Source organism: Psychrobacter muriicola 2pS (genome assembly GCF_904846535.1).
Taxonomy (GTDB): Bacteria; Pseudomonadota; Gammaproteobacteria; order Pseudomonadales; family Moraxellaceae; genus Psychrobacter; species Psychrobacter aquimaris.
Map to the genome: position 1 here is coordinate 346,029 of NZ_CAJHBC010000002.1, position 57,671 is coordinate 403,699.

The following is a 57,671-nucleotide window of genomic DNA, read 5'->3' on the forward strand; positions in this document are numbered from 1 at the left end:
AGACTGTGGCGGCGCACCAGCAGGCGCAACGATGACGATATAATCCTGACCATTCATTGAGAAAAACGCTTGCGTGCCAAACGGGTGATATTCCATGACCGATAAGGCAATAGGAAATTCACGCTTTTTGGCGCGAAAGATACTCATGCCGACATCGCCGCCGTCAAGTTTTGCTTCAGCGATGGCGTGATGGCGACAGGCATAGCCTTTATTGATATGGTAGCTATTTTCAGGCGTCTGCGCTTCCTTGTCATAGGGCTCAATTACGGTGCCGTAGGGCGCAAACTCAGCTTTGGTTAAAGGTCTTGCAACGATCGTAGTCTTCATAAGAGTACTCATGACTTTGCCTTACTTTTGGTGATCACTATTTATAATTGCTATGAGCCACTTTGCCATAAGCCCGTACGCGACTTAAACCACCATCTGGGAATAAATGACATACTCGAATTAATGATTATGCCTCTAGATTGCTCATCGTTCTGAATGCTTTGTTGTTCTAATTGTTATTATTATTGCGCATGGCTTATCGTGCTGGACGAATAAACGGCATATGACGGTTCACATCTTTATAGAGCAAGTATCTAAATGGACCAGGACCACCGGCGTAACAAGATTGTGGGCAGAATGCGCGTAACCACATAAAATCACCTGCCTCAACTTCTACCCATTCACCATTTAAGTGATAGACGGCTTTACCTTCTAGGACATACAAACCATGTTCCATAACATGAGTTTCATCAAATGGAATCACGCCACCTGGCTGGAAAGTAACGATATTCACATGCATATCGTGACGCATATCAGACTGCTCGGTAAATCTGGTGGTTTTCCAAACGCCATCCGTACCCGGCATCTCAATTGCTTCAACATCATGATCGCTTGTTACAAAGGCTTCGGGCGCATCAATACCCTCTACAAATTGATAAGCTTTGCGAATCCAATGAAATTTAACGTGCTTGTCGCTATTGTTTTTTAGCGTCCATTTGCATTCCGGCGGTAAGAAAGCATAGCCACCCGCTTCAAGATGATGCGCTTCGCCTTCAATAGTAATATCCATTTCACCTTCAACAACAAACAATACGGCTTCTGCTTTACTATCCAGCTCAGGCTTTTGAGAGCCGCCATTTGGTGCCACTTCAACGATATATTGTGAGAAGGTTTCTGAAAAGCCGGTCAAAGGACGTGCAATCACCCACATCCGCATACCTGTCCAAAAAGGCAGGTAGCTAATAACAATGTCGGTTAGTACACGTTTGGGAATGATCGCATAAGCTTCGGTGAAGATAGCGCGATCAGATAGTAGCTGTGTTTGTGGAGGCAATCCGCCAGTTGGTGCGTAATAAGTACTCTTTGTTGACATTATTGATGTTCCTTAGTGGTGTTGAGCCTCGATAAATTTGTGTCTAAACTTATGGTTACATCCAGTTTGCAGTGTTATCGGCTGTAGCTGGATGGTTTTTATACCAGTGTTTGGCAATGTCATCACGGCGGCATACCCACACATCGGGCTTGCTAGTGATATATTGCAAAAACTTTTTGAGGGCAATGATGCGGCCTGCGCGACCAATGATGCGGCAGTGCAGACCGATGGTCAGCATTTTGGGTGTGTGTGCGCCTTCCTCGTATAAGGTATCGAAGCTGTCTTTTAAGTATTGATAAAAAGGCTCGGCGTTGGTAAAACCGGGGCTTGAGGCAAAGCGCATGTCATTGGTTTCTAAGGTATAGGGAATGACCAAATGCGGCTTACGAGCGATTTTGTTACCGTCTTCTACTTTGACATTGAGCCAGTAAGGCAGTTCATCCGCATAAGAGTCGGAGTCATAAATATAGCCACCTTGTTCGGCGACTAACTCACGAGTATTCGGGCTATCTCGTCCCGTGTACCAACCAAGGGGTTGACCACCGATCATACGCTCGAATATTTCAGTGGCACGGCGCACATGCTCGCGCTCGGTTTCGCGGTACATATCTTGATAAGTAATCCAGCGTAGACCGTGGCTAGCGATTTCGTGACCATCTTCTAATACTCGTTCGATAATGTGCGGCGTCTTTTCAGCAGCGGCGGCGCAAGTGAAGGTAGTAATCGGCAAACCGTATTCTTTAAAAGTGTCCAATACTCGCCAAACACCCACACGGCTACCATACTCAAAGGCTGACTCAATCGACTGATGGCGATTGTTAAATTCTGGCGTACCCAAGACATCCGATAAAAACCGCTCTGACTGAGCATCGCCATGGATGACACTGTTTTCTGCGCCTTCTTCGATATTGAGGACGAACTGCACAGCAATTTTGGCACCGCCTGGCCAGTTGGCTTTTGGTGGCTTGTCAGCATAGCCTTTTAAGTCACGAGGGTAGGTATCTTGATTGAAATCGCTGATTATTTTTTTACTCATTGTCAATATATCCTAGATAAACTAAAGCAAAATAGGGGTGAGCAAGAGGGGGTATTTTTTATACCTGAATTAGGACGTGTCCTAACTTTTATCTCCATTTTTAAAATGAGGACACACACTAGCAGTGACGATGAATAAAGTGCCCGATTGCATTGCTGGCTTTTATACAAAAAATCATCGTCATTAAGGGATAACGGTTGAATCATACGACTGCTATCTATAATCCCGACGTATAGGCAACGAGCTGTTGGCGCTCTTCATCAGTCAACTGTGTGAGATTACCCAGTGGCATATAGCCCGTTTGTACGGCAGTGACGATTTTTGCTTTATGTATTTTCATGTCGGTTGGTGTCTGCAAGATGATACCAGCTGGCGGCGCGGCGAATCCTTGCTGGGTTGGCTGCGCGGCATGGCAAGTGCTACAGCGCGTGTGTACGACACCCATAATGGCATCGTCCGCGGAGGCACTCACTGGTAAAGCATCGGCAGTAATATTTGCATTTGAGGCAGCGTCAGTGCTTATAGTAGAACCGTCGACTGCACTATCAGTATTTGTTGGTGGCACACTATTTGGTGTCGCCGTTTCAGCAGCGACTGCAGCAGCGACAACAGGTAATGGTTCAATTGGTTCTGGGCGCATCCAAATAATTAATAATACGGTTAAGACAGCAGGGATGACCAAATAACGCGGCTTATGATTGTCTAAATGTTTTTGGTTAAAATAGTGACGTACAATGGCCGTGATGATACCCACAAATACCAATACCAACCAACCGTGAGCATGAGAGTACATCATCGGATAATGATTGCTAATCATGGTAAAGATCAGCGGTAAGGTAAAATAGTTGTTCATCAGCGAGCGATTTTTTGCTTGTAGTGCCAAGTCCGCCACTTCTTTGCCGGGTTTTTCGCCACGCCTCACGCATTCTACCAGCGCTCGTTGAGCGGGCATGATGCCAAAAAACACATTACCTGCCATCACAGTACCTAAGATAGCACCGATATGAATGAACGAAGCACGGTCACTAAATAGCTGATAAGAACCCCAGCAGGCGATGATTAATAGGATAAAAATAATGGTGCTAAAAATAAAGGAGTTTTTGCCTAAATGGCTGCGGACAATCACCTCATAAATAAAATAGCTGCCGAATAAAAATAATAAACTGGTCGAGATGGCACCGACACTACTACCAAAAGCGACTTTGCTTGGATCAATCAAGTAGGCAGTTGCATTGGCATAATAGACGATAGAGAGCATCGCCATACCCGTCAGCCAAGTAGTATAAGCTTCCCATTTAAACCAATGCAGGGTCTTTGGCATCTCTTCGGGTTCGAGCTTGTATTTGGCAATTTCATAAAAGCCGCCACCATGTACCGCCCATAAGTCGCCTGAAATGCCTTTGTCAGCCTTCCACTGTGGCGGTTTACGTAAACTAAGATCTAGCCAAACAAAGTAAAAAGACGCACCAATCCATGCCACGCCAGCGATGACGTGGAACCAGCGAAAAAATAAATTAAACCAATCGAGATAATAAGCGCCCATGTTGCAAATGTCCTTTTTACAATTTTCTTTTGTTCAGCTTTTTTCAATCTTTCAATGTGCTTTGCTACGGCGATGTTCTTTTATATAGTGATGTTAAAAACTACGAGCCGCGATACGTGCTGTAGCCATGTGCGCTAAGCAGTAGCGGTACATGATAGTGACCGTTATCACTTATCATAAAGTCGATGACTACTTGCGGATAAAAAGCCGTGAGATTTTGCATATCGAAATAAGACTGCGTATCGAATGTTAAGGTATAACGACCAACATCTAAGTGATACTCAGCAATATCAATCGTTGGGTCAAACGACCAGCTATCTGGTGTCACGCGTCCATCCGCGTTGGTGACGCCATTGGCTAATAGTGACGCCTCGCCACTTGTGCTCACGCGGTGTAGCGTCACGGCAATACCAGCGGCTGGTTTGCCCAGATGGGTATCTAAGATATGTGATGAGAGAGTACCTGACATAATAATTCCTTTTATATAGATGAGTCAGATGAGGCTGAATGCATTAAGCGTCACTCAGCAGTTTCTGTAAACGTAAGCGGGTGATTTTATTTTGCTCAGCCGCCGCATTGACCAGCTCAGTAGCGCGATCATTGGGCAAGCGTGCTAACAATAAATCGAGCATTTGCTGTGCGCTCTTACCAGTGGCAAACACGATAAAGATAAAGCCAAATTTATCAAGGTAGTCTTGATTGCCTTGTGCCAAAGCTTCAATCACCTCGTCATTGGCATCATTGGCACCTGACTGCTCATGGGCAGCACTGTCTTGAGTGTTGCGGTATTTTTCTTTTAATGAGTCAACGTTGCCGATTTGTGGATGACCATCAAAAGCCTCTAGTAACTGGGCTTCTTCTGTCTGTGCTTGTTGCCAAGCGTGGTCACTATGGGCAAGTAGTATGGGTATATCGGCAAAAGGACGTTTTTTTTCTAAAGCCTGCGCCCAATGGGTACTGGTACAGCAGGTCAATAGATGTGAAATTGCCTCAGCTGTTGAGAGCTCATTAAACTGCTGTAAAGATAATTTCACAATGACATCCTTTTCTTTTCTGACAAAAGCGGTGGAGTAACATTTCTCGATAACATCTCATGCTAAAGTAGTATTTATCGAATAATAATTGGTTTACTATGAGCTATTCTGCTTAAACCTGACCATTTGGTCAACTACTTTATGCAAATATTTTATTGAGGCTGGTGATATTTCATAAAAATTAGCATATGAATCCAGTTATTGGCTGGTATCTGACTCTCTATTCATCACAATAACGACAGGTAACATTAATCATGGCTCAACATAACGATATAGAACCACAAGCAGCGTCTGACGCGCCTGTACAGCGAAATCAGCAAGATATCCGCGCCCACAATCAAACCGTCATTTTGGCGGCAGCAGAAGAAGAGTTTGTCCTGCAAGGTTTTCGTGGGGCGACGATGCAAGGCATTGCAGATAGAGCCGAGCTACCAAAAGCCAACGTTCATTACTACTTTAAGAATAAAAAAAACCTGTACCAAGCTGTGCTGCATTCTATTATTCAAGAATGGAACGATGGCTTAGTCACCATGACAGTCGATAGCGATCCTAAAATCGTCATCGAAAAGTTCGTCCGTACCAAATTGCATCAAGCGTTTGCTCATCCCAATCGCCATAAGTTGTTTGCCCTTGAAGTCATCGGCGGTGCCCCGCATCTGCATGACTTTATGTCGGCGACCATGAAAGAGTGGGCGCTAGACAAGGCGCAAGTGATGAAAACTTGGCATGAGCAAGGCAAAATTGGCATCGCTGACCCTTTACAGCTATTGATTTTGATTTGGGCAACGACGCAGCGATATGCGGAATTTGAGACAGAAATCGTTGGTTTGATGGAAAAGAGTGAGTACGATCAGCAGGATGAAGCGCGGGCGGCAGACTTTTTGGTGCCGTTCATTTTGCGTGGCTGTGGTCTTGAGTAATGCTTATTTATTATCATTTTACGTCTATAGAACGCCCTTAATACGAAATTATTCTGAATGCTTTCGTATTAAGGAGAGCTAAAAGAGCTAGCGTACAGAACCAGAACCAGAACCAGAACCAGAACCAGAACCAGAACCAGAACCAGAACCAGAACCAGAACCAAAGGCAGCAATGCTTATTGGTAAAAGATTAGACATGCCCTAACGTACTTTAAGAGGCCTTTTGTCTAAGCGGTTTTAGGCCGTCATCTACATGTTGTTCTGCTGTATCAAATTCGACACCGTAGTTTTTGGGCAAAATCATATCAAGAGTAATGGCCACAATACCTGACATAGTAACTGCCGAACCAAAGATATTACGGAAAAGCTGCGGCGCCTGTGCGAACACGTCAGGAACAAAAGCCACGCCCATGGACAGACCTAGCGAAGTGGCAATGATTAAGATGTTGCGATGGGTAAAGTTGACGGTTGATAGGATACGAATACCAGCGGTTGCGACCGTTGCAAACATCAATAACGTCACACCACCAACGACTGGTTTTGGCAATTGGGTAAAGATAGCACCCAAAATAGGGAACAGTCCCATGATGAACAGTATGGCCCCAACATAAAAGCCCACATAGCGACTGGCAATACCGGTCATCTGAATCACGCCGTTGTTTTGGCTAAATGTCGTCACTGGGAAGGTATTAAACACCGCTGCAATCAACGAGTTGACACCGTCCCCTAATACGCCACCTTTAATACGTTTCTCGTATAGAGGCCCTTTGATAGGTTCGCCTGATATCATAGAAGTCGCCGTCAAATCGCCAGATGTTTCAATACTGGTAATGACATACATAAAGGCAATGGGAATAAAAGCTTGCCAATCAAACCCAAAACCAAACTTGAATGGTACAGGTAGCGTAAAAATAGAAGCTTGAGAGACCAACGAGAAATCAATACGTCCCATGAGAATCGCTGCGATCAGACCAAGCATCAAACCTATAAAAATGGCACTGGAGCGAATGACTTTATTATTAACAATACTAATCAGCACCACACTGACCAAGACTCCGCCACCCAGCATTAGATTCTGCATACTCCCGAAATCTTCAGCACCGACGCCACCTGCCAAATCTGTCAGACCAACTTTAGTTAATGACAGACCGATAGTTACAATCACGCAACCAGTGACGATTGGACTCATCAAAGATTTGAGCTTGGTGATAAATTGACTTAAGAAAATTTCAACAAAAGCACCAAGAAATGAGACGCCAAAGATAACAGAGAGAATTTCCTCCGGACTCCCGCCTTTGTTTTTTACTACAAAACCTGCGGCCAATACCGCGGCTAAGAAGCCAAAACTGGTTCCTTGTAACGCCATTAGACCTGAACCTACGGGTCCAACTTTGTGTGTCTGAATAAAGGTAGCGACCCCTGACACCATCAATGACATGCTGATGAGATAAGGGATATGCTCCCCCAAACCTAAGACGCCGCCTATGATTAATGAGGGGGTGATGATACCGACAAAGCTGGCAAGTACGTGTTGTACTGCGCCTAAAAAGGCTTTTGTAGGGGTGGGGCGATCATGCAATCCGTATAGTAAATCGGGGTTCCCTTGAGTGTGTTCACTCATCTTGGCTTCCTCCTAAAGTGACTTTTAGTCCAAGCTCTGTGGAGAGAGCTAAGCAGTGTGATGAGTTTAGAGGTGGATGTCGACACACCGTTTATATTCATATTGCTTAGTTTTCTCACAAAGAGTCGCACTTATCCTTGTGCTAATAAATATCAGCAGCTAGCTATTATTTATCAATATGACTAATAGTCGTAGGTTTAAACCTGACTAATTGGTCAACTATATAAGGGTATAGTGAAAGGGTTGGTTATTGCAATGTTTTTTTTCATGTTGATGGCTTTATCTTTCAAATAATAACGGTCTATTAGAAGAACATAGCGCAGCAGATTTGGTTTGATAGCTATTTCTATTTATCTAAAAACAGCAAGTAATAGAACAGAATAAGCCAGCTAGATTGAGAGCTATTTTTCAATATTAAACTTCTCGCATTAATTATTGCCAAATTGTTAATACTTCGTTATTATGCCCTTCGTTATTTAAATGCTAACAATTATCATTAGTATTGTTATTCGTATAAAATTTTAGGCTTTGTCAAGACTCTAATCGTCTAAAAAATGGTTTTCAATAATAAGCTGTTCTCAAAAGTAAATAGCTCTTAAAAATTCTAATTTTTGATAGTCAATAAAGTGAGTGTGTTATGCGTGAAGTAAAGTTATCAAAACTATCTGGTAAAATGACGGTATTGTCCATGGGCGTGGCAGCGGTATTATGGTCACAAGCGGCTAGTGCTGCGCCTGCAGAAGACATGCCAAGCACCACGTTGCAGACTATTACGGTGACAGCCAATGGCTCAGTACGTGATAAGGTGCAAACAGATTCTGTTTACATAGATGACTATACACCTGCCGCACAAGCAAGCCACTTAAGCGATTTTTTAGACGTCATACCAGGGGTTAGTGTCGGTGGCACATCCTCTGTCAATCAGCGTGTACGAGTACGTGGACTAGATGATACCAACCTAAAAGTCACGATTGATGGGGCGCGTCAAGAAGGCGCTTTGTTTTATCACATGGGCGACGTTACGATCGACCCAGATTTGTTAAAACAAGTCGAGGTTGCGGTTGGTAATAATTCGGTGACGCTGGGTAACGATGCAATCGGCGGCGCGGTTGCTTTTGAAACCGTTGATGCAGCAGATTTGCTCAAACCGGGTCAAAAAATCGGTGCCAAACTGCATGCAGGTTATGGCAGCAACAATGATGAATTATTAACCTCAGCCACGGTTTATGGCGCACCGACAGAAAACGTTGATTTACTAGCGTATTATGGCAAGCGTGATGCAGAAGCTGGCGAAGATGGTAAAGGTCGTGAGATTCAAACCCAAGACAGCAAAGGCGAAAACATCCTATTAAAAGCGGGCGCTTATATTGCTGACGACCATCATGTAGGCGCTAGCTTTAGCCGTACTGAAAACAAAGGCAAGTTCCCACTACGTCCAGACTTTCCAGCAACCCCAGGTCCTGATAGCTGGAACCCAATCATTCCACAGGAAGTAAAACGCGATACTTATGTGCTTGATTATACTTATAACCCAAGTAATCGCTTAATCGATGTTGATAGCAACGTTTATCAATCCGAAACACAAATCTTACGTAACTCTGATGGCGAGCCTGGCTTTGAGTTTGATGCACAGGTGAAAACTACGGGTGCTAAAGTTCAAAATACCAGCGTGATTGATAGCAGCATCGTCGAGGGCATCACGGGCACGCATAAGCTTATCGCTGGCGTTGAGCATTATAAAAAAGAGTCCGAGATGTCACGAGACTTCGCCAAAGCGAGTAGGGATGAGGCGACCAATACATCAGTATATCTAGAAGACCAATGGCAAATGGATAAGTTGACCCTAACGCCAGGCGTTCGCTATGACCGTTATGAATCGCCAGAGTTCGTTTCTGCTGGAAAAACGTATAATAACGTCGTTGGCGCATTGGCTGCCAGCTATGAAATTGCACCACGTACGCAAGTATTTGCCAGTTATACGCAGTTGTTCAATGGCCCAGATCTAAGTCAAGCCATCTTTAATGCTGACGGCAAAGACACTTTTGTGAATAGCAATCTAAAAGCAGAGGAAGGTGACAATGCCGAAGTCGGTATCACTACGACTTTACGCGATCTGACGACCAGCAATGATTCGCTACAACTGAGTGCCAAATACTTCGAGACCAATATCGAAAACTATATTGAATTTGTACGCGCAGGTGGTAGTAGAGTTGGTTTAGATTGTGCCACAGGAGAGTTGGGCGGCAGCTGTCAGGGTGTGATTAACAAAGACGAAGATTATAAAATCAAAGGCGTCGAGCTAGCAGCGGATTATAAAGCAGATAACTTTAGCATGGGTTTAAGCTATGCACGCGCCCGCAGTAAAGGCGAAGAAACCGGCTATAACATTTCTTCAGTGAGCGGTAGTAGCTCTGAGTCAGGTGATAAGTACATGGTCAACCTTGGTTATGCCCCAACAGAGACTACCGAGCTTGGCTGGCGCAGTACTTATGTTGCTTCAGTCATGCCTAACACTGGTGGCGATGACGTTAAAAAACCAAACTACGACGTTCATGATATCTATATGAGCTATACACCGACTCAAGTTGAAGGCTTAAAAGCCACACTTGGAGTATATAACCTATTTGATGAAACTTATGCCAGTCATTCCTCACGTAACAATGCTTTAGATGACAATTACACGGATTTTGAAATGGGACGTAACATCAAAACGTCTTTAACTTACCAGTTTTAATCTTATTGTCACCTGATGATAGATGAAAGGGCCAGCTGTCTGTATAGGATAGCTGGCTTTTTTATGGTCAGTAAATAGTGAAGTATGTGCTAGCAATCATAATTTTTTTAAATACCAATAACCAATGAATAAAGAATCAAGACTAATGACTTCATTTCCCCTTACGTTGCGTCAGAGCTGTTTATGGATTCATCGTTATACTGGGCTTGCGATGGCCGCCTTTTTGATCATTGCTGGTATCACGGGCACACTATTGGCATTTCATGATGAGCTGGATGATGTGTTCAATCATAGGTTGGCAAGTATTGAGGCGCAACATAAGCCGCCACTACCGATCGCCACACTTCATGATGCTGTTATCAGCGCCTATCCACAGTATCAATTTTCTAGTATGCCAACGTCAGTAGAGCCTAACAAGTCAGCAGTTTTTTCGGTAGATAGAACGCGAGGTCAGGCAGCAGATAATTCTCCTAACGCCCCGTTCCAAGAGGTGTATGTCGATCCCTTTACTAGTGAAATCATCGGTACGCGTGATAAAGAGGAGTGGGCATGGCGCAATACGATGTACAAGGTATTCTGGTTGCACCGAGATTTATTGCTGGGAGATATCGGTAAATTAATACTGGGTATCGTGTCCTTAATTTGGACGATTAATTGTTTTATCGGATTTTATTTAACCTTTCCAAGAGCGGTTAAAAACAGCAAAACTAAACACCAAGAGCAGACTAAAAAACGTGCGTCCTTTATCAAACGTTGGCTACCTGCTTGGAAAATCCGTCGTAAAACCAATACCTTTAAACTCAATTATGACTTGCATCATGCATTTGGCTTATGGCTGTGGTTGATGCTTTTTGTCATTGCGTGGTCGAGTGTCGGTTTTAATTTAAAATCGGTATATCAGCCTGTGATGCAAGCAATGGTAGGTCTTGAAGGTAGAGAAGGTAAAGGAGATAAACAAAAGAAGCCTGCGATGAATACGGAATCTATTAATGATGAGGCGACTACTATTGGCACTAATATGAACAGTACTAATAAGGTAGACAAGGCTAATAGCATTGCTTATTTAAGCAGGCAGGCAGAGATAGCCGCGCAAAGAAATGGCGTCAACATACAGCAGCTATTGGGCATACGCTGGGTAGAAGAGGATAATCAATGGCAAATGCGCTTTAAAACCAATCAAGATATCGGCAAAAAAGGCGGTGCTTCCTCTATCACGGTTGATGCCCAAAGTGGTCGTGTTGCGCGTGTCAACTTTGGTTATCAAAGCTCATTTGGTAATCAAGCTGACCAATGGATGGCAACGCTACACATGGGACATATCGGCCATGGCATAGGTCATTTGTTGTATCAGATGTTTTTAGCATTGACTGGGTTAGCCGTGGTGGTCTTGTCTGGCACAGGTGTGTATTTATGGGTTAAAGGACGTCAAAGTCGATTAAAAGCCGCACGAAAATTGAATTGATGTGGATTGCAGTCTAGTGCAGGTAAAGAGTGACGGTATAAAACGACCGTCACTTTAAAAGCAGATATGTGAAAGAGAGGTATTTAGAGGACGGTTATTTAAAAAACGGTTGCTAAAAAACGGCCTTTAAACCGTATCGACAATCACTGGGCGACCTTGATGACTGAGCACGGTAACATCGACATTATACAGATCTTTCATGGTTTCTTGGGTGATAACCTCTGCAGGTTGGCCGACAGCCGTCACCTGACCTTCTTTCATGGTGACCACTGTATCGGCAAATTGTGCGGCTTGATTGATATCGTGCAGCACGATGACCACCGTTTTTTGCTGAGTATGGCTTAACTCGCGCAGCTCACGCATTAGGCGACCAGCATGGTACATATCCAAATTATTCAGCGGCTCATCGAGCAATAAATACGGCGTATCTTGGCAAACAATCATCGCAATTAACACCCGCTGACGCTGACCACCCGATAGTGTCGATAAAAAACGCTCGGCTAATGGCGCAAGCTCAAAGCGTTCGATAATTTCTTGAACTTTTTGCTGATCGTCGGCAGTTGGTTGCCCTTGATGATAAGGGTAACGCCCAAACATCAGCAGCTCATGCACGCGCAGTCGGCCTTGCACTTGATTGTCTTGTCCAAGCATCGCAACAGTTTTGGACAAGGTTCGCGCATGACAGCTAACAATATCATGCTCGCCGAAACTGACCTGTCCCGACTGTAGCGGTTGCAAGCGTGCCATGACCGAAAATAAGGTGGATTTACCCGCGCCATTGGGACCAATCAAGGCAATCACTTGTGCGCTTGGTAATGACAACGTAATGTCATGAAGAATTTGCTGTTTGCCAATATGGTGCGAGATATTATTGAGTTTAATCATAATGGTTCTTATTTTTAGAAAGGATCTAATTTTTTACTACCATATCAATGGTTTTTAGATGATTGGCTATTAGGTCAATGACTATTAAATAAGCGCGGTATTAACGGCGCTGAGTCATAAAAATCAATATTAAGAATACCAAGCCACCAGCCAGTTCAATCACCACCGATAGTACCCCTGCCATGCCCAATAGTTGCTCAAATATCGTCTGACCGAGTACCAAGCAAATCATCGCCACCAAACTGACCAATATCAGGCGCTCGCTGTGATACATATGGCGAGCGATACGATTGGTTAGCGCACAAACTAATAAGCCAAAGAAGGTCACTGGACCGACCAAGGCAGTTGCTGTGGCGACCAATACCGCAATGACGGTTAATAGCCCAAATGCCAGGCGTTGATAGTTGATGCCAAGGTTAATGGCTTGTGATTTTCCAAGCATCAATACGTCACATTGATAACGCCAGCGCCAGATAAATAGCGCGCTAATGGCACAGATAAAAATGCTGATACCAAGCAGCTGTGGATTGACCGTATTGAATTGCGCGTAACTGGCAGATTGCACGACGACGAAATCATCAGGATTGATCAATCTGGCAATCAGGGCTGATAAGCTACGAAACAATACCCCAAAGATAACGCCCACCAATATCAGTCGCGTCAAATCCTGACTGCTTTTTGAAAACAGTAGTCGAAATAATAGTAAAGAGGCACCGAACATTAAAACAATTTCAAGGATGAATTTGGCAAGAGGATTGATACTGGTAAAACTTATTGCGCCCAAAAAGAAGACCAACAGGCTTTGTAATAAAACATATAGCGAGTCAAAGCCCAACAGTGATGGCGTCAGGATAGGGTTGTGCGTCAAAGTCTGAAACAATAAAGTCGATACACCAATCGCATAACCGACGACCATTAACGCCAGTAATTTCTTACCTCGCAGCGGTAGCGCAAAGTCCCAATGTCCGTTGACGTTGACTGTCAAAAATAGGATTGTCGAGATCAGTAATATAATCGCTGCTATCGATTTTGGATGACGGGCTATCAGCGCCCAAAATTTTGCTAAGCGACTTTGTCCAGTAGTAATGACATCATTACTGTGTTTTGAATGATTGTGTTTGGAATGACTACTTCCTGGCGCACTCTTTTGTGCCGAGCCAGTCTTTGTAGAACTGTCATTTATAAAATTATGCTTAGACGGTGAAAGCATGAGTAAATCCTATAGTGCTATGCTTATCTAATCAGACAAAACAACAATAAAAGAAAGAGAAGCGGCAAAGAGGTTTATTGAGTCTTCATTAATACACAGTTTTATGGCGAGCTGTTTTATTGCTCAGTAGGCGCACGTAATAGCAGCCATAAAAACAGTACCGTACCGACCACCCCAAAAACTGTCGCAACAGGGATTTCAAATGGATAGCGTATCGAGCGGCCAATAATATCGCACAATAGCACCGCTGAAGCGCCCAATAATGCGACCGCTGGTAAGCTACGGCGCAATTTATCCCCCATCAATCGGCTAACGATGTTAGGCACGACCAAACCAATAAAAGGAATCATGCCAACGGTGACAACGACAACCGCACTCATCATCGCCACCATGCCAACACCAACCCACGTCACTTGTCGTTTGCTGATGCCTAAATTGAGCGCGATATTGTCACCCAAACCGATAATGGTCAGCTTATCAGCAATAATATACGCCAGCACGCACAGTCCGCCTGTCAGCCACAACAGCTCATAACGACCTGCTAAGACGCCAGAGAAATCACCAAACTGCCAAACGCTGAGCATCTGTAAGGATTCGGTTTGATAGGCGATAAACGTCGTCACTGCCTCGATAATGCCGCCGAAGACGATACCAATCAGTGGGATCATCAAAAAATCCGTCGGCGGAATACGGTGAATCAGCAGCATAAAGAGCATCATGCCAAATACCGCCGCGATGGTAGCCACACCCATTTTTACTATGAGCGCACTGGCTGGAAATAGCAGGCTAACCACCAATAATCCCAGTGCAGCGCTTTGAGTTGCACCGACCATCGATGGCTCAACGAAGCGGTTTTTGAGCACCACTTGAATAATCATTCCAGCGACTGCCATGGCGATACCCGTCAAGATAATAGCGATGGTACGCGGTAGGCGACTGACCAGTAGCAGTGAGCTATCGGAGTTGGCGCTATGGTTGATAAGGCTGTGAAATATACCTGACCACGAAAAGTCCGCCACACCAATTGATAAGCTTAATAACACCAAAAGCCCCATAATAATGAGGCTACCCGTGTTGATGAGCCACGGTGGTATAGGAGCACGGCGATTTTTAGAGCTCAGACCACGGCTTGCACTTTTTTGCCAACTCGTTGATGCGGCTGGTAAAGTAGGGCGGGCTTTGACGCTGGTCTGCGCACGAGAGGAAAATAACGGCATATCAGCTACTGGCTTAAAGTGAGGGTTGGCAACTGACAGTCATGACAGTTGCCTAAAAACGAATGACGATTGTTTAGCATATTACTTATTTAACGCATTATTTATTTAGCGTTCGCAAAAGCCTCTTTAATGGTCGTTAAATCCTGCATCCACTGATAATAACCGCCAAAGGCAAGATATGAGTCTGGGCTAAGGTAAACCACTTGGTTCTTACTCCAAGCGTTGGTTTGTGCGACCAATGGATTGTCCAATACGGCTTTGGCACCAGCACCATCTGCACCAATGGCTGCACTGCGATCGATGACGAATAGCCAGTCTGGATTGGTTTTTTGTAGGTATTCAAATGAGATTGGCTGACCGTGGCTTGCGTCGGCGATTTGGTCATCTGCCATTGGGATATCAAGCACGGTATGGATAAAACCGAAGCGTGATTGATCGCCGTAGGCAGACAGCTTATTGCCATTGACCATGACCACTAAGCCCTTACCTTTATCTTTGGTCAATGTTTTGGTCTCATCAATGAGCCCGTCGATATTGCCTTGCAGTTTCGCTGCCTGAGCACTTTTACCGAACAATGCACCCAAATCATGCAAACGCTGCTTGCTTGATTCATAGATATTTGCGGTATCTATCGTCATGTCGAGCGTTGGTGCAATACTGGACAGCGCATCATATTTTTCTGCCATACGTGAGCCTACCAAGATAGCTTGCGGCTGCATCGCGTTCAACGCCTCAAGATCTGGTTCAAATACGGTGCCGACGATTTTTGGTTCAGGCTGTGTCTTAGACTGTAAATTGTCTAATTTTAGACCGCTTGGCATGCCATCGACAGCAACATCAAGCGCGGCTAAATCCTGCATCAAAGTCATATCATAGACCACCAACGGCGATGGATTCATTGCCAAATCGACATTGCCTTTTACTGTGTCGACCGTGACTTTCTCAACAGAGACAGCATCGTTATTGGCGACATTCGAGGCATTATCTGCCGTTTGATTCTCAGTTTTAGCATCCGCAGGCTCAGAGTCGTTAGACTCAGGTGAGCTACAACCTGACACACTGATAGTAGTAACCAGTGCGGTCATCATAGCAGTCAGTAAAGGGCGTTTGAAAAAAGGAGTAGAGCGGTTAGGCAATAAAGTAATAGACATAAATAACTCGGTATATCAGCTGGTTGGACAAAGTATGTATCAAGTAATTGGCCATATAAAAATAAAAAGAGCTTGCTTGGTGTGATATTTCACATCATACAATGCTCGACGGGATTACTTTTAACGTTATGATTTTTTATTGGTTGTTTTTACGCTTAGGTATTAAGACGTTTAATACGCCCTAATGTCTTGTAACCTTGCAAGATGAATAATCGATCAGGGGCTATGATAGATTAATTGAGACTCATTATCAATACAAATGATAATGGTTTTTATTACGTCACTGTATTTATGAGTTGTGACGGCTTTGGCACAATAAGTCTGCATAGCAATATTTGAGAAAGGCTGATTGAATGGCTAAGTAGGTTTTGCTTTTTAAATAACGGTAAATGATAGGCTTATCATTTGCCTGCTAATCAAAATTATTATAAATTTATTATTGATAATAATTATCGTTTGCATTATTATCTACGCCATTCTACCTCGGTTAATTAATATTAGGGTGTTATGAGTTCAACGGATTTAGACGCGCCACCACTTAAATTGATACTCGCAGCTATTATGATAGTTGTGGGCTTGCACGTGCTGACGGCAGTCGCATTGGTGGCGATCAAGACGCCTGAGATAAAAGTTGAACCAAAAAAAGACACACCACCTATCGAGATAGAGATGGTAACGTTACCTGTCAAAACAGCCATCCCTGAAGTAGAAGAAGTGCAGGAAGTAACTCCCAAAAAAGCAACACCTAAAACAGAGTCAAAACCTGAACCTAAAAAACAGGCACCGTCAAAACCTAAAGTAGCTCCAGTAGTGAAGACTAAGCAAAATGCACCAGAAAAACCGGTGGTAAAAGCCAAAAAGGCTGATATAGCACCTGTCGTAAAAGTAGAAGAAAAAAAGCCTGACATTATCAAAAAAGAGGTGTCTAAAAAGCCAATAGTAGAATCGAAAGTTGATACCTCAATGGCTGATAGTCAACGTGAAGCTGAAGAACAACGTAAAATTCTAGCAGCAGAATCACAAAAAGCCGCTCAAGAAGCCCATGATAGAGCAGTGCAAGAAGCTAAGAGAATAGCCGATGCCAAGGCTGCCCGAGAGGTTCAAGCCGAAGCGAATGCCAGAAAAGCAGCGGAAGACAAAGCGGCTAAAGACGCCGCAAAAGCAGCGGCTGCTGCAAGCAATGAACCTGTGAGCTTTACTGCTGGTGATGCGGAGATGATAAAGACACCGAGATTTAGTGTTCCAGCTTCTGTTCTAAGAAGGGCCAAGACGGGTGATACTTTTAATGTACTATTGAAAGTGACGGTGGATAAACAGGGCCGGGTTAGTGATGTGCTTTTAGTTGGAGAATCAGGTAATAATATAGTAGACAAAGAGGCGGTAAGGAAGATGCGCTCTGCTAGGTTCAGACCCTTTACTAAAAATGGCGTGCCCGTGGTAGGTGTTGTGACTCTACCAGTAAGCCATATCGTGGACTAATACTAGTATTCAAATAATTCTTTCAAAGAATATTTATTCATAACTTTCATGATAAAGCTAGCGCCGCTCTGCATAGCGTTATCATGTAATGGCATTACACATTAAGGAGTCTGACATGGACTTTATGCAATACTGGCAAATCAGCGACATGGTGACAAAAACTTTGTTCTTTTTGTTGCTTGCTTTATCTATAATTTCTTGGGTGACTGGCATTATTCGTGTGCTACAAAGCCGAAAATTGGCCACCAATGTTGCAGATGATTTGAGTCAACAGATTCAAGTAAAACAGGGTGAGATGATAGCAGCAGATGCCTCTACTCGCCGTTTGGTTACTGAGCAGATTTTGCTCAAGCATATTGGTCGTTACCGTTTTGCCAGCGAGCGCGGTTTACCTATTCTTGGGACGACAGCAGCAATTGCGCCATTTATTGGTTTGTTTGGGACGGTATGGGGTATTTTCCATGCGCTGCATAATATTGGTGTGAGTGGTCAAGCGGGTTTGGGACAAGTAGCAGGGCCAGTCGGTGAGGCACTTATCATGACAGGGCTGGGTATTGCCGTGGCGATTCCAGCAGTGGTGTTTTATAACCTTGCAGTGCGTATCAATCGCCGTGTGATGTATCACGCCAACGATAGAGCGCATGACCTATTGGCACGTTCTGCCGAGATGGTCGTTACCCAGCAGCCGTTAACAGACAGCAAAGCGACCGTTGCCCAAGATCCGTTAGCAAAGGGTATGCACTCAAACACAGCAGATGCTCAGCAAGTGACTCATTATCACAGTTCAGCCGCGTCGCAGCCTTAACGACTATCCATTGATGGGGCAGTTCGTTAGGCGATAGCCAAGCGAGCTATATTGCGAATAACCAAATGTATTGAGAGTGATTATGGCATTTCAATTGGGTGATGATGACAGTCAAAGTATGAGTGAGATGAACCTCATTCCGCTTATCGACATCATGCTGGTATTGATGATTATATTTCTATTGACGGCGACCGTACTGAATCCGACAGTGCCATTAGAGTTGCCGAAGACTAGCGCTGCGTTGAATGAGGCGCCACCAGAGGCTATTCAAATTAGCATCGATAAAGACGCAGGTATATTTTGGGACAGCGATGCGATTAGCATGGAGGAGTTAGAGGCACGGTTACAACAGCAAAGTGCTGGAGGTAAAGACCCTTCTATACAATTGCGTGCTGACAAAGACAGCAAGTACGACACTGTCGCTCAAGTGCTAGCCGCTGCCAGTCAAGCGGGACTTACGAAGATAGCTTTTGTTAATGAGTAGCTTTTACTAATGAGAGCACGCCCTAATTAACAGCTGTCTTTAATGACAGTTCTATCCTTTATAGCAGTAAGTTTGCCAGCAAAATCAATAAGCTTATTAAGAGAAAAATTGCTAAGATAATAAGAAGAACAATTAAAATAATAAACTTTTTCTCCTGCCTCGCTTGGGTATCCTTGCGAGGTTTCCTTTATTGTAAATCGTGTCTTTATTTCCAAGCAACCTCTTGTTCTAAAGCTCTGTTATTCTAAAGTGCGGCTATTGTAAAATACTGTTAGCTTGTAGCAAGTTCAACATCTACCAGCCATAGCCAAAGGGGTGATAGCCGTAACCGAAGCGCCCAGGCCCGTAGCCAAACGGATAAGGCGAACGTAGATAATCGAGATCACGTTGGCGGATATAGTAGTAACGTCCTTGGGAGTAAGCTTCTTCTAGCTTTTCGATGCCTTCGAGCGGACAAACGGGCTGCCAGTCGTAGCCTTCGCGCCCAAGTTTATAAGCATTGAGCTCGGTGCAGTAGCTTTTGAGACCTTGCTGTCGCCCTTGCTCCCACTGTATGCGGTTCGGCATGGGACCACCTACCTTTGCGCAGCTATCAGCATAATGACCAAAATAAGCACCTGAACGCCCTTGCAAGCCATCAGCATAGCCGACTTCTTGCCAATTGCTTTCCTGACATTGCTGCGGGGTGAGATTTTGCGTCGTTGCACAGCCTGATAAGGTCAATAAGGCAGCGCCTACTAGCGAGAGGGTAATCCCAGTTTTACTCATGAGTTTATGGACGCATTTGCTCGCTGGTGAAGCGGTCGATGAGTTTCGCTTAAGAAGATAATTCATAATAAACCTGCGCGCGTTTAAAATTATGGTTTATCATAGCACTTTTTGACGCTGACAACTTTTTGTATCTTGTTATTATGCTGGTTTTTATTCGAGCTAAGTGTTTGATCTGTTAGCACATATAGCTGAATCATCGAGATTCGAAAGCGTGAGTGGTTAATGGTTGTCAACTTAGCATGCTTGATTTTTAATGGTTCGTGCTCATTATAAGCATCTATATAGTAGCCAGTATTCAGACAATCATTTGTTAAACAGTCGCTCGTCAGGACGCTACTGGTTAGAAAATTACTGGTTAAAAGTTACGGTTCAAACAATCAACGATTACTTTTTTATAGTTAACTAGGCAATCGCTATCTTTGTTGTAGAGTGTTGTATAAATAGTGGCAGTTTTATTTTTTAGTAGCATTTTCATTTATCCAAAAGGCCGGACCATCATGGGAACATTCGTTGGCGTTATCATTGTACTATTTGTATTAGGGAGTATGATGGCGCTCAAACCTAACGGTATCGATCAGCGTTTGGATAAGCTGCGCATGACCGCGCGTCGTTTGCAATTGAATCCAAAGCTGGTGAGTTGTCCTGATTGGATCAAAGGTAAAGACAATGAATATGGGCGTGGAATGTTAGGTCAGTACTGTTTAGTGTTAGATGATGTGCAGCTGCCGCACACGCGCTATCAAGTGATTGATGGGCAATGGCGACCAGATAGTAGTTTTATTGATACAACCAAAGATGATGTTAAGCTCACGATTCCGAGTGCCATTCGTGCTAATAACAGCACTAATAATACGATTATCAAGAAGACCAATTTTAGCTTGGATAAAGCACCGCTAGATTTGCCAGTCAGTATTGAGCCATTTGTCAAAGGTTTGCTGACTAAGGCCAATAGTATCGTGATTTATTGGGAAGATATCGCTTATGTGCGTCCTTCATCCAATCCCGCCTATCAGCAAAAACTGATTGAATCAGATTTGTTGGTGCTCAAAAAACAGCTTGAACAATGGGCGTCAGAGATGCAAAAGCGCCTATAAAAATAGCTACAAGGTAGAAAATAATTTTTTAATCTCCATTAATAAGCAATATGCAAGAACTTTTGGCAAACTCTCAGTCATTTACAGTTGACAGTGTAACGCTTAGCAGTGTAACGTCTTTATAACTGACTCTTTATCTTATGGTTATTGTTTGTTTTATAAACGTTTTTTTAAGCAGCTATTACTATAATGATTCACCGCGCTACTATAACTCACAATTATAAATTGCCATGCTGCTGTATTTATTCTTACTTTTAATTTACTCATATAATAATGGTGTCGTCACATATGGCAAAAACCGCAACCAAAAAAAGTCCAGCACCGACTGCTGGCAATCCCGAAGGCAGTCCAAAGGGCAAGTCTTTGGTGATTGTAGAATCACCTGCCAAGGCAAAAACAATCAATAAATACCTTGGCGATGACTTTATCGTACGCTCCAGTATTGGTCATGTCCGTGATCTACCGGTTGGCGCAAGCAAAAGTGCAAAAAAACCAACAACGACCAAAAAAGATGACAGTCTAAGCAAAGAAGAAAAAACCCAGCAAGCATTGGTACGGCGCATGGGCATCGATCCAGAACATGACTGGGCAGCAGTCTATGAAGTATTGCCAAATAAAACCAAAGTGATTAAAGAGCTGAAAGCTTTAGCCAAAGACGCTGACAAAATCTATCTGGCAACGGATATGGATAGAGAAGGGGAAGCGATTGCGTGGCATCTTAAAGAAGTCATCGGCGGCGCAGACAGTAAGTATGAGCGTGTGGTTTTTAACGAGATTACCAAATCGGCTATTCAAAATGCCTTTAAGCAGCCCTCCAAACTTGATATCGATCGTGTCAATGCCCAACAAGCGCGGCGCTTTTTAGACCGTGTCGTTGGCTTTATGGTATCGCCGCTGCTGTGGCAAAAAGTCGCTCGCGGTCTGTCTGCAGGTCGCGTCCAGTCCGTTGCTATGCGTTTGGTCGTAGAAAGAGAACATGAAATTCGCGCCTTTATCCCAGAAGAGTATTGGCAAATTCATGCCGATACTCACGTTGCCAGTAGCAAAAAGGACGCTGAGCAAATTGCGATTCGCTTAGAGGCGACCAAGCAAGGCGGCAAAACGCTTAAGCTCGTCAATAAAGAGCAGACAGATAAAGTCTTAGAAATTCTTAACTCAAGTGACTTTATCGTCAAAGAGCGTGAAGAGAAGCCTACGCAATCGCGTCCGAGTGCGCCATTTATCACCTCGACATTGCAGCAAGCAGCCAGCACACGATTGGGCTTTTCAGTTAAAAAGACCATGATTTTGGCACAGCGCTTATATGAAGCCGGTCATATTACTTATATGCGTACCGATTCGACTTTCTTATCTGGTGATGCACTTGCTGCGGTACGTGGCTATATCGAAGACAGCTATGGCGCAAAATACGTACCAGAAAAGCCAAATTTCTACGGCAACAAACAAGGCGCACAAGAGGCGCATGAGGCGATTCGTCCATCTAACGTCAATATGAAGTCAACGCAGCTTAAAGGGGTTGAGCGTGATGCAATCCGCCTGTACGAGCTGATTTGGCGTCAGTTTGTCGCTTGTCAGATGCTGCCAGCAAAATATCTGTCAGTGAATCTATTCGTAGGTGCTAATGATGTTGAGCTAAAAGCCCGCGGTCGTACGTTAGTATTTGATGGTTATACTAAGGTTATGCCGCCAGCAAAAACTGACGATACCTTATTACCGGATGTGAAAAAAGGCGATCAATTAATACTAGATAAGCTAGATCCGAGTCAGCATTTCACCAAGCCGCCTCCGCGCTATACCGAGGCAAGTTTGGTTAAAGAGCTTGAGAAAAAAGGCATCGGTCGTCCATCGACTTACGCTTCTATCATCTCGACCATTCAAGATCGTGGCTATGTGAAGCTTGAGAACAAGCGCCTGTTTGCTGAAAAAATGGGTGATATTGTCACCGACAGACTGACTGCAAGCTTTCCTGATTTGATGGATTATACCTTTACTGCTGCGCTAGAAGATAAGCTTGACCATGTGGCAGAAGGCGATACAGACTGGAAAGATGTCCTCGATAATTTCTATGGCGACTTCAAAACGACGCTTGATCGTGCCAAAGAAAAAGATGGTATGCGCCCAAATGATCCAACTGACGTGCCCGACGTGCATTGCGATCTTTGCGATCGTCCAATGCAACTGCGTACTGGCTCAACAGGCGTATTCTTAGGTTGTACTGGCTATAATTTGCCGCCAAAAGAGCGCTGCAAAGGTACTAAGAACTTAATGCCAGTTGAGGCTTTTGCCAATCTTGATGAAAGCGATGCCGCCGATGAAGCGGCAGAAGTTAAAGATTTGATGGAGAAAAAGCGTTGTCCGAAATGCAGCACTGCCATGAACGGTTATATCGTCGATGGTGGTCTCAAGCTGCATATTTGTGGTAATAATCCCGATTGTGACGGCTATATCTTAGAAGAAGGGAAGTTTGAAGTACCGGGTTCAGATGCCCCAACCATCGACTGTAATAAATGCGATGGGCAAATGGAGCTAAAGACGGGGCGTTTTGGTCCTTACTTCGCTTGTCAGCAATGTGATAACACGCGTAAAGTATTAAAAACGGGCGAAGCAGCACCGCCGCGCATGGATCCTATTCATCTGCCAGAGCTGAAATCAACCAAGCACGATGATTACTTTATCTTGCGTGAAGGGGCGGCTGGGATGTTCTTGGCGGCGTCTAAATTCCCGAAAGTACGCGAGACACGTGCACCAAAGCTGGCTGAGCTCCGCGAAATCAAAGATAAAATGGAAGATAAATTCCAGTATCTGTTTGAAGGTCCAGATGAAGATCCAGATGGCAATCCAACCATTCTACGCTGGTCACGTAAGAAGAAAGAGCAGTATATTGGATCTGAGAAAAATGGTAAGGCCACGCGTTGGGGTGTGTATTGGCGTAACGGTGAGTGGGTAGAGGAGTAAGTCTCTTTTACTTTTCACCTTGGTGCTCGATTGTTAATATATGAGCTTCTGTATCACCAATATTGTTTTAAGCTATAAATTTTTAAACAATAAAAAACCTCTTAGAATCTAAGAGGTTTTTTTTGTGCTATCAATAATAGCTAAATTCAGATGATATTAGTTCTTTTCGATGATACCGCAGGCAACTCGATCGCCTGCATTACCAGCTGGTTGGCTAGTATAGTCGTCAACACCGCCATGCACGATAAAGGCGAGACGATTAACACTATATTTACCTGCATCAGCGACAGAGATTTTCTTATTTACATAGTTAATAGTAGCCACGCCATCTGCATTGGCGGTCAGGTTCGGCAAATCGCCAGCATGACCGTTCATATCATCAGGATTAGAGTGAGGCTTATTGTCTGGATTAAAGTGACCACCTGCTGCTTTACCCATATCAGCACAGCTGCCTGTTTCATGGATATGGAGTGATACCGTCTTGCCCGGTTGCAAATTCATTAGCTTACCGTAAACTTGCACACCGCCATCGACTGGACGTAAAAATATTTGTCCTACTTCCATCTTTTTACCATCGACCGAATGGATAGTGGATTTTAGGGCGGGTTGGCTAAGAGGATTACCAGTTTGCATTTGACCTTCTACTGTCTGACAGCCTGTCATCGCTAACGCTGAACCACATAGTAAAGTGCCTGCAAGTATCATCTTATTCATTATTATCTCCATTTATATTTGAAATTTATCGAGTTTTCTCAATCTCGTCATTAGTATAACTAAGCCATGTCTGCAGATATTCATCAAATGCGCAACAATCGGTTAATAAATGTAAGTATCGTATGGGTTTAAAAAGTAAAGTAACTTAGTCACGACTTATAATTACAGAGCTAGCATGGTGAAAGGTTTATTAGAAATAGGAGGGATAATTTGAAAAAATGAATAAGCCTCATACAAAAACGCCGCCCATCATTACGATGAGCGGCTCTTTAATCTATAGGAATGACTTAATCAAGGTTCAATTAATTATGCAATGCTTTGCTTGAGGTTTTATCGACCGTTACTTTTGCAGGTTTAAGCGGCGTGGGCATACTGACCAAAGCAACTTTTAATATCTCATCAATCGTCGCCACTGGCTGAATGGTTAAGCCTGCTTTAACGTTATCAGGGATATCGGCCAAATCACGTTCATTAGTCGCTGGGATCAAGACGTGCTTGATACCGCCACGATGCGCTGCAAGTAGCTTCTCTTTAAGACCTCCGATACGCAGGATTTTACCGCGTAAGGTAATCTCACCTGTCATGGCGATATCTGGACGAATGGCGATGCCAGTCAATGCAGATACAAGCGCTGTGGTCAGTGCACCACCAGCAGATGGACCATCTTTCGGGGTCGCGCCTTCTGGCATGTGTACATGGACGTCCGTGGTTTTAAACGTCTCGTAATCGATACCTAAGCTATCACCGCGAGCACGTACCACACTCATCGCCGCACGAATCGACTCTTTCATCACGTCGCCGAGTGAACCGGTAAAGCTAAGCTCACCTTTACCTTTCATCGCCACCGCTTCGATGGTCAATAACTCACCACCGACCTGTGTCCATGCAAGACCCGTGATACGACCAATCTCAGGCTCTTCTTCCGCCAGACCGTAGTCATACTGATGTACACCTAGATAGTCATCGATGTTTTTGTCATCGACCACGATTAGCTGACGCTCTACTTTTTTCGGAGCACGTGCACCATGGTTTTCAACCGAGCCGCGAACCACTTTACGGCAGATTTTATTCACTTCACGCTCAAGGTTACGCACACCAGCTTCACGTGTATAACTACGCACGATGCTATGTAGCGCCGCTTCGACAATCTCAATTTCACCTTCTTTGAGACCGTTATTTTTAATGGCTTTTGGTACTAAGTACTTCTGTGCGATATTGACCTTTTCTTCTTCGGTATAACCCGGTAGACGAATGACTTCCATACGGTCAAGCAGGGCAGGCGGAATATCCATGCTATTAGCAGTACAGATGAACATCACTTGCGACAAATCTAAGTCCATGTCTAAATAATGGTCGTTAAAGGTGTCGTTCTGTGATGGATCCAATACTTCAAGCAATGCTGATGCTGGATCACCGCGGAAGTCTTGCGCCATCTTATCGATTTCATCTAATAAGAATAGCGGGTTTTTGACTTCAACTTTGGCCAGTGACTGAACGATTTTGCCTGGCATCGCACCGATATAAGTACGGCGATGACCGCGAATCTCTGCTTCATCACGCACGCCGCCAAGTGCCATACGCACAAACTTACGACCCGTTGCGCGCGCAATCGACTCACCCAATGAGGTTTTACCAACACCCGGAGGACCAACTAAACAAAGAATCGGACCACGGAGTTTTTTCACTCGTGATTGTACGGCGAGATACTCTAAGATGCGGTCTTTTACATCTTGTAAGCCATAATGATCTTCGTCTAAGACTGTTTTTGCCTTGTCTAAATTGATCGAGACTTTGGTCGTCGCATTCCACGGCGTGTCCAAAATCCATTCAATATAGTTGCGGACGACTGACGATTCACTTGAGGCTGGCGGCATCATTTTGAGCTTTTTCAGCTCTTGATCCGCTTTTTTGCGCACATCTTCTGGTAAGTCAGCATCTTCTAGACGCTGCTCTAACTCCGCCACATCATCTTCGCCATCAAACGCACCGTCATTCATATCTGACAGCTCATTTTTAATGGCTTTCATCTTCTCATTTAAGAAGTATTCGCGCTGATTGTCTTCCATTTGCTGACGGACAGCTTCTTGGATATCTTGCTCGATATTTTGTTCAGCGCTCTGCTTCACCAAATATTCGGTTAAGGTATTGATATGGGTTTTGAGGTCGTCATTTTCTAAGAATGATTGCTTAATATCTAAGTCCATCGACACACGGGTCGAGATGAAATAAACCAGTTCAAGCAAATCATCAATGCGCTTCGCCACACGAGTCAGCTCACGAGCATTACGCAGACGCGCATCCGCATAGCTTTCAAACAATGTGGTTAATGCTTGAATCGTGTTTTTCTGTTGGCTCTCATCCATACTGACATCGAGATCGGCACGCTCAAATCTCGCCATCAATAAGTCATCATGATTTTCTATGTTATCGACACGCGCACGATATTGACCTTCGATCAATACTTTGATGCAGTTTTCATCACTATCATGCGGCATGGTGCTGACGATGCGGCACACGGTGCCATATTGATACAAGTTATCTTGATCGATATCTTCGGTCAGCGAGTCTTTTTGTGCCACGACCAATACTTTATTGCCGTACTCAGCCTGTGCCAATTCAACGGCTTTTACCGATGGCTCACGACCGACGAACAAAGCAATCTGCATGTGCGGATAAACGACAACATCGCGCAATGCTAGTAGTGGTAAATAGTTTTCTGTACTGTCACCTTTTATACTATCGTCTTTCGCGTCATCGTCTTCAACAGTGCTGTCCTTGTCATCACCATCTTCAACGCGATCAGCTGTTACAGCTACATCATCTGTCGTATTGTCAAGCGTGCTGTCTCGCTCTTGATCATCAGCAACAGTAGATGAAACGTCGACATCGATGTCGATATTGTCTTGGGCAATTTTATGTTCACTCATATATTCTTCCTCGTTCACCAGACTTGTAAAGTCAAGTTCGTGGTTCATGTTTAGATAAATGGTGCTCACCGATAAAATTGCAAGGCTTGTTGGCAAAGTCACACGCTTATCTGTGCAAAATAGTTATATCTATCCAAAGACCACGAGTCATGTAGTTATCCGTAATTTGACATAATACGTGATATTCAATGTATACAGAGCATAGGTAAAGAGTGCGTAGCTAATACCTATTGGGTTCTGTACGTAGGATTTATGTGCAAAATAAGGTAAACTGACGCGCGTCTTAAACGGTGGTTTAAGCATCAAGCGGTTTAGAGGCAAGGGTAATATCCGTCGTTCATAAGATATTAATAAGTCTTAATCAGGCTATAGCAGACAGAATAAGAGGCAATATATGACCATCAATGCGGTACTGCTGGCAGTCGTCATCATGCTAGGGCTGTCTTTGGCGCGTGTACACGTGGTACTCAGCTTGTTAATCGGGGCGCTGGCAGGCGGACTCATCGCTGGTTTGGGTATGACTGATACTTTGAACGCCTTTCAAGAAGGTATCCGTAATGGCGCACAAATTGCGCTGTCATATGCGCTGCTTGGGGCTTTTGCGGTGGCGATTGCGCATTCAGGATTGCCACAGTCACTGGCAGGGGCGGTGATCAAACGCATTGATGCGGGTGGTACGAGTGGAATGATTAAATACATGCTGTTTGCAGGCTTAATCACCATGAGCTGCTTTAGCCAAAACTTAATCCCTATTCATATTGCCTTTATTCCATTGCTAGTACCGCCATTATTGCTCGCTTTCAATCGCATGCACATCGATAGACGTTTAATTGCTTGTCTACTGACTTTTGGTCTTGTGACCACTTACATGTTTATTCCGTATGGCTTTGGCGATATTTATCTCAATCAAATCATGCTGAAAAACGTCGGTGAAGCAGGCATTGATATCAGTAACATCTCAGTCACCAAAGCCATGGCAATTCCGGCTTTGGGTATGTCTGTAGGCTTGCTCGTCGCCGTATTTATCAGTTACCGTAAACCGCGCCAGTATCAGCAGCTAGCAATTGATAAAGCTGCGCATGATGAAGTATTAGAGGGTGATGCGTTAAGCAAAACCGCGGCTAGTGCGCAAACACAAAGCAAGATGAAAACGTTGGTGGCGCTTGCCGCGATTGTGACGGCATTTGTGGTGCAGATGTATACCGACTCACTTTTGCTTGGCTCGATGTTTGGCTTTGGCGTCTTTATGGCAACGGGTGTCGTTAAATGGAGTGAAGCTGATACGGTCTTTAATGACGGTATCAAGCTGATGGCGATGATTGGCTTTATTATGATTACGGCGCAGGGCTTTGCCGAAGTTATGAAAGCGACTGAGCAGATTCAGCCCTTGGTTGATGGTGCCGCGTCATTATTTGCAGGTAATAAAGCGATAGCCGCATTTATTATGCTATTAATTGGTTTAATTGTGACGATGGGTATTGGCTCGTCTTTCTCGACCATTCCTATCTTGGCCGCGATTTATGTGCCGCTGTGTATCTCTTTAGGGTTTTCGCCATTGGCTACTGTGGCGATTATCGGTACGGCTGGCGCGCTGGGCGATGCGGGTTCACCTGCGTCAGATTCGACATTGGGGCCAACCTCGGGTCTAAACATCGATGGTCAGCACGACCACATTAAAGACAGTGTGGTGCCGACCTTCTTGCATTACAACATTCCACTATTGGCCTTTGGTTGGATAGCGGCGATGGTGCTTTAGTTAATGTTATAAATGGTTAAGTTTGATATAAAAGGCGGGTATAGCAACTATCATAAATAGTAACTATGCCCGCCTTTTTAATTTTTATTCATTGCTCAAACTGTCTGCATTTTTAATAATCTTCATCAAAATCTTTTATCTCACCATTCAAACTATTCAAAAACGCGTCACTTTGCGTGAGCAGTTTATTTAAGCGATCTTCATTGACGAGCCTTGTCATCTCCTCAGCGCTAAAGGGCTGTTCTTGACTGTAATAACGTAACTCTCTAGCGTCCTCGTTACCTAACGTTTGCAAATACTCTTCCACATTATCAGCGCTAGAATTTTTTTTATCAGATTTTTTATCATTATCTCTCATCAAAACCACCTTATGCCACTTGGCGTAATCAAGCCATCTAATGGCACATCCCACGGCTGACGCTCTAGTTGCTCGACCACTTGGAAGTCATAGCACCAGCCTATCTTTAATGGCTTTTTTGCACCTGACTGATAGCTGCTACCAAGCGTTGTATCATAGAATCCACCGCCCATACCCATACGGTTACCGTGTTTATCCACCGCCACTAGTGGACAGATAATCACGTCTAATTCTGCTGCCCATAATAATCTACGATGGTGATTTTGTTTCATGCCCAGACTGTGAATCCGCGTCGGTATATTGAGCAGCTTTGATTGATAAACGGGCACAAAGCGCAGGCGTTTATCATCATTTCCCAATGAACCAACCACAGGCAAATACGGAAAATAGCCTAAGCGTTTACACCAATCCAGCAGTAGCTGAGTAGGCAGTTCACCAAAGCCATCATAATATAAGCCAATGCGTGAATTTACTGGCAGCCGCTGCTGTAGCTTAGATAGGTGTAAACTTGCGGACTGAGCATATTGTCTACGTTCTCCATCACTTAATTGGCGGCGCTGGCGGGTAAATAGCCGTCTGGGCGGATTACTCACTGTAGATATCTGAGACTCAGAATTTTTTAACTCAGGATGCATAGATATACTATCCAATAATGTATTAAATTGATGATGGCTGTTGCTTTTAGAGAGCAGCAATGGCGATTTGTGAATATTCAACACGCCTTAGTCATGCTATCATAACGCCACTTTACAGCGTATTTTCCTTTATGTGCAGCGTGTGTTGCACTTTTTTCGAAGCAGCTATACAACAAACCATCAAAGAGGGTAGTTATGTCGACACAGAATCAGGCAACTCGTACCGAAAAAGATACTATGGGCAACGTGGAAGTCCCAGCTGACGCTTATTGGGGTGCGCAAACTCAGCGTAGCCGTGAGAACTTCAAAATCGGTGGTGAGACTTTGCCGCGTCCAATGATTGAAGCGATGGCATTGGTTAAAAAAGCCGCTGCGATTACCAATGCAAGCCTAGAGCGTATCGAAGGCGACAAGCGTGATCTAATCGTACAAGCCGCTGACGAAATCATCAATGGTGGTCTAACGGATCAGTTCCCATTGGTCGTATGGCAGACGGGTTCTGGTACGCAGTCAAACATGAACATGAACGAAGTGCTTGCCAACCGTGCTAACGAAATCGCTGGTTCTGAGCGCGGCAGCTACACGCCAATTCACCCAAATGACCATGTAAACCATGCTCAATCTACCAACGACAGCTTCCCAACGGCGATTCGTGTTGCCGCTGCTCGTGAAATCAATGGTTTATTGATTCCAGCGGTAAAAGCGCTACGCGATACGCTAGCTGCTAAAGCCAAAGAATTCGATAGCATCGTAAAAATCGGTCGTACGCATTTGCAAGACGCTACGCCTTTGACGTTAGGCCAAGAGTTTAGCGGCTATGTTAGCCAGCTTGACCATTCATTGACTCGTATTGACAACGCGCTACAAGGTCTATATGAGTTGCCACTAGGTGGTACTGCGGTTGGTACTGGTCTAAACGCCCATCCTGATTATGCAGTAAAATCAGCTGAGCAACTGTCAGCTTTGACTGGCTTGCCGTTTGTCACGTCACCAAACAAATTTGAAGCACTAGCCGCCCGTGATGCAGAAGTATTTGCGTCAGGCGCACTAAAAACGCTAGCGGGTAGCTTAAACAAAATCGCTAACGATGTACGCTGGTTGGCATCAGGTCCTCGTTGTGGTCTGGGCGAATTGACGATTCCTGAAAATGAGCCAGGCTCTTCTATCATGCCAGGTAAAGTTAACCCAACGCAGTCAGAAGCAATGACTATGGTGGTCGCTCAGGTCATGGGTAACGACACAACTATCAGTATGGCTGGCGCATCAGGTAACTTTGAGCTAAACGTGTATAAGCCAGTGATCGCCTTTAACTTGTTGCAATCTATCAAACTACTTGGCGATGCTTGCAACAGCTTCAACGAGAACTGTGCCGTTGGTATTGAGCCAGTAAAAGACAAAATCGATGACTTCTTGCACAACTCATTGATGCTAGTGACGTCATTGAACCGTCATGTTGGTTATGAAAATGCGGCAAAAATCGCTAAGACTGCTTATAAAGAAAACAAAACCTTGAAGCAAGTGGCGGTTGAGCTAGAGCTATTAACTGAAGCGCAGTTTGATGAGTGGGTTATTCCTGCTGATATGGTACATCCTAAGTAAGCAGTAGACCAAATAATGACCTGCTACGGCGTCAGACTCGCTTAATGTACGACAAGTACAATTTGCACTCGTCTTTCTGGTAGCAGCATCATATTTGTTCCAACGATTAGTTAGAAATAAAAAAGACAATAACCTAAATCGGAGTAAACAATGATTACCCATGTACCTGATATGACTTTTAAAACTCGTGTTCGTGATGACTCTATTGGAGGAGACAACCCATTCACATGGTATGATCTAACCACAGATGAGTTATTTGCCAATAAAAAAGTGGTTGTGTTTTCTCTGCCAGGTGCCTTTACGCCAACTTGTTCGACCAGCCATCTCCCTCGTTATGAAGCGCTTTATAATGAGTTTAAGGCATTAGGCGTAGATGAAATAGTTTGCATTTCTGTCAATGATGCATTCGTCATGTACCAATGGGGTCTAAAGCAAAACCGTGAAAACGTTTTCTTGCTTCCTGATGGTAATGGTGAGTTCACTCGTAAAATGGGCATGCTTGTTGATAAGAGTAATGTTGGCTTTGGTATGCGCTCATGGCGTTATTCGATGGTTGTCGACAATAAAGAAGTTAAAAAAGTGTTTAAGGAAGCTGACTTTGGCGACAACTGTCCAATAGACCCATTTGAAGTATCAGATGCAGACACTATGTTAGCGTATTTAAAAAGTAATGCTTAGATTCCATTAAGAAGTTAGAAATAAAAAATACTTTGTCACTTCTTATATGAGAATGTGGCAAGGTCTTTTTTTGTTCTTAATTTTTTAGAGCTAATCCTGCTTTTCGCTCATATCTGTCTTGCCGCTGGCGTGCAGACTAATGCGTCTGGTAGAGTTCCTGTTACCTTGATACCGCCACCAGCCACGCCTGCATAGCCACCAGCTAAGAAAGGATAACCGCTATAATCATTGCTAGCGGTGACATCTCGATTTATTTAGCTTATATTTAGCGTAGTTCAAATTATTCAATAACAATGCACTTCTTATTATTGATATCATCAGCAAATTTCTTGTATTTACCTTCTTTTATAATTCCTGTAACACCTTTATTTGGATAGTGAACTTTTATCTTATCATTTCGACCATATTGCTTTTGACTTAATATTTGAAATTTCATTATATCTATTTGATCAACTATAGATTTTAATCCTTCTTTATTAACAAGAGAAGTAGAGTCTTCTTTAAAATTTCCAATCAATGCAAGAGTTTTATTTGCATATTTTAGAGCTGATGACATACTCTTGTTTTCTTTATAAATAGAAGCTGTCCAAAAATAAATTAGAATAAATTCAGATTCAATTTCTTCTAAATAATTTTTATTAAATATTTCTTCGATGAGAATACAAAGTTGTAAAGCTTTAATGTCTTTGTTGTCTTCTCTTAATTCTTTGATAGCCTTAGCGAAAAAGTATATATCAACTCTTAAAATATCTTCAGTGTGACTAAGTAATTCTTTATATCTATAGAAATAATCATAAAATTTTATAGGATTATTAAAATATTTCATACAAATATAACGATAAATAGTCAGTAGATCAATAGGTAGTACATCCACTTCTTTATTTGTTTCGAGGAAGTAATCCAAATGATTTCTTTCAGAATTTTTGTGAATATCTATTGTAATTCTAGCTTTCGAAGTGTCAGCTACTAGATGTTCAGTAGAATAATCTAATAGCTTTTCATAAATTTCTAAGTGATTATTGTTGAAAGTTAGATCTAAATAATTTAATAAATGTGCATAAGTAAAATTACATGGGAAAATATCTTCATCTTTTAACTTCAATTCATTATCAATTATTGTATTAGCAATAACTTCTATAATACTATTATCTTCATTTAAATCAGATAAAGTATACAGTAAGAAATCTAAATATAGTTTTTCAGATATGTCAGAATATCCCATAGCAGTATTAATGCTACTTACAAACTGATTATTATCTCCCAATCCGTGATAGATTAGAGCCTTGAATGTAAAGATAGAGGTGTAAAGCTTATTAAGCTCTGATCCTTTTAAGTCATTGTCAATCTGCGATGAAGAATCGACAATCTTATTGTAGAGAGTTAAAGCTTGTTCAGGATCTTCTTCACGAATAATATTTGCATAATTAAATATAGCATTTCTTGAGGCAAAGTTCATTTCCTCAAGATTAATAAATTCTTTTAGGATATCTTTACCAGATTTAATATCACCATTTTTGATCAAACACATTCCTAAAAGTGATCTTGAGTTTTCTTTATAAGGGCTTTCATCATAAGGTTTTGAGAAATATGTAATTGCCTCGCCAATCTTATTGAGATGAAATAAAGAAAAACCTATATAGTAATTACAAATTTCAAGTTCATTGTTATTTGCTTCTGAGTTATCAAGATAATCAACCAGGTAGCTAACAGCATCCAAATACTTTTTATCTTCAATTAGTGATAAACCATAGCTAAAGTTACCCTGTGTTTCTCTATTTACAGATTGAATCCATTCTCCGGAAATAGATTTAGCAATGATAGGATTTTTTATTATGGGGTCCTTTTTAAGATCTGAGCTAATTATTCCATAAAGATAAAGTTTATTTCTAATCTCATCATTAAGCTCATCATAATTTTTTTTATGAATGTTTGATACAGCGTCTCTTACTTTCTTGTTAGACTTTATTAATTCTCTAATATGATCTACGGGAGCTATATCATAAGAAACTAAATATTTATCTTTAATTATCTTCGAAATCTTGACGTTGTCGATCAAATTTCCATCGATTATTTGAGCTTCAATATCAGCACATATATCGAACGTTAAACGAGGATTTCCATTAGTCCATTTATATATTTCTCTACTAATTTCATTATCTACTTCTAGCTCACTTTTCTGAATGAACGCTTCATGTTCTTCAAAAGTAAAGTCATCTAAGTATATTTTGTCGCCAATGTTGAAAGGTGATTTATTTCTGTCTTTTATTAGTTCTGTTGGCTCAATAACACCTGATAAAATATAAGTTAGCCTTTCAAAGACTGGGAAATTAGTTCGTGAAAAATAATTACTTCTTATTTGAGCAAATATGTTATCTGAGTATTCAGCACCTCTTAGAGCGTCAATCTCATCAAGAACAATGACTAAATCACCTTGAAAATAATTCAATATTTCCCTTAATGAACGAGAATACTCTTTATGAGCTTGTAACTGCATATCTCTAATATTATGAATTTTAATCTCAATAGACTCAAATAACTCTTCATTTGGTTCTAGAATACAATCGATAATATTTCGATAGCAATCTTTCTCATGATCAAAGGAGTTCGATAAATCAACGTAAACAAACAATCTATCTTTGCTCTCCAGTGTTCTTTTTGCATGAAATAATAGATTTGTTTTACCCATTTGTCTTGCAACTAGGACATATCCTGGCCTTTGCATATCGTTAATGATTTCTTCTAATTGCTTATCCGCAGCTCTCTTTACGTATAGATGTTCTGGAATTGTAGTGTACTTTTTAAGTATCTTATTCATTTATACTATCTCTTTTAAGGTCTTTTCAATTAATACCAAAATAGCTTGTTCATTTTTATCTTCAGATAGGACTACTTTACGAAAAATATTTTTCAAAATTCTAGGTGAGTTTTGACAACTATCTAGAATATGTATTTTTGAATCAGGTAATTCAATGCTTAACGCATGTGAAATGACATCATACAAACTGTCGATATTAGTAGTCCAGTTGTCACAACAGATATATTCGAAAAACTCACTCGCTTTTGATTTGTTAATAAAAAAGTTGCTTGGTTCATCTATTGTTGAGATAACAAACTTGAGAGAATCATCATCGGATTTATTGGTGAAGTGGTTAACTAGCTTAGTCAAATCATTAACAACATCAGTCGCTAATATCTTACTTGAAATAGATAGTTCATCAATCACAATAACAATTTTTGATTTAGGTACTCTGCAAAGCATCGTTGATATTTGCTTAATAAGGTTTGCTTGATCAACTTGCCTTAAGATATCTAACTTGTCCTCTAAAGTTGATAAGATTTCTTCTAGAACATCATTAGAGGTTTTAATGCTGATAGGGCTTAAATCACAATAATAATAAGTAATACCTTGCTGAATTAAATTCCTATTTACTAAAGCAGTTTTGCCCATACCAGACTTACCAAATAGCCAGATGTTACTTAGCTCAAGATAACTTACAAAATGGTTATCACACTCTCTATTTATATAGTAGTCTTCATTTTTTTCATTGTAATTATTAAATAGTACGAGCTTAGAACTTGCACATTTTGGAACTTGAATAATAGAAGGACTTTGACCACAGATTGCTTTATGTATTTCATCAACTTTACTATTTGTTGACTCTATTCTAAGCGAGTCTTCCATCTTGAATATAAGGTTATATAAGTTGTGTTCTCTAAACAAGTCTATCAACTCATTTCCATTTTTTAAGGATATGAAACTCTCGTCTTTATTTAGAACTTGAATACTTTTTTGTCTCCATTTGAACCACCAACTATTTTCATCGATATCTATAACTCTTGGAACGCATAAAATCCACTCCTTTAGCTCATATTTATCAGACATGCTAGCAGTATCAAAAGATTTTCTAATTTGAGATTTTTGCGAATTTCCAAATGTCTCTAAGAAAAACTTGCATTGAATTACAGTAATTGGTTCAACACCAAGATTACCTATAAATATATCAATACCACCATCACCTTGCTTAACAGCAACTTGACTTACATTTTTATCAGAATGGATTTTTCTAAATAAAGTTTCACAAGCATTCTCAAAAGCTTCTCGTGCACCCGCGATATTACTGTGTAAGCTTTTAAAGTCTTGCCAATCTTTATTCATTATTTGTGTACCAATTAATTACGATTTTTTATTGCGAGGGAATTATATATTTTAGTGATTATATACTAAAAAAAGACCTTACCACATTACGTGACAAGGTCTTTTTATTAACCAAAATCCAAGCTCAATTAGAACTTATACAGCAAACCAAGCGTCGAGGTTGACTCAGTACGTGAGTCGACCATTGGGCTATCGTATTGCTCATTTGGTACATAACTCACGCTTTGATTGGCAAACAATGCCCAGCGCTCATTGAAATCATAGTTGGCACTAATGTTAACGTAAGGGTTCAAGCTCGAATTAGATTTATAAGCGGCAACGCCTGTCTCCGCTGACTCTTTTTCACTGACGCCATAATAGTATTCATTGTAGTCAGCATCATTATATTCAAAGCCAATGCTTGGATAGACCGTTAGCTTATCCTTAGTAATTCTAGCAAGATACGTCAAGCGAGCTGTGTTACCACCGCTACGGTCAAGCACGTCAGTACCTATCTGAGCGCGAAAGCCGCCGATAGGGGTGCGGCGTTGATAGCTCAAACCAGCTTCTGCTGATGGCTTACGTTCATCAAGACCTTGAAGTGCGCCATTGGCATCATCAGGATCAAACTCGCTGCCTGCAAGCTTGGCATAGGCAGACAACTGATTGACCCCATCATTGATCGCGTAGACACCCGCTTGAGCGCCGCGCACATAGACTCTATTGTTGTCATAAAACGCGCCTGGCAACACACGTACATCGAGGCTATCTTCCATATCGTAGGCTGAGTTGACGGCTATGACGTTGACGCCTACGCTTAATACGGCGTCTTGGTCAGTAGGTAAATTGTCCTTAAAAAGTGCAGCATTGGACATACTGGTGATGCTAAATAGCGCAGTAGCCGTTAATGCGCTAAGCATGGCGCGCGTAGGAATATGAGGTAGCGCTACAGGTTTAAACATAATAGTGTCTCGTGAATGGATGAAATAGTTGGGGCAATTGTATCGCAAGAAGCGAGTAGGGAAAACCAAGCCAATAAGTTGTTATCATGAACTGTTTAGCAATGATAAATAACTATGAAGGTTTACTCAATGGTTTTTAATACTTGTAGTATTTGATCATGAATATCTTGCCACCACCAGACAAAGCCAATACTAATCAGCAGCATCACTAGCCATGGTAGTAATTGCCAAATAAGGATAGATTTAGTCGGTGTTTTTTGTTCACTAAGGTGGCTGTGATTAGCATGAGTATTGACGTGTGAGTTTACAGCAGAGTCGGGGTGGAGACTGCTGTTATTGTCAAAACCGACATCATTATTAAAGTGCTCATTATTAGCAGAAGAATCAGTATCGCTGCTTGCTGGAAAATTGATATAAGTTGTCTGATAGCGGTCTTTATAAGTAGCTGGGTTAGGCATATTCTGTAACGCTATTGTCATACGCTGACGGTAGGCGACTGCGAACGCCAGTGCAATCACTAAGCCAGTCACCGCGCCGCCGATATGCCCTGCATTATCGATACCCGGTACGGCGAAACCATAAACAAGGTTGATGCCCATGATAAATATCAAGCTTTTAAGATTGAGTACCATCCCATTGACCGATATTTTAAACAGCGCTGCTATTAATAATGCCGCGCCGATACCCATGATGCCACCTGACGCCCCAGCCGATAGACCCGGTTGACCAGTTCCTTCTAAAATACTGTGCCACGTGACATAGTTATTCAGTAAGTTGCCCCCGATCGCCGCTAGTAAAAACAATGCCAAAAACTTGGCTGAGCCAAACATCGGCTCAGCAATTTGCCCAAAGAAATACATGGCAAATCCATTAAACAATAAATGCATCAAGCCAATGTGTAAAAAGGCACTGCTGACCAAGCGCCACGGCTCATCACCCATGGTAAACGGCAATGCATTGGCACCCCATTTTAAGAGTGCCTCAGTCGATGGGTTATTGGCATCGACGCCTGTCAGTACCTGCATGATGAATAACCCAATAAAGCTGATTAATAGCAAAGTAGTGACAGGGGCTGTTTTTAATAATTGTTGAATGGTCATAAAGGCGAGATATCATTAGAATATTATAAATAGAGTATAAAGGGTATGGTCAAATAATGTCATACATCTGCATGACATTATGATTTAAGGAGTAGTGCTCTGAATAGTGGATAGTTTTAACGACATTTTTAACGATTGGTAACTTTGAGGTTTTCGTAAGTCCCTTTCACCAAGATATCAGTGGTGACATTATTGATATCGGTATGACCACAGAACGCCATGGATATGTCACATTCTTTATGGATGATTTCTAGCGCACGGCGTACGCCATCTTCGCCATAAGCGCCCAATCCATACAGAAAGGAGCGACCAATCATCGTGCCTTTCGCGCCAAGCGCAATGGCTTTTAGCACATCCTGACCGGAGCGAATGCCGCTGTCTAACCACACCTCGATGTCGCTATTTTCAGCATGCACCGCTTGTACGATGTCGGATAGCGCCGAGATGGAAGAGAGGGCACCATCTAATTGACGACCACCGTGGTTTGAGACGACCAGCGCATCGGCGCCGCTACGAGCAGCCATAATGGCATCTTCAGGTTCCATGATACCTTTAATAATTAATTTGCCGCCCCACATATCTTTGATACGTGCCACGTCATCCCAGCTCAAGCGCGGATCAAACTGCTCCTCCGTCCAAGCGGTCAGTGAGGACAAGTCCTCGACCCCTTTTGCATGACCGACGATATTACCAAACGTGCGTCTCTTGGTGCCGAGCATATTTAGGCACCATTGGGGTTTGGTCATCAAGTTGACGATATTGGCAAGTGTAGGTTTAGGCGGTGCAGACAAGCCGTTTTTGATGTCCTTATGGCGCTGTCCCAGCACTTGTAAATCCGCGGTGAGGATCAATGCCGAACAATTGGCCTCTTTTGCCCGCTGAATCAAATTGGCCACATAGTCATGATCGCGCATCACATATAGCTGAAACCAAAAGGGCTTGCTGGTATGGGTGGCGATATCTTCGATAGAGCAGATACTCATGGTCGATAACGAAAACGGCACGCCGAATTTTTCTGCTGCCCGCGCGGCATGAATCTCGCCGTCCGCCCACATCATGCCGGTAAAGCCAGTGGGCGCGATGGCGACGGGCATTTTTACCTCTTCACCAATCATCTGGGTTGCCAGACTGCGATTGTCCATATCTACCAATACGCGCTGGCGTAATTTGATACGGTCAAAGTCGGTTTCATTGCTACGATAAGTTGTCTCAGTCCATGAGCCTGAATCGACATAATCATAAAACATACGCGGTACTTTACGTTCGGCGACGCGGCGCAGGTCTTCAATTTCAGTAATTTTGCTCAAATTTTTCATGAGGTCTTCCCTGATGCTTATTTGGTAACCGTTCATTAATTATGATGTTGTTGTCATTAATGTTCTGTCGTTGGTTATTGAAGGATACTATCTTAACCGTGAAATAAAACTGACGCTATCACAATTAATATAATAGCGTCAATTTGAGTCATTATTGTGGATGCATAGGGTTAAACTAGTTCACTAGTATAGCTGGCTCATGCTAAGTAACGGCTTTTTTACTCGTTATTGCCATAATTCCAAAAAATGCGATTGGCCAAATAATAGCCAAAATCCACCACCACATATGACCGAAAATAATACCCATACCGATTAGTCCTGCCTGAATAACATAGTATGTCATTGCTACTAAGGTTTTGCGAATAACATAGCCTTCTTTATCCATCAGACCAACCACCGCGCAAGCAGCAACGACGTTATGTACCGCAATCATATTACCAGCTGCACCGCCGACCGCTTGTAGTGCTACTACTTGTGCAGCAAGGTTGGTATCAAAGCCAATTTGACTGGCGGTTGACCACTGAAAGTAAGAGAACATCATATTACTGACGGTATTTGAGCCTGCAATGAACGCTCCCATCGCGCCAATCCAAGGAGACACGAGTGGCCATGCGTTTTGAAAGGCCTCTGCGGCACTTTCAGCCAGTAAGATGGGCATAGCAGGTAGCGAATTCGCGACTTCAGCAGCTGACCCAGAGTTGATGAACACTTGTACCATAGGTACCGAAAACAGTAGGGCTGGGGCAGCGGCTACCATGGTTGTTGCAGAACTACTCCAACTACGTTTTACAGCTTGTCCATTCATTTTGAACAACAAGATACAGATTAAGGAAGCAATAATTAGAATAGTGCCTGGAGAGTAGGCAAGTTGTACTTTACTTGAAATAGTTGTACCAAAAAGATTGGTAAATTCTATAGTGGTCAAATCTCCAGTCAAGAATGCTTTAAGCGGTGCAATGACTCGAGTGATGATTAATAGGCCAATAACGATGAGATAAGGAGAAAATGCCCGAACTAGAGAAAATCTTGGTGCAATGGAATCATCAAACTTTTCTTCAGGTAATGAGCCAAGCCAGTCTTTATCCCATTTAGCACGTGGTGCAAAATCGAAAATCTCTTTAGGCATTAAAAAGCCGCGCTTTGCTGCAGGAAGCACAATCATGAGACCAATAAAACCGCCAACCAAGGATGGGAATTCAGGACCTAGATATTTAGCGACTAAAAAATAAGGAATGGTAAAGCTGAGACCGGCAAATATCGCAAAAGGCCATACTTTGAGCCCTTCAACGAAGGAACGATTTTTCCCGAAGAATCGGGTCAAAAACCCACTCAAAAGTAACGGAATTAAAAAACCCACCAGTGCATGTATCAGACCGATGTTACCTGCAATTTGTAATAGATAGTTTTCAGTTGAGAGCGGCGCAATCGCTTGGGTTATGTCTTCCTTATCATTGATACCGGTCCAAACGCCCAGTAATACTGGGGTACCAACGGCACCAAATGATACGGGCGTCGACTGAATAATTAACACAGCCATGACCGAGGCCATCGCTGGGAAACCTAAAGCGAGCAACAACGGTGCACCGATAGCAGAAGGCGTACCAAATCCTGATGAGCCTTCTACCATCGAGCAGAATAACCAGGCCACAATGATGACTTGAATGCGTCTATCGGGTGATATATCCATAAAGCCTTTACGGATAGCGACAATAGCACCGCCTTCCTTTAAAGTATTGAGCAATAAAATAGCCGCAAATACAATAAATAAAAGCGTGAGTGCGACGATGATACCGTTTACGGTAGCGGCTGCGACTTGGGCACCACTGGCTTGCCAAACGAACAATGCTAATAGCGCAGTTACTAAATATGCAACGCCCATAGAAATCTTGGCAGGAAGCCGCAACATTACAAGCAAAACTAGGACTACTAGAATAGGCGCTAAGGCCAAAAAAGTGTACATAATGAACCATCCTTGGTATATGTAGTTGAAGTTATCTTTGAAATATCATTAAAGGATACTTCTCTTTTCTTTATCAGTATTAAGCCAAAAGAAGCCCGTAGTTTTCTTGGTAATGCGGGCGTCATCCAAATGGCGGTAAAAAACCTATTTTAGAAATTAGCTGATGCCTTGTATCTTTTGTTAAAGTAGCTAAGAGTTGATTATGATTGTCATTTATAATCGAATAAACTCATCATAGTTGGTTTTATTGTGGATCTAACAATTCGATCCAGTGCTTGACTGGAACGGACGCATGACTGCCTAGATGCAATTGGCATCCGACGTTGGCCGTCACAATCTGATCTGGGTTATCGATGGTAAGGTCGATGATTTTATTTGTGAGTAGTTGCTGGCTCAGCTTAGGTTGAAGGAGTGAGTAGGTGCCAGCAGAGCCGCAGCATAAATGTCCGTTTTGGGTTTTAGAGAGCTCAACCCCAGCGCGTTGTAATATTTGCTCAACGTAACCGCCTAACTGTTGAGCATGTTGTAGCGAGCATGGGCAGTGGACAGCGGTCTTGCGACTCGTCTGTTTTACTACCAAATTCTCCAAATCCTCTTTGATTAAAATCTCGCTTAGGTCTCGGGTCAGCGCACTGATGCTCTTGGCTTTAGCCGCATAAGCATCGTCATGTTTGAGTTTTTCGCCGTACTCTTTAACCATCGAGCCGCAGCCTGAGGCACTGATGACAATGGCTTCAGCCCCAGCGTCGATATATGGCCACCACGCATCGATATTGCGCCGCATGAACGCAAGCCCTTCTTCATGAGATGGTAGGTGATAGCTCACAGCGCCGCAACATCCAGCATCTGGCGCAGCGATTAAACTGATGCCTAGTTTATCAAGTACTCGGGCGGCGGCATTGTTGGTGTTGGGGGTAGCAGAAGGTTGGGCGCAGCCCTCTAGCACCAGCATCTGACGCGAGTGTTGCTGTGAGGGTCGCGGACGGGTGATTTGCTTAACAGGAACTTGGGCTTTTAAGTCGTGTGGCAAAAAGGAGCGAAACAGTTGCCCGAGTCGTAAAAGAAACCCAAATCGGTACGGATAGGGTAATATCTTTCTGATAAGCCAACGTTTGAGTCTTTGATCGGCAGGTCGCGATATCTGTTCTTCCATAATATCGCGGCCGATTTCAGCCAAGCGGCCATATTTAACCCCAGAAGGGCAAGTGGTCTCGCAGCTACGACAAGTCAAACAGCGGTCTAAATGAAGTTGGGATTTTTCGCTGACATCACCGGTTTCAAGCATTTGTTTTAATAAGTAAATACGACCGCGAGGGCCGTCACGCTCATCGCCAAGCTCTTGATACGTGGGACATGTGGCATTACAGAATCCACAGTGAACGCAAGTGCGCAAAATATCGTCGGCTTCTTGAATATCTGGATGATCCAAATATTTTACATTGATTTGAGTTCGCATTATGACTTCCTTGTCATCGAGCCAATTTACATCCAGCTATATAAACGATTGGGATTGAAAACACAATTCGGATCGAAGGCGTGTTTGAGGCGCTGATGGAGCTTTTGGAGCGCCTCAGACTGAGTATGAAAGACTTCCTGACTCCTGTCACCACCGCGATAAAGGCTAACCTGACCGCCTGCGGCCTCAGCGAGCGCTTCTAATTTGTCCGCGGTAAAGTCGCCACGAAGCCAGCGCTGCGCACCTCCCCAATCAATCAGCCAATCTTCATCTGGTAGCATGTGCGCGGCGCTACTTTTTACAGAAAATCGCCACAATGAGGACGCGTCTAAGAAATAATCCAATTGCTGCTCACGAAGCGTGGACCAAAACGCATCTGTATCTTCTAATGCCGCGCCTTGCCACTGTTTGACGGTACTCTCTACAGCACTTCGTGCGCCTGCCAAGCGCAAATACAAATGATTGTCAAACCAGCAAGCCCCCGTCAAGGGTTTGGATTGTCCTGAGAGACGATTCATGGTATCAATTGCCGTTGCAGCATCCATCTCCTGCTTGATAGTAACAGTGGTGGCAGGTTTAGGCATGACTTTTAGACTGACTTCAGTAATAATACCCAAAGTGCCCATAGCACCTGCTTGCATCCGTGAGACATCATAACCAGCGACGTTTTTCATCACCTGACCGCCAAAGAGCAGCTCTTCTGCGAGGCCATTAATGAGACGAATGCCTAAAACATGGTCTCTTATTGAGCCGCTCCAAGGTCTTGCTGGGCCTGATAAGTGGCACGCCATTGTGCCGCCCAAGGTTGCTTGCCCGTTAAATGTCGGTGGCTCAAATGCTAAGCACTGATTATGTTCGGCCAAGGCGTTGCTAATCTCATTAATTGGGGTTCCAGCACGGGCAGTCAGCACCAATTCGATCGGCTCATAACTGAGAATGCCTTTGTGCTCGCTAAGATTGATGGGTTCGCCTATTGGCTCACGTCCCATAAACTGCTTGCTGCCCCCGCCCATGATTTGTAGTGCTGTGCCGTCATGGCTGGCTTGTCTTACCCGCGCAATCAGCTCTTGACTGATGTCTGTCATACCAGATCTCCTTGCTGTGGTTGAGAATCATGGCTGTGTTGCGGTCTGTTAAGGGTACGGTACTCTTGACAACGCTTGAGCACGGGAATACCTTTACCCGGATTTAACGTACCAATTGGGTCAAAGGCGTGCTTGATTGCATGAAATTGTGTCAGCTCTTGATCGTTAAACTGAATCGTCATTTGGCGGATTTTTTCGACCCCAACCCCATGCTCACCAGTTATGCAGCCGCCCACTTTGACGCAAAGTTCTAAAATACGGCTGCCAAACTCTTCAGTGCGCTCAAGCTCTCCTGGTACATTGGCATCGAATAAGATAAGCGGGTGCAAATTGCCGTCCCCAGCATGAAACACGTTGGCGACGCGTAGACCGTATTGATCTGAGAGTTTTTGCATTTCTGTTAGGACGTGGGCAAGTTGGCTACGCGGAATGGTGCCATCCATGCAGTAGTAGTCAGGGGATATTCGTCCGACAGCGGGGAACGCCGATTTTCGACCTTTCCACAATAAGGTGCGTTCCGCCTCACTTTGCGAGACACGTGTTGTGGTTGCGCCAAGCTCGATAAACAGCTGCTCAACCTCTGCAATCTGCTCTTGAACTTCCGCCTCACTACCATCTAACTCACACAGCAGCAAAGCTTGGGCATCAGTTGGGTAGCCTGCATGAGCAAATGCTTCGGCGGCTATAATGGCGGGGCTGTCCATCATCTCAAGTCCGGCTGGAATAATACCTTTGGCAATCACGCCACCAACCGCGTCCCCTGCTGTCTGAACGTTATCAAAAGCGGCCATAATGACCTGAGCCTTTTCAGGGCTAGGTAGCAGCTTGACCGTCACTTCAGTAATCACCCCAAGTAGACCCTCAGAGCCGGTAATCAGAGCCATCAAATCAAAGCCGTTGCTATCAAGACCTTCACTACCAATAGTAATGAGATCTCCTTCGACTGTGACCATTTCAACTTTTAATAAGTTATGAGTAGTAAGACCATATTTGAGACAATGGACGCCGCCTGAGTTTTCGGCGACGTTGCCACCGATGGAGCACGCAATCTGTGAAGAAGGGTCTGGGCCATAGTACAAGCCGTATTGACTTGCCGCTTCACTAATAGCAAGGTTACGGACACCTGGCTGCAAACGCGCGCTACGGGCAAGCGGATCAATATCAAGGATATGTTTAAATCGCGACAACACTAATAAGATGCCATCAGGATTGGGCATCGCGCCTGCACACAAACCAGTACCGGCACCACGTGCCACTACAGGGATTTGATAGCGATAACAGATTCGCATTACCTCGCAAACCTGCTCAACGGTTTTTGGGAGCACCGTAATGAACGGCATATCGCAATACACCGATAAACCATCACACTCAAAAGGCTTTTGAGTCTCCTCATCATTGATCACGTATTGAGGCTCAATAAAATCGCGAAACAACTCTACTAGAGTAGCTTTGTCAGGTCTTAAGCTCTGATTCATGGTGGCATTCCTTTGCTCACTAAATTGTCGACACTCACTGCATTATTATACAGACGACCTTAAGCTTATAATAAAAAGGGAAAGATTAGCTATCAATATATTGGCTAAAACCGAATAAAGTGATGGGTAATGTTTTGAATTAGAAGGAATAAAGCTTGTTCACGGCTGTGTTGAATAAGCGAGCAGCGTTGGCAGAGTTACAATAAACGCTGTAAATCCATGACTGAAAATGGATAGTTTAATCGTTTTGATGGTGTCAAAATCACCGGAATAGTGGTGGCAAATTCCATCATCAGTGTTTCGTCGAAATTAGCGATATCGACCTGTTTATAAGCAATCGGCTGTACGGCTTGAAACTGAGTCAGCAGTTGCGCTGCGATGTCACATAAATGACAGCCAGACGTCCCAAGTAGCCACCATTTATCGCTATTTTCAGCATCCCCTAGATTGGGATTTGCGGCAACCATACGTTCCCGTAACACTTTTATATTATCATCATCGTACATATTTATTCTCTTGTCTTAATACGTGTCGCAAAGTGATGGTTTTTAAGGCTTCGACTAGCAGTATGAATACTGCCTGACCTTTTTCACTTAAACTCTATGACATGATAAAGAAGTAGGGTAAATAATGACAGCGATTGTGAGATTAGGTAAGATGACATGCTGTTTTTAATTACTGACTCTTCACCTCATCTTATCTTATTACCTTTTCACTCACTTGGATATCGCGCATGGCAAGTTTTGGCAAATTTTTCAAACGTCTATTGATGGCAATCATGCTGTTGGTCGTCGCATTTCATGTGTTAGTCGCTGGGCTACTATTAATTTGGAAAACGCAGCCGATTAATAACAGCATGTTTATGCTGACTCATCGTTTGACCGGCGGTACTGTCACCCAGACTTGGGCTGAATATGATGCCATCGCAAAATCTGCCAAACAAGCCGCGATAGTGAGTGAGGATTCGACGTTTAGTCAGCACAATGGTTTTGATTTCAAAGGCATCGAGGCGGCACGTAAGAAAAATGAAGAGACCGGTAAGATGTCAGCTGGTGGCTCGACGATTACCCAGCAGCTAGCAAAAAACTTATTTTTGACCTCGCATCGCTCGTATGTTCGTAAAATTGAGGAAGCGATTATCACTGTCATGATTGAAACATTATGGGACAAGCAACGTATCTTGACCGCTTACCTCAATGTGGCAGAGTTTGGCAATGGTATTTATGGCATCGAAGCGGCAGCTCAACACTACTTTGATAAGTCTGCGGCCAAGCTGAATCGTGATGAATCAGCCTTACTTATTGCTATGTTGACCAATCCAAAATATTACGAAGACAATCAGGGTGATAGACGCTTACGCAATAAGCAACGTATTATCAAAAAGCGCATGAACAATGCGGTGTTGCCACAGTCGGCTTAATAGATTGCACCTACCAATTTGTAAAAAATAGAGCCATGTTTTTGAGTGGTAGTTTCAAGTGATAGTTTCGAATAGTAGTAATGGGTGAAGAAAGAAGCGTGATACATTTTTTAGTGGACAAGCGATTATAAAAGACAATTGGTATTGAAGATGATGGCGTATCGATAAGGCAAAGGAGTAGTGACGTGACGGATGTGAATAATAAGCAGGACACTGATATCAATAATACGGTGACAGCAGTTGATAATAAAAGCCATACAGAGAGTAGCAATGACAATTTAACTCAGGTTGCATGGCAACGTTCAGAAGACGGCAGCTATTCACCCAGCAGTTATATCAATCGCGACTTGTCTTTATTGCAGTTTCATTTGCGTGTCTTAGCGCAGGCGGCAAGCCCTCGTCATCCGCTACTTGAGCGCTTATTTTTCTTGATTATCTTTTCATCAAATATCGATGAATTTTTTGAGATCCGTGTCGCAGGCATTATGCAAAAGCTCAATATTGGTGATGTCTCGACCAGTGCTCATGGCATGCGTCCCAGTGAAGTGCTCAATGAGATATCTACAATAACGCACGATGCCATCGCTGAGCAGTATCGTATTCTCAATGAAGATATCTTGCCAGCACTGGCGCTTGAGGATATCCGTTATCTAAAACGCGATGAGTTAAATGCTGAGCAGTCGGCATGGATGAAGCGCTACTTCACTGAGCAAGTATCGCCAGTGTTGACACCGATTAGCATCGATCCGGCGCATCCATTTCCGCGTTTGGTCAATAAGAGCTTAAACTTTATCGCTACTTTAGAAGGTAAAGATGCCTTTGGTCGTGATATCAATTTAGCGATTGTGCCCGCACCGCGCAGTTTGCCGCGCGTGATTCGTCTGCCTGATGAGCTAACAGGTGGCAAAGAACATCACGTCATGCTCTCAGCTATTATTCATGAGCATATCGGTGAGCTATTCCCTGGGATGAATGTGACAGGCTGCCATCAGTTTAGACTGACGCGCAATGCGGATTTAGATTTGGCTGATGATGTTGAAGATATTGCTAAGGCTCTGGAGGGCGAGCTAGAAAACCGCCGCTTCGGTGATAAGGTGCGTCTTGAAGTCACCACCGACTGTCCAACGCCTATCAGTGACTATTTGCTCAATGAGTTTGAGCTGCACGACAATCAGTTGTACCGCGTCAATGGTCCTGTCAACTTAACGCGTTTATTATTCGATTTTAATATTCCAGCACTGCGTTATCAGCCTTTTACCCATGTGGTGCCAAAAGAGTTCCGCCGCGAGATGGATAAGCTGGACAAAGCCACCAGTATGTTTGCCGCCATGCGTAAAAGTGATGTGCTGGTGCACCATCCTTTTCATGCATTTTCACCGATTATTAATCTGCTTTGGCAAGCGGCGAGCGATCCAAAAGTGTTAGCGATTAAGCAGACATTGTACCGCTCAGGTACCAATTCCGAAATCGTTAAAGCACTGGCTGCTGCTGCTCGTAATGGTAAAGAAGTCACGGCCGTTATCGAGCTGCGTGCGCGTTTCGATGAAGCCTCTAATATCGCCGTCGCCAATTATTTGCAAGAAGCGGGTGCGGTCGTTGTTTACGGGATTGTTGGCTATAAAACCCACGCCAAGCTGATGCTCATTGTGCGCCGTGAGGATGATAGAATCCGCCGCTATGTGCATTTAGGTACGGGTAACTATCATGCTGCCAACGCCAAAGTTTATACTGACTATGGTTTATTTAGCGCAGATCCTGATATCTCAGAGGATGTACATAATATCTTTCAAGAGCTGACGGGGATGGGTAAGCCTGCCAATCTCAAAAAGCTACTGCATGCACCTTTTACCTTGCATGAGAAGTTGATGCGCTTTATCGATGATGAGATTGCTCATGCAAAAGCAGGCAAGCGCGCCCATATTATCGTTAAGGTTAATGCCTTAACCGAACGTCGATTGATTGGCAAGTTATATGATGCCTCGCAAGCAGGCGTCAAAATAGAACTCATTTTACGCTCTATGTGTTGTTTGCGTCCGCAAGTAAAAGGTCTGTCAGAAAATATTACCGTACGATCTGTTATCGGGCGTTTTTTAGAGCATACCCGTGTTTATTATTTCTATAATAATGGCGACGAACGTTTATATTGTGGTAGTGCAGACTGGATGGATCGTAATTTATTCCATCGTGTCGAAGTGGCGTTTCCAATCGAAGATAAAAAACTGTTTGAACAGGTATATCAAGACGGTTTACTTAATTACCTGAAAGACAATACCCAAGCGTGGAAACTTAATGGTGATGGTGTTTGGCAACAGCTACAACCAGCTGCAGGTGAAACGCCGCATATCGCCCAAGAGTATTTATTAAAAGTGATTAACGGCGTTGGAGCATCAGTCTAGCTCAATATTTTAACGACGTTTTTATAGCGGTAAAGGCGTCTGCATGATCCATAAAAACCAAGTAATAAAAACCCAAGCGTAGATGACTCTCTACGCTTGGGTTTTTATTTGGGCAAACGTTCTGCATAAGTTACAAACTGTCTTGTAACCTCACATTTATTCACATATTGATACGGCAGCACACTGGTGCAGCCCTTTATCTCATCCCTATAATCAAGGTCAGCCCCAATGCTATTGGTCAACTGATTTCATCGTTTAATAAAAAGACAGCATTCTAGTAATTTAAGCACAATTGATAGCATTACTATAAAAAGTAGAAACTGTCTAAATCAACGAATTATAAAAATAGGAAGCAATCATGAGCAATACCAATAATGACACATCAGATATCAAAAAAGCTGCTGAACACGCAGATAGTCAAAAAATTGCGCAAAACCTTCAAGATAATAAAGTGGTCGATGCGCCTGAAGCATTAAGTAAAGACGAGCAGACCTCTTTTATTGAAAATGATTTGCGTACAGATAAATAGCATGCCACATAAATGCTTGAATGAACATATTTTACATACTGACGTGAGGGATGCGCTATGACTGCCACCAACGAATTGAATAATGAACAAAAATTACAGGTCAATGATAAGCCAGCATTACATCCAGATCATACAAAAGACAGTTACGAAGGTCGTAAGCACGAACCTAATATCGATGGTCCACAACAAGAGTCGCAAGAAACTGACGAGATATATGTCGATCCTCGTAAAGAAGAGAATCTACCAGCTGGTGGCAAGAACGTTGCAGATTTGAATGCCTATGATTTGAGCCAAGAAGACAATGAATAGCATTAAATTGATTGATGCCTAGGTTGGATATTCAGTCAGATTAATAATCTGCTAAACCGCTGTCAAAAAACTAAGCAGTTGCTAAAACATGAATAATAAGGATATAGCCATGCAAACCAATGATCCAGCACTCACCAAGATACAAATCAGTGAAACTGAAAACCTTCTTAATAGCCGCGATTCGGATGATAATTTTCCCAGTAACGATCTCTCTCATGAGCATAGTGAGGTTGATAGTGGTATTGAAAAGAAGATCACTGAAAACAAAGGAACAGATACCTTTGAAGAAGGCGTCGTCAATTCAGAGCATGTGAACGATAATGATAATCCAGCACGTCAGCCTGATCGTCGAGACCAAGAAGGTAATGCCTTTGATGATGGCGTAAATGAGCATACGATGGTTAGCGAGACGTCCAAAAGCGAAGGTATTACCAATATGAATCGTTATGCAAACGTCGATAATGCCCAAACACGGGTATTAAATCCTGACGAAAAAGACTAATAACTTTTTATAAAAAATTGATTAAATATAAATTTTACTCTATTCATAGAATGACTACTTTAATAAGGAATGATGATGAGTACGCCAGATGACAAGGTCGTCAGCCAAAGCCATAAGTTAAGAGATGCGAACGACAATAATGGTATCGTACCCGCTGATGCGTTACAAAAAGTCAATCCAGCAGCGGCAGAAAGGACAACTGATGATCACGATCCTCATAATGTCGCTAAAGATAATAAACAATACGACAGCACATTAATGAAAGATGATAAATAACCATTCATTTTGAGATAACAAAACTCAAACATCGAACTAAAAGTAAAGTAACGGATTAGAGTATGGAACTCGGTCAGTTACTTCGCTTTTTTACTGTATAAAACGATGTCTAATCGCGTGGATTTAAGCAGGGGTGCCGCTATGAAAACGTAGCTCATGATCTGGGCTAGAGATCAATTCGGCTTCTACTTCTTTAAAAAATGCGACGCGCTCATCAATATTGTCCTCAGATAGTGATTGAGCCAAGGCTAAATAATCCTCAAAGTGACGACTCTCTGACTTCAGTAAGTAGCGATAATACTTTGCCAAACGCTCGTCGTCGATGACTTCAGCAAGCGCGGCAAAACGTTCACAAGAGCGCGCTTCGATAAATGCGCCGATTATCAATACATCAACCATCGCTGCTGGCTCATAAGTACGTTTGTGTTTTAACATACCTTTGGCATAACGTCCGGCACTAAGATATTTCCATGCCTGACCACGGTCATTCATGATACCTAAGACCTGCTCATAATGAAGCATTTCCTCACGTATCAATTGCGCCAATTTACGCTGCAAATCATAAGAAAACTCATAGCGGAATATGAGATTCATGGCGGTGCCAGCGGCCTTTTTTTCGCAATTGGCATGATCTTGAATGATCAGCGGTACATTCGCAATAGCCGCATCAACCCAAGCTTGCGTCGTGCGCGCACCCAAAAAATTATAAACAGCAGATAGGTCAACCTTGATCGGGGTGCGTAGCTTTGCGATATCGACATCGTCCTCTTCGATATCGTCTTTCACTATAAGATGTTCTTCTATACTGCTGTCGTTCATGACCTTGTCATTACTGTTCTTGATTGTCATATCTTCTTTATTCATAGTCTTTGCCATAATCGAACGCTTAAAATGTCTTTTTCAAATATTAAATAGATAACGGTTAAGCATAAATCTGTGAGGTAATGATTACTGATAGTTTATCTGTACTGGATGAGGTACTAATCAATAAGTGCTAATAAAATCTCTTAGCGCTTATGTCATATAGGTTATCATTCTTATACAACCTCAGTATTTATTTAATGAATGATGTTTTCTTGTTTATTTCTTTGTTTGATAGTAGGATGATATTTTGCTTAAGCGCTATTTTGTCTTACTATTGATGTGTAGCCATATTGTATTGTTGCAGTGGTGATGATTGCTAATATTATGCAGTTGAACTGTTTAAAGTGGGTACAAGGCAACCGAGCTCAAATTGTACACTAAGTACATTAAGCGAGGTTGACACCATAATCAAATGCTTTGACTATGCTAATGGCTAATGCGGCAAAAAACATAGGTTAATAGCATAGCATAAATAGTTGAGTCACTATTCACGACAAGCTTGTATGATATATCAGTAGGTTTACTTAGTATTTCATCTAAATTTGGAATAGATGCCTAAGGCCGACAATGTGTAATCATTGCGGTAGCAACTTCGTATTTACACCCCTCACGAACAGATAAGGATAACAACATGAGCCAGTCTTCTAACGCCAATCGTATTCAAAAAGGCATTCTTGCCATCGACCAGCAATTGTATGACTTTATTGAAAACGAAGTGCTGCCGAAAGTCGGTGTTGATTCAGACAGTTATTGGTCAGGTTTTGAAAAGGTCATTAAAGAGTTTACGCCGCGCAATAAAGCATTGCTTGCAACTCGCGACAAGATTCAAGCGCAGATTGACCAATGGCACCTGCAGCATCCTGCTAAAGACGGCAACATTGATTATCCTGCTTACAAAGCATTCTTACAAGAGATTGGCTATCTGTTGCCAGAAGGCGATGATTTTAAAGTTAGCACAGAAAATGTCGATGATGAGATTGCTCATATTGCAGGCCCGCAGCTGGTCGTACCAGTACGTAATGCGCGCTACGCATTGAACGCAACCAACGCTCGTTGGGGTAGCCTGTATGATGCTTTATATGGTACTGACGTTATCAGTGACGAAAATGGTCAAGAAGCAAAAGGTGGTTACAATCCAACTCGTGGCGCTGCTGTCGTTGCTTATGCCAAACAATTCCTAGATGAAAACTTTGCATTGGCGTCAGGTTCATATAACGACGCGACCGGCTTTAAAGTGGTCGATGGTAAGCTTGAAATTGTCCAAGGTGATAGCAGTACTGAGCTAAAAGATTCAGAAAAATTCGTTGGTTTCGTCGGTGATGCCGCAAACCCAACGGGTATTTTATTAAAAAACAACGGCTTGCATGCAGAAATTCAAATAGATGCCAATCATCCAGTCGGTAAAGACGATCCTGCTCATATCAAAGATGTGCTACTAGAGTCAGCCATTACGGCGATCCAAGATTGTGAAGACTCAATCGCTGCTGTTGATGCAGAAGAAAAAGTGGAAGTGTATCGCAATTGGCTTGGTCTCATGAATGGTGACTTGCAAGAAACCTTTGAAAAAGGTGGCAAAACCCGCACACGTCAGCAAAATCCAGATCGTGAATACACCACTCCAGACGGTGGCAAGCTTATCCTGCCAGGTCGTTCATTACTGCTGATTCGTAACGTCGGTCACCTCATGCAAAACCCTGCAATATTGGTCGACTTGGGTGATGGTCAAGAACAAATATTCGAAGGCTTGATGGATGGTCTGATTACACCACTATTAACGCTCAATGACCTTAAAGGTAAAAATGAGCTATCGAATTCACGTAAAGGTTCAATGTATATCGTGAAGCCAAAAATGCATGGCCCTGAAGAAGTCAAAATGGCCAACGATTTATTCAATGCAGTAGAAGATTTATTAGGCTTAGAGCGTAATACCATCAAAATCGGTATCATGGATGAAGAGCGCCGTATGACGGTCAACTTAAAAGAAGCCATCCGCCAAGCGAAAGAGCGTGTTATTTTCATTAACACAGGTTTCTTAGATCGTACTGGTGATGAGATGCATACCAGCATGAATGCAGGCCCCTTTGTACCTAAGGGTGAGATGAAGTCACAAGCATGGCAGCCGGCCTACGAGCAGTGGAACGTTGATATCGGTTTAGAGACTGGTCTACAGGGTGTTGCTCAGATTGGTAAAGGCATGTGGGCGAAGCCTGATGAGATGAAAGAGATGATGGACACCAAAGCTGCCCATCCTAAGTCTGGTGCTAGTACTGCATGGGTACCATCACCGACAGGAGCAACCTTGCACAGTATGCACTATCATCAAGTAAGTGTTGCTGATGTTCAAGACAGCCTAAAATCACGTGAACGTGCCAGTTTAGACGACATTTTGACCATCCCCTTAGCAAAAAACACCAATTGGACAGACGAAGAGAAGCAGCAAGAGCTAGACAACAATGCTCAGGGCATCTTAGGGTACGTTGTACGTTGGGTAAATCAAGGCGTTGGTTGTTCTAAAGTACCGGATATCAATGATGTGGGTCTAATGGAGGATCGTGCTACCTTGCGTATCTCTAGCCAACATATTGCCAACTGGTTGCACCATGGCGTGGTTAGCGAGCAGCAAGTAATGGATACCATGAAACGTATGGCAAAAGTCGTTGATGAGCAAAATGCAGGGGATAGCGACTATCAGACGATGGCAGATAGCTTTGACCATTCTTATGCGTTCAAAGCGGCCTGTGATTTGGTATTTAAAGGTCGTGAGCAGCCAAGTGGCTATACTGAGCCATTACTGCATCAGGCACGCCTTGATCTCAAAGCAGGCTGCTAATATTACGCAGGTTAATATTAAAAGCAGGTTAATATTAAAAGCAGGTTAATATTAAGATAAGGCATGATGAATTTTGCCTTAGGATTCTTAAATGACTGACAGCAGCTTCTTTTTGGCTCATGTGCTTAATAAGAAGTCGGTAATGGGTGTTTACTTTAGTTACTATCAGCAAATATTTTTGACACAATAGCCGTGAGAACCGCTTTTTCTCTGCTTTTGTATCAATTTATCGATGCCAATTGTGACTGTCAGCATGCTATGAATGACATTTATTATTTTTTATTAGCCCTACTTATTCATTAATAAGTAGGGCTTTATTTCTGTGGATTAAAAAGTATTCGTTACGATAATTTCAAGTTCTTGGTAATTATATTAATCAATAATATCTTTATCTATTTGAGCAGGTAGGGATTTTTTCTGCGCAGACCTACATTCTATAGTAGATATAGTGTTCAACAAATACTGAGTTTAAAAATTGAAAAAATATGTTGCAAATTATGTCAAAGTTGTTATGCTTGTATTCGAAGTATGAGTTTGGTAACGGATGTTACGCAACGGAGCGATAAAGACCTAAGTTTACATGGCAGTTACTTTTTAATCCCAGTTATGTAAGTCATGGTTTTTTTCATCTTACTGTAATAGAACTTCGCCACACTTGTTTCTGACTAATCTCGGTAGCCAGTTACACATTATATCTTTGAGGATTTGTGACGATACCATTATGAGCACCAGCTAATAATAGCTAGCTTATTACTAAAATTGTAAAGTGGAGATACCCCATGAAAAAACTACTTTTAGCTACAGCAGTTGCTGCCCTATCTGTATCTGCAGCCAATGCAGCGCCGACTGTCTATGGTAAAGCATTCTTAGCTCTTGACTATGTCAATGCAGATTTCAATGCAACTGCGGCTGGTGAAGATTTCGATGAAAACACAGTAGAAATCAACTCTCATTCTTCACGTTTAGGCTTTAAAGGCTCTGAAGCCATGACTGCCAACACTGATGTGATCTATCAGTTAGAGTATGGCACAAGCATTGACGGTGATAATGATACTTTCTCTAACCGTGATACTTATCTTGGTGTTAATAACAAGCAATTCGGTGAGTTCCGTGTTGGTAAAAACCAATCTAGCCTAGACAAAATTAACAACGTTGTTGTTAACGAAGGTTATTGGGATAACATGGGTACTAACGACATGGAAGACGACGTTGTTGAAGCCTTAAACATGGCTGACAGTCGTCGTATCAATAGCTCAGCTATTTGGACTGCACCAAAATACAATAATCTACCATTAGAATTGTATGCTATGTATAGCTCTGATGATGATAACTTCAACAATGATGCTGGTTTTGGCGTTGCAATGATGTTTGACCAAGGTACAGGCTTCACTGCTGGTGTGGCTTATGACAAAGATCAGAACATTCAAGGTGATATCATCCGTGGTACTGCAACTGTAGACTTAGGTAAATACATCGCCGCTCCTGTAACACTTGGTGCGCTATATCAAGTAGCTGATTTTGATTATGCTCGTGATACTAAGAAAGAAAAAGGTTTAGTGGTTAGTGCTCAAATGGGTCTAAGTAACTTTGCTCGTCCAGCATCTGTATACGCACAATACAACAAAACTGATAACCTTAATGGTTGGAATGATGCTAATTCAGACCAAATCGTTGTTGGTGGCAAATACTTCTTTAAAGACAACATCATCATGCATGCCTATGCTGGTATGAACAATGCTGATGATCTTAAGAGTCTTGATGTAGATGGTGAGACTTTAGTTACTAGAGGCGATGCTGAAGTATTCGTAGTTGGTAGTGGTCTAGAATACAAATTCTAATCTAAGCATTAGAATCTGATTATAAAAACTCATCCTTCGGGGTGAGTTTTTTTGTTATGCCTATTTGAGTGGGTAGTACGTTATAATAGCTAGGTACTAAAAACTGAATGTTTCAAAGAGTTTGTGCTTTTGCCCTATATTTTTTGACGTATTTTTAGTAAAATCCTTCTTTACCAATTACCGACAGAGTACTATGACCAAGTTTATATTTGTGACCGGTGGGGTAGTGTCCTCACTAGGAAAAGGTATCACCGCAGCCTCTCTTGCAGCGGTCTTAGAAGCCCGTGGCGTGACCGTCACGATGACCAAGATGGATCCGTACATCAACGTCGATCCAGGTACGATGAGCCCATTCCAGCATGGCGAAGTATTCGTCACCGAAGATGGCGCAGAGACCGATTTAGATTTGGGTTACTATGAGCGCTTCTTACGCCATTCAAAAATGAGTAAGAGTAATAACTTCACTAGTGGTCGTATCTATCAAAACGTTCTAAATAAAGAGCGCCGTGGTGAGTATCTTGGTGGTACAGTACAGGTTATTCCACACATCACTGATGAAATTAAGAGTAAGATCTTAGCCAGTGGTGAAGGGTATGATATCGCTATTATTGAGATTGGCGGTACCGTTGGTGACATCGAATCGCTACCATTTATGGAAGCCGTACGCCAAATGCAAGTAGAGCTTGGCCGCAATAGAGCCATGCTGATGCATTTGACGCTAGTTCCCTACATTGCTAGTGCAGGCGAAACCAAAACCAAGCCAACGCAGCACTCAGTAAAAGAGCTGCGT

Annotated in this window: 47 protein-coding genes (2 of these 47 cut by a window edge); 20 read left to right on the forward strand and 27 right to left on the reverse strand. The window is 42.9% G+C overall.

Annotated features, from left to right (window positions below):
- The 6 genes from JMX93_RS03900 to uraD form a co-directional block, all read right to left on the reverse strand.
- On the reverse strand, positions 1 to 339 hold the 5' portion of the coding sequence (locus JMX93_RS03900) for an ureidoglycolate lyase (protein ID WP_499203911.1). It extends 210 nt beyond the left edge of the window; the window shows 339 of its 549 coding nt (coding positions 1–339); it begins with the start codon at positions 337 to 339; its stop codon lies off the left edge, out of view.
- Between the two features lie 184 nt (positions 340 to 523).
- Positions 524 to 1,360, reverse strand: coding sequence for a bifunctional allantoicase/(S)-ureidoglycine aminohydrolase (locus JMX93_RS03905; protein WP_198331762.1), 837 nt, complete (start codon positions 1,358 to 1,360; stop codon positions 524 to 526).
- Between the two features lie 55 nt (positions 1,361 to 1,415).
- Positions 1,416 to 2,396 (reverse strand): allantoinase PuuE, encoded by a 981-nt coding sequence (puuE, locus tag JMX93_RS03910; protein ID WP_193011732.1) that lies wholly within the window; start codon positions 2,394 to 2,396, stop codon positions 1,416 to 1,418.
- 217 nt (positions 2,397 to 2,613) lie between these two features.
- Positions 2,614 to 3,939 (reverse strand): urate hydroxylase PuuD, encoded by a 1,326-nt coding sequence (locus JMX93_RS03915; RefSeq protein WP_499203912.1) that lies wholly within the window; start codon positions 3,937 to 3,939, stop codon positions 2,614 to 2,616.
- 100 nt (positions 3,940 to 4,039) lie between these two features.
- Positions 4,040 to 4,408: a hydroxyisourate hydrolase gene (gene uraH, locus JMX93_RS03920; protein WP_499203913.1), complete on the reverse strand. Its 369-nt coding sequence runs from the start codon at positions 4,406 to 4,408 to the stop codon at positions 4,040 to 4,042.
- A 43-nt stretch (positions 4,409 to 4,451) separates the two neighbouring features.
- Positions 4,452 to 4,973: a 2-oxo-4-hydroxy-4-carboxy-5-ureidoimidazoline decarboxylase gene (gene uraD, locus JMX93_RS03925; protein ID WP_193011729.1), complete on the reverse strand. Its 522-nt coding sequence runs from the start codon at positions 4,971 to 4,973 to the stop codon at positions 4,452 to 4,454.
- A 254-nt stretch (positions 4,974 to 5,227) separates the two neighbouring features.
- Here uraD and JMX93_RS03930 point away from each other — a divergent pair, with 254 nt between their 5' ends.
- The gene (locus JMX93_RS03930; RefSeq protein WP_193011728.1) at positions 5,228 to 5,893 is read left to right on the forward strand and encodes a TetR/AcrR family transcriptional regulator; all 666 of its coding nucleotides are present in this window, start codon (positions 5,228 to 5,230) and stop codon (positions 5,891 to 5,893) included.
- Between the two features lie 211 nt (positions 5,894 to 6,104).
- Here JMX93_RS03930 and JMX93_RS03935 read toward each other — a convergent pair whose 3' ends face one another.
- Complete coding sequence (locus tag JMX93_RS03935; RefSeq protein WP_193011727.1) at positions 6,105 to 7,514, reverse strand: uracil-xanthine permease family protein; 1,410 nt, start codon at positions 7,512 to 7,514, stop codon at positions 6,105 to 6,107.
- Positions 7,515 to 8,151: 637 nt separating this feature from the next.
- Between JMX93_RS03935 and JMX93_RS03940 the strand changes: the two genes are divergently transcribed.
- Both JMX93_RS03940 and JMX93_RS03945 read left to right on the forward strand, forming a co-directional pair.
- Complete coding sequence (locus tag JMX93_RS03940) at positions 8,152 to 10,248, forward strand: TonB-dependent receptor domain-containing protein (RefSeq protein WP_499203914.1); 2,097 nt, start codon at positions 8,152 to 8,154, stop codon at positions 10,246 to 10,248.
- A gap of 145 nt (positions 10,249 to 10,393) precedes the next feature.
- The gene (locus JMX93_RS03945; RefSeq protein WP_499203915.1) at positions 10,394 to 11,710 is read left to right on the forward strand and encodes a PepSY-associated TM helix domain-containing protein; all 1,317 of its coding nucleotides are present in this window, start codon (positions 10,394 to 10,396) and stop codon (positions 11,708 to 11,710) included.
- A gap of 126 nt (positions 11,711 to 11,836) precedes the next feature.
- Here the strand turns inward: JMX93_RS03945 and JMX93_RS03950 are convergent, their stop codons facing one another.
- From JMX93_RS03950 to JMX93_RS03965, 4 genes are all read right to left on the reverse strand, one after another.
- Positions 11,837 to 12,595 (reverse strand): iron ABC transporter ATP-binding protein, encoded by a 759-nt coding sequence (locus JMX93_RS03950; RefSeq protein WP_193011724.1) that lies wholly within the window; start codon positions 12,593 to 12,595, stop codon positions 11,837 to 11,839.
- 100 nt (positions 12,596 to 12,695) lie between these two features.
- A complete protein-coding gene (locus tag JMX93_RS03955) occupies positions 12,696 to 13,805 on the reverse strand; it encodes an iron chelate uptake ABC transporter family permease subunit (protein ID WP_499203916.1) in 1,110 nt (369 codons plus the stop codon).
- 116 nt (positions 13,806 to 13,921) lie between these two features.
- The gene (locus tag JMX93_RS03960; protein WP_499203917.1) at positions 13,922 to 15,022 is read right to left on the reverse strand and encodes an ABC transporter permease; all 1,101 of its coding nucleotides are present in this window, start codon (positions 15,020 to 15,022) and stop codon (positions 13,922 to 13,924) included.
- A gap of 101 nt (positions 15,023 to 15,123) precedes the next feature.
- Complete coding sequence (locus JMX93_RS03965; RefSeq protein ID WP_499203918.1) at positions 15,124 to 16,173, reverse strand: siderophore ABC transporter substrate-binding protein; 1,050 nt, start codon at positions 16,171 to 16,173, stop codon at positions 15,124 to 15,126.
- Between the two features lie 507 nt (positions 16,174 to 16,680).
- On the opposite strand from JMX93_RS03965, the gene JMX93_RS03970 reads away from it, so the two are divergent.
- The 3 genes from JMX93_RS03970 (at position 16,681) to JMX93_RS03980 (ending at position 18,941) form a co-directional block, all read left to right on the forward strand.
- Positions 16,681 to 17,652, forward strand: a complete 972-nt coding sequence (locus tag JMX93_RS03970) for a cell envelope integrity TolA family protein (RefSeq protein ID WP_499203919.1) — start codon at positions 16,681 to 16,683, stop codon at positions 17,650 to 17,652.
- A 115-nt stretch (positions 17,653 to 17,767) separates the two neighbouring features.
- Positions 17,768 to 18,457, forward strand: a complete 690-nt coding sequence (locus tag JMX93_RS03975; protein ID WP_499203920.1) for a MotA/TolQ/ExbB proton channel family protein — start codon at positions 17,768 to 17,770, stop codon at positions 18,455 to 18,457.
- 82 nt (positions 18,458 to 18,539) lie between these two features.
- Positions 18,540 to 18,941, forward strand: coding sequence for an ExbD/TolR family protein (locus tag JMX93_RS03980; protein ID WP_443215713.1), 402 nt, complete (start codon positions 18,540 to 18,542; stop codon positions 18,939 to 18,941).
- 294 nt (positions 18,942 to 19,235) lie between these two features.
- Here JMX93_RS03980 and JMX93_RS03985 read toward each other — a convergent pair whose 3' ends face one another.
- Positions 19,236 to 19,709, reverse strand: coding sequence for a DUF2799 domain-containing protein (locus JMX93_RS03985; RefSeq protein WP_499203921.1), 474 nt, complete (start codon positions 19,707 to 19,709; stop codon positions 19,236 to 19,238).
- A gap of 500 nt (positions 19,710 to 20,209) precedes the next feature.
- Between JMX93_RS03985 and JMX93_RS03990 the strand changes: the two genes are divergently transcribed.
- Together JMX93_RS03990 and topA are read left to right on the forward strand one after the other, a co-directional pair.
- Entirely contained in the window at positions 20,210 to 20,806 is a 597-nt protein-coding gene (locus tag JMX93_RS03990; protein WP_499203922.1) for a hypothetical protein, read from the forward strand.
- Between the two features lie 288 nt (positions 20,807 to 21,094).
- Entirely contained in the window at positions 21,095 to 23,761 is a 2,667-nt protein-coding gene (gene topA / locus JMX93_RS03995) for a type I DNA topoisomerase (RefSeq protein ID WP_499203923.1), read from the forward strand.
- A 156-nt stretch (positions 23,762 to 23,917) separates the two neighbouring features.
- On the opposite strand, the gene JMX93_RS04000 is transcribed toward topA, so the two are convergent.
- Together JMX93_RS04000 and lon are read right to left on the reverse strand one after the other, a co-directional pair.
- Positions 23,918 to 24,475 (reverse strand): superoxide dismutase family protein, encoded by a 558-nt coding sequence (locus JMX93_RS04000; protein WP_198331749.1) that lies wholly within the window; start codon positions 24,473 to 24,475, stop codon positions 23,918 to 23,920.
- 302 nt (positions 24,476 to 24,777) lie between these two features.
- Entirely contained in the window at positions 24,778 to 27,210 is a 2,433-nt protein-coding gene (gene lon, locus JMX93_RS04005; RefSeq protein ID WP_499204020.1) for an endopeptidase La, read from the reverse strand.
- Positions 27,211 to 27,796: 586 nt separating this feature from the next.
- Here lon and JMX93_RS04010 point away from each other — a divergent pair.
- Entirely contained in the window at positions 27,797 to 29,158 is a 1,362-nt protein-coding gene (locus JMX93_RS04010; RefSeq protein WP_499203924.1) for a Na+/H+ antiporter family protein, read from the forward strand.
- Positions 29,159 to 29,270: 112 nt separating this feature from the next.
- Here JMX93_RS04010 and JMX93_RS04015 read toward each other — a convergent pair whose 3' ends face one another.
- Positions 29,271 to 29,516 carry a hypothetical protein gene (locus JMX93_RS04015; protein WP_499203925.1) on the reverse strand — a complete coding sequence of 82 codons (246 nt, stop codon included), beginning with the start codon at positions 29,514 to 29,516 and terminating at the stop codon, positions 29,271 to 29,273.
- Positions 29,516 to 30,151 carry a 5-formyltetrahydrofolate cyclo-ligase gene (locus tag JMX93_RS04020; protein ID WP_499203926.1) on the reverse strand — a complete coding sequence of 212 codons (636 nt, stop codon included), beginning with the start codon at positions 30,149 to 30,151 and terminating at the stop codon, positions 29,516 to 29,518. The genes JMX93_RS04015 and JMX93_RS04020 overlap by 1 nt, the downstream gene beginning before the upstream one ends.
- Before the next feature lie 195 nt (positions 30,152 to 30,346).
- Between JMX93_RS04020 and fumC the strand changes: the two genes are divergently transcribed.
- On the forward strand, positions 30,347 to 31,750 hold the full coding sequence (gene fumC / locus JMX93_RS04025) for a class II fumarate hydratase (protein WP_499203927.1): 1,404 nt from the start codon (positions 30,347 to 30,349) through the stop codon (positions 31,748 to 31,750).
- A 150-nt stretch (positions 31,751 to 31,900) separates the two neighbouring features.
- Positions 31,901 to 32,428 carry a peroxiredoxin gene (locus JMX93_RS04030; RefSeq protein WP_201591835.1) on the forward strand — a complete coding sequence of 176 codons (528 nt, stop codon included), beginning with the start codon at positions 31,901 to 31,903 and terminating at the stop codon, positions 32,426 to 32,428.
- Positions 32,429 to 32,708: 280 nt separating this feature from the next.
- On the opposite strand, the gene JMX93_RS04035 is transcribed toward JMX93_RS04030, so the two are convergent.
- The 10 genes from JMX93_RS04035 to JMX93_RS04080 all read right to left on the reverse strand — a co-directional run bounded on the left by JMX93_RS04035 (position 32,709) and on the right by JMX93_RS04080 (position 46,423).
- Positions 32,709 to 35,243, reverse strand: coding sequence for an AAA-like domain-containing protein (locus JMX93_RS04035; RefSeq protein WP_499203928.1), 2,535 nt, complete (start codon positions 35,241 to 35,243; stop codon positions 32,709 to 32,711).
- Positions 35,244 to 36,584 (reverse strand): AAA family ATPase, encoded by a 1,341-nt coding sequence (locus tag JMX93_RS04040; RefSeq protein ID WP_499203929.1) that lies wholly within the window; start codon positions 36,582 to 36,584, stop codon positions 35,244 to 35,246.
- Between the two features lie 128 nt (positions 36,585 to 36,712).
- A complete protein-coding gene (locus JMX93_RS04045) occupies positions 36,713 to 37,525 on the reverse strand; it encodes a MipA/OmpV family protein (protein ID WP_499203930.1) in 813 nt (270 codons plus the stop codon).
- Between the two features lie 122 nt (positions 37,526 to 37,647).
- Entirely contained in the window at positions 37,648 to 38,625 is a 978-nt protein-coding gene (locus tag JMX93_RS04050) for a rhomboid family intramembrane serine protease (protein WP_499203931.1), read from the reverse strand.
- 128 nt (positions 38,626 to 38,753) lie between these two features.
- Positions 38,754 to 39,941 carry an alpha-hydroxy acid oxidase gene (locus JMX93_RS04055; RefSeq protein WP_499203932.1) on the reverse strand — a complete coding sequence of 396 codons (1,188 nt, stop codon included), beginning with the start codon at positions 39,939 to 39,941 and terminating at the stop codon, positions 38,754 to 38,756.
- A gap of 202 nt (positions 39,942 to 40,143) precedes the next feature.
- Positions 40,144 to 41,901, reverse strand: coding sequence for an L-lactate permease (locus JMX93_RS04060; RefSeq protein ID WP_499203933.1), 1,758 nt, complete (start codon positions 41,899 to 41,901; stop codon positions 40,144 to 40,146).
- 244 nt (positions 41,902 to 42,145) lie between these two features.
- Complete coding sequence (gene glcF / locus JMX93_RS04065; protein ID WP_499203934.1) at positions 42,146 to 43,357, reverse strand: glycolate oxidase subunit GlcF; 1,212 nt, start codon at positions 43,355 to 43,357, stop codon at positions 42,146 to 42,148.
- A gap of 26 nt (positions 43,358 to 43,383) precedes the next feature.
- On the reverse strand, positions 43,384 to 44,442 hold the full coding sequence (gene glcE, locus JMX93_RS04070) for a glycolate oxidase subunit GlcE (protein ID WP_499203935.1): 1,059 nt from the start codon (positions 44,440 to 44,442) through the stop codon (positions 43,384 to 43,386).
- Positions 44,439 to 45,917, reverse strand: a complete 1,479-nt coding sequence (locus JMX93_RS04075) for an FAD-linked oxidase C-terminal domain-containing protein (protein ID WP_499203936.1) — start codon at positions 45,915 to 45,917, stop codon at positions 44,439 to 44,441. Before JMX93_RS04075 ends, glcE begins: the two co-directional genes overlap by 4 nt.
- 197 nt (positions 45,918 to 46,114) lie before the next feature.
- A complete protein-coding gene (locus tag JMX93_RS04080) occupies positions 46,115 to 46,423 on the reverse strand; it encodes a glutaredoxin family protein (protein ID WP_499203937.1) in 309 nt (102 codons plus the stop codon).
- 227 nt (positions 46,424 to 46,650) lie between these two features.
- Between JMX93_RS04080 and mtgA the strand changes: the two genes are divergently transcribed.
- The 6 genes from mtgA (at position 46,651) to JMX93_RS04110 (ending at position 51,349) form a co-directional block, all read left to right on the forward strand.
- Positions 46,651 to 47,337 carry a monofunctional biosynthetic peptidoglycan transglycosylase gene (gene mtgA, locus JMX93_RS04085; protein WP_443558346.1) on the forward strand — a complete coding sequence of 229 codons (687 nt, stop codon included), beginning with the start codon at positions 46,651 to 46,653 and terminating at the stop codon, positions 47,335 to 47,337.
- Between the two features lie 185 nt (positions 47,338 to 47,522).
- Positions 47,523 to 49,733, forward strand: coding sequence for a polyphosphate kinase 1 (gene ppk1 / locus JMX93_RS04090; RefSeq protein WP_499203938.1), 2,211 nt, complete (start codon positions 47,523 to 47,525; stop codon positions 49,731 to 49,733).
- Positions 49,734 to 50,091: 358 nt separating this feature from the next.
- Positions 50,092 to 50,262, forward strand: coding sequence for a hypothetical protein (locus JMX93_RS04095; protein ID WP_443215728.1), 171 nt, complete (start codon positions 50,092 to 50,094; stop codon positions 50,260 to 50,262).
- Between the two features lie 57 nt (positions 50,263 to 50,319).
- Positions 50,320 to 50,571, forward strand: a complete 252-nt coding sequence (locus JMX93_RS04100; RefSeq protein ID WP_443215729.1) for a hypothetical protein — start codon at positions 50,320 to 50,322, stop codon at positions 50,569 to 50,571.
- Positions 50,572 to 50,680: 109 nt separating this feature from the next.
- On the forward strand, positions 50,681 to 51,073 hold the full coding sequence (locus tag JMX93_RS04105; RefSeq protein WP_499203939.1) for a hypothetical protein: 393 nt from the start codon (positions 50,681 to 50,683) through the stop codon (positions 51,071 to 51,073).
- Between the two features lie 75 nt (positions 51,074 to 51,148).
- Positions 51,149 to 51,349: a hypothetical protein gene (locus tag JMX93_RS04110; RefSeq protein WP_426138325.1), complete on the forward strand. Its 201-nt coding sequence runs from the start codon at positions 51,149 to 51,151 to the stop codon at positions 51,347 to 51,349.
- A gap of 123 nt (positions 51,350 to 51,472) precedes the next feature.
- Here JMX93_RS04110 and JMX93_RS04115 read toward each other — a convergent pair whose 3' ends face one another.
- The gene (locus JMX93_RS04115) at positions 51,473 to 52,168 is read right to left on the reverse strand and encodes a MiaE family protein (protein ID WP_443215740.1); all 696 of its coding nucleotides are present in this window, start codon (positions 52,166 to 52,168) and stop codon (positions 51,473 to 51,475) included.
- Positions 52,169 to 52,844: 676 nt separating this feature from the next.
- Here JMX93_RS04115 and JMX93_RS04120 point away from each other — a divergent pair.
- The 3 genes from JMX93_RS04120 to pyrG all read left to right on the forward strand — a co-directional run.
- Positions 52,845 to 55,043, forward strand: coding sequence for a malate synthase G (locus JMX93_RS04120; protein ID WP_499203940.1), 2,199 nt, complete (start codon positions 52,845 to 52,847; stop codon positions 55,041 to 55,043).
- A 779-nt stretch (positions 55,044 to 55,822) separates the two neighbouring features.
- Positions 55,823 to 56,881, forward strand: a complete 1,059-nt coding sequence (locus JMX93_RS04125; protein ID WP_193011699.1) for a porin — start codon at positions 55,823 to 55,825, stop codon at positions 56,879 to 56,881.
- A gap of 193 nt (positions 56,882 to 57,074) precedes the next feature.
- Positions 57,075 to 57,671, forward strand: partial view of a CTP synthase gene (gene pyrG / locus JMX93_RS04130; RefSeq protein WP_198331731.1) — the 5' end (the start) only. The gene runs 1,038 nt beyond the window's last position; only the first 597 of its 1,635 coding nucleotides appear in the window; it begins with the start codon at positions 57,075 to 57,077; its stop codon lies beyond the right edge, outside the window.

What these genes read in the sequence shown, in the direction of transcription:
- JMX93_RS03905 (WP_198331762.1), bottom strand. Translation starts at nt 1,360, where the DNA reads ATGTCAACAAAGAGTACTTATTACGCACCAACTGGCGGATTGCCTCCA.
- puuE (WP_193011732.1), bottom strand. Translation starts at nt 2,396, where the DNA reads ATGAGTAAAAAAATAATCAGCGATTTCAATCAAGATACCTACCCTCGT.
- JMX93_RS03915 (WP_499203912.1), bottom strand. Translation starts at nt 3,939, where the DNA reads ATGGGCGCTTATTATCTCGATTGGTTTAATTTATTTTTTCGCTGGTTC.
- uraH (WP_499203913.1), bottom strand. Translation starts at nt 4,408, where the DNA reads ATGTCAGGTACTCTCTCATCACATATCTTAGATACCCATCTGGGCAAA.
- JMX93_RS03930 (WP_193011728.1), top strand. Translation starts at nt 5,228, where the DNA reads ATGGCTCAACATAACGATATAGAACCACAAGCAGCGTCTGACGCGCCT.
- JMX93_RS03935 (WP_193011727.1), bottom strand. Translation starts at nt 7,514, where the DNA reads ATGAGTGAACACACTCAAGGGAACCCCGATTTACTATACGGATTGCAT.
- JMX93_RS03940 (WP_499203914.1), top strand. Translation starts at nt 8,152, where the DNA reads ATGCGTGAAGTAAAGTTATCAAAACTATCTGGTAAAATGACGGTATTG.
- JMX93_RS03945 (WP_499203915.1), top strand. Translation starts at nt 10,394, where the DNA reads ATGACTTCATTTCCCCTTACGTTGCGTCAGAGCTGTTTATGGATTCAT.
- JMX93_RS03950 (WP_193011724.1), bottom strand. Translation starts at nt 12,595, where the DNA reads ATGATTAAACTCAATAATATCTCGCACCATATTGGCAAACAGCAAATT.
- JMX93_RS03955 (WP_499203916.1), bottom strand. Translation starts at nt 13,805, where the DNA reads ATGCTTTCACCGTCTAAGCATAATTTTATAAATGACAGTTCTACAAAG.
- JMX93_RS03960 (WP_499203917.1), bottom strand. Translation starts at nt 15,022, where the DNA reads ATGCCGTTATTTTCCTCTCGTGCGCAGACCAGCGTCAAAGCCCGCCCT.
- JMX93_RS03965 (WP_499203918.1), bottom strand. Translation starts at nt 16,173, where the DNA reads ATGTCTATTACTTTATTGCCTAACCGCTCTACTCCTTTTTTCAAACGC.
- JMX93_RS03970 (WP_499203919.1), top strand. Translation starts at nt 16,681, where the DNA reads ATGAGTTCAACGGATTTAGACGCGCCACCACTTAAATTGATACTCGCA.
- JMX93_RS03975 (WP_499203920.1), top strand. Translation starts at nt 17,768, where the DNA reads ATGGACTTTATGCAATACTGGCAAATCAGCGACATGGTGACAAAAACT.
- JMX93_RS03980 (WP_443215713.1), top strand. Translation starts at nt 18,540, where the DNA reads ATGGCATTTCAATTGGGTGATGATGACAGTCAAAGTATGAGTGAGATG.
- JMX93_RS03985 (WP_499203921.1), bottom strand. Translation starts at nt 19,709, where the DNA reads ATGAGTAAAACTGGGATTACCCTCTCGCTAGTAGGCGCTGCCTTATTG.
- JMX93_RS03990 (WP_499203922.1), top strand. Translation starts at nt 20,210, where the DNA reads ATGGGAACATTCGTTGGCGTTATCATTGTACTATTTGTATTAGGGAGT.
- topA (WP_499203923.1), top strand. Translation starts at nt 21,095, where the DNA reads ATGGCAAAAACCGCAACCAAAAAAAGTCCAGCACCGACTGCTGGCAAT.
- JMX93_RS04000 (WP_198331749.1), bottom strand. Translation starts at nt 24,475, where the DNA reads ATGAATAAGATGATACTTGCAGGCACTTTACTATGTGGTTCAGCGTTA.
- JMX93_RS04010 (WP_499203924.1), top strand. Translation starts at nt 27,797, where the DNA reads ATGACCATCAATGCGGTACTGCTGGCAGTCGTCATCATGCTAGGGCTG.
- JMX93_RS04015 (WP_499203925.1), bottom strand. Translation starts at nt 29,516, where the DNA reads ATGAGAGATAATGATAAAAAATCTGATAAAAAAAATTCTAGCGCTGAT.
- JMX93_RS04020 (WP_499203926.1), bottom strand. Translation starts at nt 30,151, where the DNA reads ATGCATCCTGAGTTAAAAAATTCTGAGTCTCAGATATCTACAGTGAGT.
- fumC (WP_499203927.1), top strand. Translation starts at nt 30,347, where the DNA reads ATGTCGACACAGAATCAGGCAACTCGTACCGAAAAAGATACTATGGGC.
- JMX93_RS04030 (WP_201591835.1), top strand. Translation starts at nt 31,901, where the DNA reads ATGATTACCCATGTACCTGATATGACTTTTAAAACTCGTGTTCGTGAT.
- JMX93_RS04035 (WP_499203928.1), bottom strand. Translation starts at nt 35,243, where the DNA reads ATGAATAAGATACTTAAAAAGTACACTACAATTCCAGAACATCTATAC.
- JMX93_RS04040 (WP_499203929.1), bottom strand. Translation starts at nt 36,584, where the DNA reads ATGAATAAAGATTGGCAAGACTTTAAAAGCTTACACAGTAATATCGCG.
- JMX93_RS04045 (WP_499203930.1), bottom strand. Translation starts at nt 37,525, where the DNA reads ATGTTTAAACCTGTAGCGCTACCTCATATTCCTACGCGCGCCATGCTT.
- JMX93_RS04050 (WP_499203931.1), bottom strand. Translation starts at nt 38,625, where the DNA reads ATGACCATTCAACAATTATTAAAAACAGCCCCTGTCACTACTTTGCTA.
- JMX93_RS04055 (WP_499203932.1), bottom strand. Translation starts at nt 39,941, where the DNA reads ATGAAAAATTTGAGCAAAATTACTGAAATTGAAGACCTGCGCCGCGTC.
- JMX93_RS04060 (WP_499203933.1), bottom strand. Translation starts at nt 41,901, where the DNA reads ATGTACACTTTTTTGGCCTTAGCGCCTATTCTAGTAGTCCTAGTTTTG.
- glcF (WP_499203934.1), bottom strand. Translation starts at nt 43,357, where the DNA reads ATGCGAACTCAAATCAATGTAAAATATTTGGATCATCCAGATATTCAA.
- glcE (WP_499203935.1), bottom strand. Translation starts at nt 44,442, where the DNA reads ATGACAGACATCAGTCAAGAGCTGATTGCGCGGGTAAGACAAGCCAGC.
- JMX93_RS04075 (WP_499203936.1), bottom strand. Translation starts at nt 45,917, where the DNA reads ATGAATCAGAGCTTAAGACCTGACAAAGCTACTCTAGTAGAGTTGTTT.
- JMX93_RS04080 (WP_499203937.1), bottom strand. Translation starts at nt 46,423, where the DNA reads ATGTACGATGATGATAATATAAAAGTGTTACGGGAACGTATGGTTGCC.
- mtgA (WP_443558346.1), top strand. Translation starts at nt 46,651, where the DNA reads ATGGCAAGTTTTGGCAAATTTTTCAAACGTCTATTGATGGCAATCATG.
- JMX93_RS04095 (WP_443215728.1), top strand. Translation starts at nt 50,092, where the DNA reads ATGAGCAATACCAATAATGACACATCAGATATCAAAAAAGCTGCTGAA.
- JMX93_RS04100 (WP_443215729.1), top strand. Translation starts at nt 50,320, where the DNA reads ATGACTGCCACCAACGAATTGAATAATGAACAAAAATTACAGGTCAAT.
- JMX93_RS04105 (WP_499203939.1), top strand. Translation starts at nt 50,681, where the DNA reads ATGCAAACCAATGATCCAGCACTCACCAAGATACAAATCAGTGAAACT.
- JMX93_RS04110 (WP_426138325.1), top strand. Translation starts at nt 51,149, where the DNA reads ATGAGTACGCCAGATGACAAGGTCGTCAGCCAAAGCCATAAGTTAAGA.
- JMX93_RS04115 (WP_443215740.1), bottom strand. Translation starts at nt 52,168, where the DNA reads ATGAACGACAGCAGTATAGAAGAACATCTTATAGTGAAAGACGATATC.
- JMX93_RS04120 (WP_499203940.1), top strand. Translation starts at nt 52,845, where the DNA reads ATGAGCCAGTCTTCTAACGCCAATCGTATTCAAAAAGGCATTCTTGCC.
- JMX93_RS04125 (WP_193011699.1), top strand. Translation starts at nt 55,823, where the DNA reads ATGAAAAAACTACTTTTAGCTACAGCAGTTGCTGCCCTATCTGTATCT.